A 57,671-nucleotide genomic window follows, 5' to 3' on the forward strand; every position below is an offset into this window, starting at 1 on the left:
GCCTGACACCGCGCGAATATGCTAACCGGTCAAACGAAGACCAAAACCTGAACAGAGCTAACTCATAAATGAGGACTCTCTGGGGAGCAGGTCAGAACCGACATCGAAGTTGGAGACGAGGTTGTCGTGAAAATGAACAATCGCCCGCTTAAATGGGCGCGAGTTGATGACATCAACTACCTAAACTGGGATTGCCAAAACACTATCGAATGCCTCGCGAGCGAAGCCAAGTTTACTGCAGAAGGAATAGCTCTTCCACCTGGAGAATCCCTGAGCATTAAGGGTTTAGCGCGGCCATACGAACTAGCCGTCCAGCTATTCAATATGGGATGGCTACCCCGCAGAGCCGCCAGTAAGATGTACCGAAAAGCCTATTCTGCTGTAAACCAAACACAAACTGCCCTCATCTTGATGCGAAAAAATGGCATTGATGTTCAGATAATTAATGGTTTGCCTTCTGAAGAGGTGAAGCCGAATTCCGTGTTATCGATCAGCCGAACGGACGGTCCGTTTATTGGACAACCATTTCATGGGAGCCGCCATAACATCTTAAAGCGCACTGCTTCATTTGCAGAAGCTTTCTTACGCGACGCCACGGGTCTAGAAGAGATGATAACTCCCTTGAAGACAACAAAAGTCCTGCCATCGCCGCCCCCTCGAACCCGCTCAGGAGCAGACGATCTCTATTCTGCCCTTGGTGGTTCAGGGGAGCCAATCTACTTGTCGGATGGTGTATGGCTAACATCGGGTGGAGGCGCACACGACTGGGGAAGGTAGCACTTGGCGCGCACATTCAACACATCAGAACATTAACACGACGGAGTCTATCCATGGCAATCATTACGAAATCAGACAAACTTGAAACGACCGGCGAGTTTAACCAGACAAAGATGGGGTCTGAGCAATATGTCTTGCTTCGCACTATCCACGAAACGAACAGCTACACGTTGATGACGGCCACGGCAAAGGAAGACGACGGCTCTTACATTGCATTTCCTGACCTAAACAAATTGGTTGCCGCCGCAGAAAATGTGCTGGGTCGAGGTGAGCGTTGCACCGACAATTGGGGTCGCCCGTATTTCATCTGCAAAGAAATTGATCACCCGAGAGAGATCCGGGATCTCGCTAATAGGATCGCTGAGTTACTCGATCTTCCTCCAGTCAATGCACCTTGGGCTGACGAAGAAATGCGAGATATATATGACGAATTTTCAGTTAGCGAAGACGGTGAGCCTGCTTATCTTTCGGATGGCGTTTACGTTAGCTCGCGTGGCCGACTGGAGGACTAGTACTGACCAATCTAGCAGAGATGTCCAGCCGACAGGTTTTTCCCCAATGCGCCTAGAGTAAGAGGGGTGCCGGGTTTTCCGTGACGGGTTTGGAGGTCGGGAGAGAGGCTCCCGGCTGGCCCGTTGCGGAGATATCCCGATGACCAAGCAACAGAAGATCACCCTCAGCGCCTCGCGCGACATTCCCTTCAACAAGTTGATGCTCAGCCAGTCGAACGTGCGCCACGTCAAGGCGGGCGTGTCGATCGAGGAACTGGCCGAGGACATCGCGCGGCGGACGCTGCTCAGCTCCATCACGGTGCGGCCCGTGCTGGACGACAGCGGCGCCGAGACCGGCATGTACACGATCCCCGCCGGCGGGCGGCGGTTCCGGGCGCTGGAACTGCTTGTGAAACAGAAGCGCATGAACAAGACCGCGCTGGTCCCCTGCATCGTGCGCACCGACGGGCTCGCCGAGGAGGACAGCCTGGCCGAGAACGTCCAGCGGGCCCCCCTGCACCCGCTTGATCAGTTCCGCGCTTTCCAGGCGATGCGCGAGAAAGGCCGGACCGAGGAGGAGATCGCCGCGGCCTTCTTCGTCTCGGCCAGCGTGGTCAAGCAGCGGCTGAAGCTCGCCGCCCTCGCGCCCTCGCTGCTCGACGCCCATGCCGAGGAGGAGATGACCCTCGACCAGCTCATGGCCTTCACGGTCAATCCCGATCACGCGCGGCAGGAACAGGTCTGGGAGGCGCTGCAGCGGCACTATTCGCGGCAACCCTACGAGATCCGCCGCATGCTGACCGAAGGCGCGGTGCGGGCCTCGGACAAGCGGGCGCAGTTCGTGGGGCTCGACGACTACGTCGAGGCCGGGGGCGAGATCCTGCGCGACCTGTTTCAGCAGGACGATGGTGGCTGGCTGCAGGATGCAGCCCTGATCGACGTCATGGTGCGCGAGAAGCTGGCCGAGCAAGCCGAAGTCATCCGCGCCGAGGGCTGGAAATGGGTCGAGGTCGACACCGAGTTCCGCTATGGCCATACCTTCGGGATGCGCCGGGTCCATGGCGAGGCTGTGCCGATGAGCGACGAGGAGACCGCCAGCTACCAGGCGCTGAAGGCGGAATACGACGCGCTCGAGGCCGAGCATGCGGAGGCCGACGAACTGCCCGACGATGTCGATACCCGGTTGGGCGAGATCGAGGAGGCGATGGAGGCACTCGAGGCCCGTCCGATCCGGTACGAGACCGAAGACCTCGCGCTGGCCGGGGCCTTCGTCAGCATCGACAGTTCCGGGCGGCTGCGGGTCGAGCGGGGCTATGTGCGAGCGGAGGATGAACCGGTCGAGGAAGTGGAAGATGTGGGCGAGGTCGCATCCGATCCGATGCCGGTCGCGGATATCGACGAGACCGCCACGTCCACCCCTGACGACGAGGAAGAGGACGACGGCCTCAAACCGCTCTCCGACCGCCTCGTCATGGAACTGACGGCCCATCGCACCCTGGCATCGCGCAATGCGCTGGCCCAGGACCCGCAGGTCGCCTTCCTCGCGGCGCTGCACGCGATGGTCCTGCGGCTTTTCTACCGCTACGCCGTCGACAGCTGTGTCGAGATCGAACCCCGCAACGCGGCTTTCGGATCGCAGGTGCCGGGCCTCGGTGACACGGGTTACGCACCTTGGACTTGCCCGGAAAATGTGGAGAGCACCAACTGAGGAACCAGGAGGTGTTCTATGGGAAACGCAAACAGACCGACGCCGAAATTTCGGCGTGAAGCGGTGCGGCTGGCGCTGACCAGCGGCCGGACGCGGCGGGAGATCGCGGAGGATCTCGGCATTGGCCTTTCGACGCTGACGCGGTGGCTGAGCCAAGAGCGCGATGCCAGCGAGCCGAGCGAAGCGCCGGTCGACATGCATGCCGAGTTGAAGCGGCTGCAACGGGAGAATGCGGTCCTGAAGCAGGAGCGTGATATCTTAAAAAAAGCCGCGGCCTTCTTCGCGAAAGAGACAAGTCGATGACCTTCGGCTTCATCGAGGCGGAGAAGGCCAGCTTCCCGATCAGTCGGATGTGCCGTGCCCTGGGCGTCAGCCAGAGCGGCTTCTTCGCGTGGCAGGACCGTCCGGCCTGTCGCCGCCAGCAGCAGGACATGGTCTATCTCGCACACATCCGGACCGCCTTCGCTCTGTCGAACGGCACCTATGGCAGCCCGCGCATGCACCGCGACCTCATCGACGAGGGCCATGAGATCGGGCGGCATCGCACGGCGCGGCTGATGCGCGAGAACCGGTTGATCGCGCGGCAGAAGCGGCGCTTCAAACGCACGACCGACAGTGAACATGCCTGGCCTGTCGCGGCCCAATCTCGTGGTGCAGGACTTCGCGGCGGACGGCCCGGACCAGAAGTGGGGGGCCGACATCTCCTACATCTGGACGGCGGAGGGCTGGCTCTACCTCGCCTTCGTGCTCGACCTCTTCTCGCGACGGGTCGTCGGCTGGGCCACGAGTGACCGCCTGAAGCGCGACCTCGCCGTCGAAGCGCTGCGCCGGGCTCTGGTGGCTCGCAACCCTGCGCCGGGGCTGGTCCATCATTCCGACCGCGGATCGCAATACTGCTCTATCGACTACCAGGCGCTGCTCCGCCAACGTGGCATCCTGATCTCGATGAGCGGGCGCGGGAACTGCTACGACAACGCGATGGTCGAAACCTTCTTCAAGACCATCAAGTCCGAACTGGTCTGGCCGGTCGCATGGCAATTCCGCCAGCAGGCCGAAAACGCCGTCGCCAGATACATCGACGGGTTCTATAACCCCGTCAGGCGTCATTCATCGCTCGGCTTCCAGAGCCCCATCGCGTTCGAGCGAAAGGCCCGGGAAGTGAGCTAAACGCTCTCCACCAAAGCCGGGCAAGTCCACAGGGCCTGTTTCAGGTCGGAGGATTGCAGCAGGACGGCGAGACCGGTGATCGTGCGTTCGCCGACCGGTGCCGAGGTCAGCGAGGTCAGCGCAGACCAGAGATGTTCCTTCACCTCCGGGGTGATCGCGATACCTTCGTAGGCGAGGATCGCGCCGATCCAACCCGCGGCCCAGCTCCGCTCGGCGGGATCGTCAATGCGGGCGAGCGGCTGGAGAGAGACCGTCGCCTCCGCGCCTTCGGTGAGCTCGCCGCCCAGATCATGCCAGTCGCCGCCCATGGCGAGGGTGGCGACGCGGAACGATCCCCCGAAATCGAAGGCGAAGACCTGGGCTTTCGCGTAGCGGCGGAACTGCAGCCCCATGAGCGCGAGCAGCACGGATTTGCCCGCCCCGGTGGGACCGACGACCAGCGTGTGGCCGACATCGCCCACGTGGAGCGAGAGGCGGAAGGGCGTTGCGCCCTCGGTCTTGCCGTAGAGCAGCGGCGGGCCGTCGAAATGCGCGTCCCGCTCCTCCCCCGCCCAGACGGCGGAGAGCGGGATCATATGGGCGAGGTTCAGGGTGGAGAGCGGCGGCTGGCGTACATTGGCGTAAGCCTGCCCCGGCAGCGAGCCGAGCCAGGCATCGATGGCATTGACCGTCTCGACCATGGCGGTGAAGTCCCGACCCTGCACCACCTTCTCGACGAGGCGCAGTTTCTCGTCGGCGCGGCGCGGATCGGCGTCCCAGACGATGAGGGTCGCCGTGACATAGGCCTCGCCCGCGACATCGGTGCCGAGCTCCTGCAAGGCCATGTCGGCATCGGCGGCCTTGTTGGCGGCGTCGGTATCGACCAGCGCCGATGGCTCGTTGGTCATCACTTCCTTCAGGATCGCGGCGATGGATTTGCGCTTGGCGAACCATTGGCGACGGATGCGCGCGACCATCCGCGCGGCCTCCATCTTGTCCATGAGGATCGCGCGGGTCGCCCAGCGATAGGGAAAGGCCAGCCGGTTGAGCTCGTCGAGGATCCCCGGCGTGGTGGCGGTCGGGAAGCCCGAGAGGGTCAACACGCGCAGATGGGTATTCCCCAGCCGCGGCTCGAGCCCGCCGGTGAGCGGCTGGTCGGCCAGAAGCGCGTCGAGATAGGCCGGGGTTTCCGGCACGCGGACGCGGTGGGCCTGCGTCGAGATCGTGGAATGCAGGTAGGTCAGCGTTTCGCTGTCATCCAGCCAGCGGCATTCGGGCATGATCCCGTCGAAGAGCGCCAGCACCCAGTCGGTGCGGTCAATGAAGCCGCGCAGCACCTCGCCTGCGTCGATGCCGGTCTTGTCGCGGCCTTCGTAGAGCCAGGTCTCGGCCCGCGCGGCCTCCTCGGCCGGTGGCAGGTAGAGGAAGGTCAGGACATACTCCGACTGGAAATGCGACCCCTGCTCGGCGAAGCCCGCGCGGCGCTCGGCATCGAGGAGCGCCGACGCCGGATCGGGAAAGCGGCTGTCGGGATAGTCGGCCGCCACCACGCGCTGCGCCTCGACGAAGATCGCCCAGCCCGAGCCGAGGCGGCGGAAGGCGTTGTTGATGCGGCCCGCCACGGCGACGAGTTCCGCCGCGACCGCGCTGTCGAGATCGGGGCCGCGGAACCGGGCCGAGCGCTGCAGGCTGCCATCCTTGTTCAGCACAACACCGGGCGCGACCAGCGCCGCCCAAGGCAGGTAATCCGCCAGCCGCGTCCCTTTCCGGCGATATTCCGCGAGGTTCATCATGGGCGCGCCCTCAGACCTCGAGATGACCGGGAAGCCGCAGATGCCGACGCCCGACCTCGACGAAGAGCGGATCGCGCCGCGCGGCCCAGACCGCCACGGCGTGACCCAGAAGGCCGATGACGATCCCGGCGACCCAGAGCTGCAGCCCGAGCCCGATGGCCCCGGCCAGCGTGCCGTTCAGGATCGCGAAGGCCCGCGGCGCGCCCGCCAGCAGTATCGGCTCGGTCAGAGCCCGGTGGACCGGGACAGTGAAGCCCGGCACGTCCATCAACTGCTCGAAAGACCCATCCATCAGATCAACGCTCCGCCGCCGAAGCTGAAGAAGCTCAGGAAGAAGGAACTCGCCGCGAAGGCGATGGAGATGCCGAAGACGATCTGGATCAGGCGGCGGAACCCCCCGGAAGTGTCGCCGAAGGCCAGCGTCAGGCCGGTGACGATGATGATGATCAACGCGATGATCTTGGCGACCGGCCCCTCGATCGATTCGAGGATCGACTGCAGCGGCGCCTCCCAGGGCATGGAGGAGCCTGCCGCCCGGGCGGGGCCGGCCAGCATCAGGGTGACGGTGGCGTAGATGACGGCATTCGCAGCCAGTGCGCGCAACCGGTGAAGGGATCGGGTCATGAAAGGTCTCCTGTGTCGGTTTCCGTCCCGGTCGGCAGCGCCGCCGGGGTGATGCGGTAATCGCCGTCCGGTCCGAGCCCCTCGACGCGGGCAAGCTCGGCGAGGTGTCGGCTGGCCCCGCGCCCGGAGAGGACGGCGATGAGATCGATGGTTTCGGCGATGAGGGGGCCCGGCACGGTGACCACCGCCTCCTAATGAGCTGCTCCATCCGGCGCAGGGCGCCGAGGGCCGAGCCGGCATGGATCGTGCCGATGCCGCCGGGATGCCCGGTGCCGTTGCCCGCGATGCGCTGCACGGCGGAGACCAGTTCGTGGTCGTAGATGCGACCGTAGTCGGGGCCGGTCACCGCGCGCAGTTCCGTGCGGCCATTCGCGACCTCCATGGTCTTGATCTGCTCGGCCCGGTGGTTGGTCAGCCCGTATTGCAGGTTGATCCCCGCCAACGGCGCGGGCAGTTGGCGCAGATAGGCGGCGGGCGCGCCCACGAGGCTCGAGAGCTGGCCAAAGCTCCAATGCGTCGGCGCGATCGGCTCATCCGTGCCCGGCAGGACGAGGCCCAGCTTCTCCGGGTTGTCGCGATGCGCCTCGACCCGGATTGCCGCGCTCTCCACCGTGCGCGTCCGGCTCCGCTCCGCCCGGCCCTTGACGGACGCAAAGAGGTCGTCGAGCGACAGATACCGCTCGTCATCCGGCCGCGAGAACCACTCGGAAGACACGCGGTCGACGTTCTCGCCGCGCTACACATCCACCCTGTAGCCGCTACTCATGTCACGCCCGGCATCGATGATTTCGATATTCATTGGGAAACCTCCGCGACGGGCGCCGGAAGCCTCTCCTCCAGCCCTCAACCCGTCACGGCCCTACCTGCCCCCCTCCGGCTCTCGGAAACCCGGTGAACGTCCGCAGGAAGTCCGCCGATTTGATCGCATTCTCTCCTATTTGTTCGCCCCCTTCTGCCGCCGATTGCCGCCCTTTTCACGATCAAGGTCCCTGATCACACCAAACACCGCCGCCCGCTCGCATTGATGGACAACGTGGCTGAGGTCAGGATGCGGAGCAGAGAGACCACCGAGACTGACCGATGAACACGCTTTTTCTCCTGATGGCTCAATATGATGGCCGCGCGGTCGTGCCAGTCGATACGGTCTGCAAAGACTACTTTTCCCATCTGACCTTGCCGAAGTTTCTCAGGAAGGTCAGTTCCGGTGAGATCAATCTGCCCTTGGTGCGGTCGGAGCGCAGCCAGAAGAGCGCGAAGGGCGTCCACCTCTCGGATCTCGCCACCTATCTCGACAAGCGTCGCGAGGTCTCGCTGTACGAACGGGACGCCTTCAAATAGCGGCCTGCGGCTCTTCAAGTAAGGGCCGTTCAGTGGCCCAAAAACACCCTCTAAACGTGATCTGCCGAGGGGTTTTTTCGCCGCCTCGATCCGTCCAATCCAGCTGGCCAAAGCTTCGTCGGTGAAAAACTGGGCAAAAACTTTCCAGCCCGACCCGAACCCTCTGAAATTAAATTCGAAAACCGGGCCATTCGACGATGGCCTATCAGATTTTCTGCTTACTTTTTTGTGCGCATGAGCGGGACGAACTTATAACATGATTTACAACACAGGTCACAACATGACCTTAGAGATTTGAAAAATCACATTCTTTTTGAACTGAAGGTCCAATCCATCATGGGAACGCAAGATAGTGTCGCTCCCGAAGTGGCTGCGTTGTTGGGCATTCTAAGCTCTCCTATGGTCCGCGATCCGGTTTTCGGGGCCATGTTGCACACATAATCCACATGAATTGCGGTGGTCTACCCCCAGATCAAAGACAGGCGAACGGCAGTGTTTGGGTGGGTGTGTGATCCGGTGCCCCTGCCCCATGACGAGGGACCAACGATAACGGTGCTTGGTGCGCTCAGCAGCGAAGGCCCCGTGAAAGCCCATTCTGGAAAATTCGGTTTTCTCGTTGCGCGCGCTGGCGGCGTGAGATCTGCCGCATGTGGCAACTCTTCTGGCCAATTTCAGCGGTGCCAATGCCGATGCGATCATCACGCTGGCAGATGAAATTGGGTTTGATCCGACGGTATTGGAAGAGCTGCGCCTTATCGTCGATACGCTTGTGGTTTTAGGCTTCCATAACCTCACGGTCGACTCGGCAACCGCGCTGATCCAGATACCGCCCGACGACAGCCCCTATCCAAAGCCAAATTGCGCGACATCGGATCGTTCTGTCTGACCGAACGTCGCGGGATGGGACTGATGGGCGAAGCCACGCCGAGCAAACCTCATTTGTCCCATGGCAATCAGGTTCGGATGGAATGCCGCAGCCGCGACGACCAGCCGCTGTTCGGCGCGATCGACCAGCGCGACATCGCTGCCCCCACGTCCTGAGCCGGTGCCACCAGTGGCACATGGCTTGCACGGGACACGCAAAGTGGCGACACTGAACGACCTTTGTAGCCAGGCAGGACAGCCCCACATGACAAACCCTCTCTATGATGCGCTCTTTGGCTCTCATGCCGGGCGGCAGACCCCGTTTCTGCACCTGCCGGACGGTAGCACGATCACGCATGACGCATTCCTGCGGATGGCCGCACGATTTGCCCATGCGATCAGTGACCTGGGGTTGGCCGCTGGCGACCGGCTGGCCGTGCAGATCGACAAATCGCCTCAGGCACTGGCCGTCTATGCGGCCTGCGCCCAGACAGGCGTCATATTCCTGCCGTTGAACACGGGCTACACGGCGGCAGAGCTGGATTATTTCATTGGCAATGCAGGTGCGAAACTGGTACTGGCCAGCCCGCAGCAGTCAACGGATCTGGCACCTGTCGCGCAATCGCATGGTGCCCTTTTGCACTCCCTGGACGCGCGGGGGGCTGGCAGTTTCGCAGACCTTGCAGCGGGCTGTCCCGATCAATTCGACACGGTGCCGCGCAGCGGCGATGATCTGGCGGCCTTCCTCTATACATCCGGCACGACGGGCCGGTCCAAGGGGGCGATGCTGACACAGGACAACCTGCTGTCCAACGCGCGGACGCTGACCGAATACTGGCGTTTTACGGCGCAGGATGTGCTGCTGCATGCGCTGCCGATCTTCCACACGCACGGTCTCTTCGTGGCGACCAACATCACGTTGCTGGCCGGTGGCGCGATGATTTTCCTGCCGAAATTCGAGACCGACCAGATCATGGCCCACCTGCCCCGCGCCACCGCGCTGATGGGGGTGCCGACGTTCTATACCCGCCTGCTGGACGAGGACCGATTTGATGCGAACCTGTGCGCCAACACGCGGCTGTTCGTGTCGGGCTCTGCGCCCCTGCTGGCAGAAACGCACGCACGCTTTGCAGGCAGGACCGGACACCGCATCCTTGAACGCTACGGGATGACGGAAACCAACATGAACACCTCAAACCCCTATGACGGCGACAGGCGGGCGGGCACCGTCGGTCTGCCGCTGCCGGGGGTCGCGCTCAAGATTACCGATCCGGCAACCGGGGCAGAGGTTGCACCCGGCACCATCGGCCAGATCGAGGTGCGCGGCCCCAACGTGTTCAAGGGCTATTGGCAGATGCCCGAGAAAACCGCCGAAGAGCTGCGCCCTGACGGATTTTTCATCACGGGGGACCTCGGCCTGATCGATGCCGACGGCTATGTCAGTATTGTCGGGCGCAACAAGGACCTGATCATCTCTGGCGGGTTCAACATCTATCCCAAGGAAATCGAAGCGGTGCTCGATGCACAGCCCGGCGTTATGGAAAGTGCTGTCATCGGCGCACCGCACCCCGATTTCGGAGAAGGCGTTGTCGCCGTGCTGGTCGCCGCACCGGGGGCCACGATCGACCCCGATGCGATCATGGCGCAGCTTGGCCCCGAACTGGCGCGGTTCAAACAGCCAAAACGAATCGTCACTCTGGACGCGCTGCCCCGCAACACCATGGGTAAGGTGCAGAAAAACATCCTGCGCGATGCCTATGCGGACAGTTTCAGCGCGTGATCATTCTTGCCTGCGGGCGGCCATATCCGCGACCGAGGCCGCGGTGTTGACTGCCGTCAGACTGGCCATGCGGGCCGGATCGGCCCGGGCCAGATGGCGCGGTGCCTCGCCCGCGAACAACAGGTCCAGCTCATCCAGTATCAGCCGCCCGATCAACTGCCGCCCGCCCGGCACAGCCGCCGCGCGATGTGGTGACAGAATCACCCCGGGCAGGCTGCGGATCGGATGATCGGCGGCCAGCGGTTCGGTTGGAAACACGTCGATGGCCGCCTGAATGCGCCCTGCTACCAATGCCACCATCAGCGCGTCGAAATCCACCAGATGCGCCCGGCTCAGGACGACCAATCGTGCGCCCTTCGGCATCAACGCCAGCTGATCCGCGCCGATCAAGTTGTAGTTTTCCGATGTCGGCACTGCGACGACGAACACCACGTCAGACGCGCCCATCACTGTATCAAGATCGCACAGCTGTGCCCCATGATCTTGCGCGACGGCCTCTGGCAGCCAGGGATCATGTGCCCGGATGGTCACCCCAAAGGGGGCCAGCAACGGGCAAAGCGCCCGTGCGATTTGTCCAAAACCGACAAACCCGATATGCGCCCCGAACAGCGTTCTGTCGCGGCCATTCATGTCGTCCAGCCAATTTTCAGTCCCGACACGGAACCGTTCGTGTTCCGCCACCAGCCCCCGTGCCGAGCTTAGGGCCATCGCCAGACCCATTTCCGCAACCGATTGCCTGAACCCCGGTGCGCAACTGAGCACTGGGATACCGGCCGCATTACAGGCCGCATAGTCGATGGTGGCGGGAAATTCGCCCGACACCTCGATCACTGCCCGCAGGTGGGGCGCGCGGTCCAGCGTCGACTGATCGATGCGCGGATCGGTCGTGATGATGACTGCAGCATCGGACAGGGCAGCGTCATACATATCCGGCGGAATCGGCCCATCCTCGCCCCAGACCACGTCATAGGCCTGTAGCCGCGACAGGCTGTCTGCGTCGAACAGTTCGGTCATGCCGCGCCAGTGCGGCGCAAGAATGATCTTGGGTTTCATCGCGGCTCCTCCTCCGGTTTGGGGCAGCATGTCCGGTTTCGCGCAGCCTGCAAAGTCCGCATTGCGCCTGTCCGGCGCAATGCTAGGGTCAGCACATTCCCATTAGACAGGAGCCCGCCATGTTGGACCCGATCCGGGACTGGGACGATGCCTTTGCCAACAGCGCCCATATTCCGGGGTCCGAAACCTTGCCGGCCCAATGGGCGATGGCGGCCGCAACCTTTCGCGACAGCGGTGTCCGGATCGAACGCGACCTGCCCTACGCTGCAGCACCACGCGCGCGATATGATCTGGTCTGGCCCAAGGGCACGCCGCGCGGGCTGGCGGTCTTTGTCCACGGCGGATACTGGCTGCAAACGGAAAAATCCGATTGGACCCATCTAGCCGCGGGTGCGGTCGCGGCCGGTTGGGCGGTTTGTTTGCCGGGCTACACGCTGGCCCCCCAGGCCCGGATCAATGAAATCACATCACAGGTCGGGGCGGCGATCAGCGCCGCGGCGCTGCGCGTTGACGGCCCCATCCGGCTGGCGGGTCATTCCGCCGGTGGGCATCTGGCCACCCGGATGATCTGCGCCGACAGCCCGCTCTCTAGCCGCGTGCTGGACCGGGTGGCGCATGTCACTGCGATCAGCGGGCTGTTCGACCTGCGCCCGCTGCTGCGCACGGCAATGAATGACCGTCTGTGCCTGGACCAGGCAGAGGCCGTGGCCGAAAGCCCCGCTTTGCTAGCCCCCGCCCTTGCCATTCCCCTGACCTGCTGGGTCGGCGGCGGTGAGAGGCCCGAATTCCTGCGTCAATCGCGCCTGATGGCTGCGATCTGGGATGGGCTGGACGTGCCGACCACGTTGCATATCGACGACGATCACAACCATTTTTCCGTCATCGCAGGACTGGACGATCCTGACAGCGCGCTGGTGCGCTGCTGGTTGACGACGGATCACTGACCGTTCCGAAACCTGCGGTTCAGCTTGCGCATGCCGCCGATCCAGCGGTCGGTGTCATCCGCCTTGTTCCGGATGTAATCGCGGACCTGAAGGTGTGGCAGGATCAGGAACACCTCGTCCCGCACCCCCTGCACGCAGGCCTCTGCAACGGCCTGCGGCGGGATGACACCGTCGATCCCGGCGACCCCCGCACCACCTGCGATCATGGCGGTATCGACCCCTTGCGGGCACAGCACAGATATCCTGATCCCATCTTCGCCGTGGGTCAGCGCCAGCCATTCGGCCAGACCGACAGCCGCATGTTTCGTCACACCGTAAGGAGCCGCACCGATCTGGTTCAAGAGGCCGGCGGCAGAGGCGGTGTTCACCAGATACCCCCCGCCCCGCGCGATCATGCGCGGCACCAGATGACGCGCGGCATAGACATGTGCCATGACGTTGACTTGCCAGATGCGCTGCCAGTCGGAATCGGGCACCTCGACCCCGCCGGACACAAAAATGCCGGCGTTTGAGCAGAACAGGTCGATTGGTCCGGTGTCACGTTCGATCTTGTCGATCAGGCCGGCGACCTGCGCCTCTTGGGCCACGTCCACCGTGGCGGCCTGACCTTTCACCAGCGCTGCCGTTGCGGCAGCACCCGGGCCGTCACGATCCACACAAACCAGCCGCGCACCGGCTTGGGCAAATGCCATGCACAGCGCCCGCCCGATCCCTGCAGCGGCCCCCGTGACCACCACCAGTTTGTCCCGTGGATCCATGATGCCCCCCTTTTCTGCAAACCGTGTCACGATGACCGGGGCCACGTCACGTGACAAGCGGGGCTGTGGCATTGCGCGGGCGCGGGCTTTGCGCTTTGCTGATCCGACGCAACAGCCTGACAGGACAGCACATGCCGAAAGAGACGCAGACCTTGGACCTTGCTGCGGTCGAACGCTATCTGACAGCGCATCTGCCCGGGTTTTCCGGTCCGATCACGGCAGAGAAATTTCAGGTGGGCCAATCCAACCCTACGTTTTTGCTGACAACGGCTGCGGGCAAATATGTGCTGCGGCGCAAACCGCCCGGGGTGCTGCTGAAATCGGCGCATGCAGTCGACCGTGAATTTCGGGTGCAGCGGGCACTGGCGGGCACGGATGTGCCGGTCGCCCCCGTGCATCTGCTGTGTCAGGACCCGTCGGTGATCGGGTCGGATTTCTACGTCATGAACCACGTGGCAGGGCGCAATTTCAACGAACCCACACTGGACGGGCTGACAGTATCGGAACGGCGCGCCCTGATGGACGACTGGAACCGCGTTCTGGCGGCGCTGCACAACGTGGATATCGACGCGGTCGGGCTGGGCGACTTTGGTCCACCGGGCAATTACTTTGAACGGCAGATCGCGCGCTGGACCAAGCAATATGCAGCCTCCGAAACGTCACACCTGCCTGACATGGATGCGCTGACCGCCGCGATGGCGCGCCACCTGCCCCCCGACGACGGCCAGCGCACGCTGGTGCATGGCGACTACCGGATCGACAACATGATGTTCGCACAGGCCGGGACGGACTGCGTCGCCGTGCTGGACTGGGAGTTGTCGACCACAGGCCACCCTTATGCCGACCTTGCGGCGGTGCTGATGCAGTGGCAGATGCCGACGGGGCCAGATACCCGTGGTCTGGAGGGTGTTGACCGCGCAGCCCTTGGCCTGCCGACGGATGCAGATTTTGTCGCTGCCTATTGCGCGCGGCGCGGGATCGACGGGATCGCGCACCTTGGGTTCTATGTGGCATTCTGCTTTTTCCGGATGGCCGCGATCCTGCAGGGCGTCTATCGCAGGTCGCTGGACGGCAATGCATCAAACCCAGAGGCCGGTCGCCGCGCCGGTCAGATGGTGCCGATGTTCGCAGCCAAGGGGATGGCGGCGCTGGACGGCTAGGCCTGCGGGATTGTCACGCGTGCCTGCAAACCGCCTTCTTTGCGGTTGGCCAGCGTGATCGTGCCGCCATGCGACAGGACGATATTGCGGGCGATCGACAGGCCCAGACCGGCACCGCCGGTGTCAGAGCTGCGGCTGTCGTCACCGCGTACAAAGGGATCGAACATCGCATCCAGCCTTGCGGGATCAATCCCCGGCCCCGTGTCGCTGACCGTCACCACCGCCGCGTCATCTGCGGTGCTGACGGCAACCTGCGCCTGACCAGCATAGCGGACCGCATTGTCGATAAGATTGCCCAATGCGCGGCCCAGCGCCACAGGCCGTGCCCGCACCCAGACAGGACCCGCATCGGCCAACACCGCGCCCCGTTCGGCGCACAACCGTGTCACCAGGGCAGTCAGATCGACGCGTGTGACCTCTTCGGCCTCGGCTGCGCCACGGGCAAAGGCCACAAGACCATCGGCCATGACCGTCATCTCGTCCAGCGTGCGGATCATTGCGGCCGCCTCTGGGCTGTCCAGCATTTCGGCCCTGATCCGCAGCGACGTGATCGGTGTGCGCAGGTCATGGCCCACAGCCCCCAGCGTGCGCATCCGTTCCGCGTCGAACTGCGCGATGCTTGCCTGCATGGCGTTAAATGCAGCACCCAGCTCGCGCAGCTCGCGCGCGCCTCCCTCGACCACGCGGACGCTGCGGTCACCGCGCCCGGCCGCGCGGGTAGCGTCCGTCAGGCGGGTCAGCGGCCCGGTCAACCGCCGCAGAAACAGCCAACTGACCCCAAGGGTGGACGCCAGCGACAGGCTCAACAACAAAAAGAACAGCCGATCGTCAAAGTCCGGATCATCCTGTGGCAATGGCCGTGTCGCGACATTCAACCATTGGCCCACCGGACCGCGCAACTGGATCGAGATCGCCAGCGCCTCGATCTGCGCCCTGCCCCGGTCCTCGCCACGTGCGGATATCAGTGACGCCCTCACCTCTCTGCCCGGCAGCATGTCACCAAGCGATTGCACAAGACGCTGCACACGCGGCAGACCGCCTGCGGCGGGTCCGACCAGTGCATCTGCAGTGACCGACACGCGGGAAAACCGGGTCGATGCCTCGGCAGCGATCCGCATCCGTTCGGCGGCGGCAACGGCCTCGATCGCGGGCACCAGCGACACCACGCGTTCGATTTCGCGTTGGGCCAATGCGGCGCGGTCGCCCTGCACCCGGTCCACCGACAACAGGATCAGCGCCGCGACATTGGCCGCGATCAGGGCTGCGGCCAGCAACAGCATGAACCGCCCTGCAAGACCGCTGGGAAACAACCGCCTCATGCCAAGGTCACTTCCGCCGCAAGACGGTATCCGCCGCCCCATTCGGTCACGATCAACACGGGGCGTGCCGGATCATCCTCGATCTTGCGGCGCAGGCGGCTGACGGCATTGTCGATGGCGCGGTCATAGGCCTTGCTGTCGCGCCCCGCGGTCAGATCCAACAGACGCGCCCGGCTGAGCACGGTCGCCGGATGATCGAGGAAAATCCCCATCAGGCGGCTCTCGCCCGTGGTCAGATCGACGCTGTGGCCGTCGTCATGGACCAACGACTGGGCGGCAGGATCATGCACCCAGGCCCCGAACCGCCTGCGGTCACTGGTGACCACAGCTGCGGGTTCCGGCACGCGTCGCAGCACGGCGCGGATCCGCGCCAGCAGTTCGCGCGGATTGAACGGCTTGGTCACATAATCGTCGGCCCCCATTTCCAGACCGACAATCTGGTCGGTGCCATCGGCCATGGCGGTCAACAGGATGATCGGCGGTCCCCTATGTTCGACCAGCCAACGGCACAGGCTCAGCCCGTCTTCGCCCGGCATCATGATGTCGAGGATCACCAACGCGATCCGCGCCTCGTCCAGCGTGCGGCGGGCCTCGCCTGCGTTCGCGGCAAGCTGCGTGCGGTATCCCTGTTTGCGCAGGTATTGGCCCAGCGGTTCGCGGATGTCGCGCGCATCATCCACGATCAGGATCTGGGGGGCCTCTGCGTCGGTCATCGGTGAAATCCACTTGTTGCGTCCCTGTCATAGCGGGGTCAGCCCCCGCCGATCCAGTGCGCAGCGCCCGCATGACGCAGAACTTTGTCGCAAGATGTATCAGGACCCGCCCCTGTGACACATGGCGACAAAACCCCGCTGTCCCTGACACACATCGCAGGCGATGAACGGCTAGATCACGGTCATCGGGGCGCATGCCGCGCCGCTGACAACCGGATCTTGAAAGGATCATACGATGAAAAACGCAAACATTCTGCCGATGACATTCCTCGCCGTGGCACTGGCTGCAAGCGGCGCGATGGTTGCAACCGCCCAAGAGGCTGCCACCCCCGAGGCAGCCGTGACCCAGTCTGCGCCGACCGACGGCACCGCGACCAAGGCACGCCAACCCCGCGCCGAGCGCGGCGAAGGCCGCAGGGGCCACAACGGGCGTGACGGCGGCCGCAAGATCATCATGCAGGCCGACACCGATGGCGACGGTGCGCTGACCGTGGCGGAAATCGACGCCTTTCGCACGGCCAAGGTGACCGAGGCTGATACGTCGGGCGACGGAGCACTGACCCTGGAAGAGTTCAACACGCTCTACGCCGAATTCATCCGCGAACGGATGGTCGATGCATTCCAGAACCTGGATGCGGACGGCGATGGCATGATTTCGGCGCAGGAAATGGATAGACGTTTCGATGCGCTGACCCAGCGGTTGGACCGCGACGGGGATGGCAACCTGGACCTAGGACGCCGCAACCGCGGCTGAACCTGAACAGGGCGGCACCTGATGGTGCCGCCCTTTTTCATGACCACGACAGGACAAGCGCCATGCTGCATCGCCTCAACCCCTATCCGCTCTGCGCCCTGCTGGCCCTGCGACCTGTGCTGTGGATCATCGTCAGTCTGACCTCGGACAATCCGCGCATGATCCATATCCTTGTGCATCCCACGGGCGAATGGGCCGCGCGTCTGCTGATCATCACCCTGATGATGACGCCGCTGGCGATGTTGCTGAAAGGGCGGCCCATCGCGCGCTGGTTGCGCAAGAGCCGCCGCCATTTCGGTGTGGCGTCATTCGTTTACGCAGCAATTCATACGGCATTCTACCTCATCGACACATCCAGCGTCGCAACAGTCATCGCTGCATTGCCGCGCCTGTATATCTGGACCGGCTGGATCGCCTTTATCATCTTCATCCCACTTGCGCTGACCTCGACCGACGCGATGGTGCGACGTCTGGGCCGCCGCTGGAAGACGCTACAACGCTGGGTCTATCCTGCTGCCGTACTGACGTTGGTGCATTGGGCCAGCATCCACGACTGGGACAGCCCCGGTGCCGCGATCGTGCATTTTGCTCCGCTGGCCGCGCTGGAACTATGGCGCCTGTGGTACTGGCAGAGGTACCCGCACAGGCAGGCCACCCCGGCCTGATCCGCAGATTGGTCGCAGGCGGTGCATCACGCGCCGCCTTTGCGCGACGCGCGCCGGATTTGTCGCCTAATTTGCGTCCTGTGGCAGAGCGCCCATTGACGCCACGCCCCACCCGCCCAAGAAGTGCGCCAACCGTAGATACGACCGAAAAGAGACCCCGATGGATACCTTTGCACTGCGCGTCACCTGCCTATCCCGCCGTGGCATCGTCGCCGCGATCGCCGTGTTTCTGGCAGATCACGGCTGCAACATCACTGATTCCGCGCAATTCGACGACGCGGACACCGGCATGTTTTTCATGCGGGTCAGTTTCCAGTCCGAACAGGGCAAGACCCTGGATGCGCTGACGCAGGCCTTTGCACCGCTGGCGGCCGATTTCGACATGACGTTCGATTTCTTTGACGAGGCGATCAAGCCAAAGGTCGTGATCATGGTCAGCCGGTTCGGCCATTGCCTGAACGATCTGCTGTATCGCTGGCGCATCGGTGCGCTGCCCATCGAAATCGCAGCCGTGGTGTCGAATCACATGGATTATCAAAAGGTTGTCGTGAATCACGATATCCCGTTCCACTGCATCAAGGTCACAAAGGAAAACAAGCCCGAGGCCGAAGCGCGCATCATGCAGGTGGTCGACGACTCCGGCGCGGACCTGATCGTGCTGGCCCGGTACATGCAGATCCTGTCGGACCAGATGTGCAAACAGATGTCGGGCCGGATCATCAACATCCACCACTCGTTCCTGCCCAGCTTCAAGGGTGCCAACCCCTACAAGCAGGCTTTCGAGCGTGGCGTGAAACTGATCGGGGCGACGTCACACTATGTCACCGCCGATCTGGACGAGGGTCCGATCATTGAACAGGACACGATCCGCGTGACCCATGCGCAATCCGCCAACGATTACGTCAGTCTGGGCCGGGATGTGGAAGCACAGGTGCTGGCCCGCGCGATCCACGCCCATGTGCACGGCCGCGTGTTCATCAACGGCAACAAGACGGTGGTCTTTCCCGCCTCGCCGGGGTCCTACACCAGCGAACGGATGGGCTAGGCCTGCCGCAAATGACCGCGATAGCGCACCATCGCCTGCCGGGTGATCGGTGCGCGCAGGGCCACGTCGAAATGAAACAGCCCGTCCACGACGTATTCACGCGCGACCGAAATCGGTAGCAACCACCGTGGCAGCGGGATTGACCCCAGCCGCCCCGCCTGCACGGGGTAGTGCAGTGCGCCATTCGCAACCGTCAGCCCGATGGCAAATGTGAACGGACCAAAGCGTTCGTGCATCACGCCGTCCCGCACCGACAGATGCGACTGAAAACGGTGACGCCCGAATTGCCGGACCCAGGTTTCGCCCTTTGGCGTCACAGTTTTTGTCACCGTCACGGCGATATCGTCCTGCGCCGGCGGAAACCGAAACAACGCGCACAAGAGGCGCGGCCAGATCCCCGGCCCCCGGTCAATCGCACTGCGGCCCTGCCACCGAGACATGTCTGTCGTCAGATGGGTGCGCTGAATTTCGGACGGGAGTTTTGCGAAATCATCGCCAAGCACCCGTTTGAAGATCGGCATTGTCATGTAATCAGCCTGTTCTGGAACGCCGGATCAGGCAGCGCGCACAGATCATCGCGCCCAAAGATCGCGTAGCGATTGCGCGCAAACTGCAGATACAGCCAATCACGCAGCGGACGCGGCAGGACCAGCAACGCCCCAGCCAACCGTCCCCATCCGCCGTAGCTGCGGGCGGCGTGTATCACGCCCTCCATAATGCGATGTGCTACACCTGCATCAACGTACAGCCAGCTGACCGGATCGTCGGGATCCATGCCGTAGTGCCGCAGCAGGGCCGCCCCCAGCGGTGTCTGGATCGGGCAAATGCGCACGCGCCCCGTGCGGTCCATCCTGTGGATCATCCGCGCGCCCCAGCTACAGACGGCACATGTGGCGTCCATCACGGCGACCGGGTCCGCATCATCGAACACCGGCACCTGCGGATAATGGCGATAGGAATAGAGGTCTGTCATGCACCCGACTGTCCCGATTTGGACACGTCAGCACAAGGCTGGCGTGACGCGCGGCCTGTGCCACGTCGTCACGCCACTGGGTCAGGCCGCGGCCTGCCCCGGTTTTTTACCCAGAATGATCATGCCTAGGATGTCGTCGTCGGTCACATCCTCGACCTTTTCGGTGCCGACCAACTGGCCGTTCTTCATCACGGACACGCGGTCGCACAATTCCATGACATCGGCGATGTCGTGGCTGATCAGGAAAATACCCAGACCCTGCCGTTTCAACTCCTGCACCAGCTCTGCCACCATCTGGGTCTCTTGCGGCCCCAGTGCTGCAGTCGGCTCGTCCATGATCAGGATTTTTGCATCGAAATAAACCGCCCGCGCAATGGCGACGGACTGACGCTGACCGCCCGACAATGCGCTGACCGGTTCCGCGAATTTTTTGAAATTCGGGTTCAGGCGGTGCATGATCTTGCGGGCCTCGGCCTCCATCTGGGCATCGTCCAGCATCCCGGCCCGGGTGATCAGCTCGCGTCCCAGAAACAGGTTGCTGGCCGCATCCAGGTTATCGGCCAGTGCCAACGTCTGGTAGATCGTTTCGATGTTATAGGAACGGGCATCACGGGGGTTGTTGATTTCCGCCTTTTCGCCGTTGACGTAGATTTCGCCGCTGTCGGCTGCATATGCGCCGGACAGGATCTTGATCAACGTCGATTTGCCAGCGCCGTTGTGCCCCAGCAGGCCCACGACCTCGCCGGGGTAGAGATCGACAGTGACGTCATCGACAGCCTGAATCCCGCCGAATGCGATCGAGATATTGCGCATCTCGACCAAGGGAGTTCCGCTGCGATCAATGTTATTTTGCTCAGCCATGTCAGACCCTTACTTTGACTTGCGACGGTAGAGAATGTCGAGGAACACGGCCAGCACCAGCACGGAACCCACGACGACCTGCTGCATGCCGGCGTCAAAGCCGATCAGCACCATGCCCGATTGCAGCGACTGCATCACCAGCGCCCCCAGGATCGCGCCAAAGATCGTGCCGACGCCCCCTGCAAGCGATGTGCCACCGATCACGGCAGCGGCGATAACGTAGAGCTCGTCCAGGGTGCCCAGCGCGTTGGTGGCGGAATTCAGACGCGCCGACGCCACGACAGAGGCCAGACCGGCCAGACCGCCCATGATCGCGAAAATCTTGACCGTCATCCATTTGGTGTCGATGCCGGCAAGGGCTGCCGCCTCGGGGTTGCCACCGATGGCAAAGACGTAGCGCCCGAAACGCGTGCGGGTCAGCAGGAAATTCATGCCCACCGCCACGACCGCAAGGATCAGCACGGGGATCGCGAAACCGTAGCTGATCTGCAGGCCGGTTTCCGGCACGACCACATCATTGGCCGCCGCCCATTGGTTCACGATGCCACGTGGCCAGTAGTACGAATTGACCAGGATCACCGCACCGATCGTCGCGCCGCAGCCCAGCAACGCCAAAAAGCTGTCAGCCCAGACCGGACGCTGCTTGAACTGGAACTTGGTCCGCTGACGTCGGCCGTTCAGCACGCCAAAAATGATGCCGCCACAGACGATCAGACCCACGATCCAGCTGCCCGTGGCACCGACCGCGCCATAAGGCCCGCCGCCCAGCAGGGCAAAGGTGCTGTCCACTGGGGAAATCGTCTCGCCGCGTGCGATCAGGAATGCCGCACCACGCCAGACCAGCAGACCACCCAGCGTCACGATGAACGCAGGAATGGCACCATAGGCGATCAGCGACCCCTGGAATGCGCCGATGATCGCACCACTCAGAATCCCCGCCAGCACTGCGATGATCCAGATCAGCGGATGGCCCAGCCCCAGGATCGGCGGCAGGATATAGACCTGCAACATGCCCATCACGATGGCGCAGAACCCCAGGATGGACCCGACCGACAGGTCGATGTGGCGGGTGATGATGACCAGCACCATGCCCGTCGCCATGATCCCGATGCTCGACGTCTGCACGCTGAGGTTCCACAGGTTGCGCGGCGTCAGAAACGCGCCAAAGTTGTTCACGATGGCCCCGTACATGTGGAAACCGACCCAGATCAGAGCCAGCGCGGCCACCATGCCGATCAGCCGCGTGTCCAGCTCGGTCGCGGTCAGAAACCGGGACCAGGCGCCCGATCGGTCAGTGCCGGGCGGTGGGTTCGAAGGCGACGCGGGCGTCGAGGCAGTGCTGTCAGTCATGTTCTGTCCTGCGCGTGTAATCTGAGCTGTAAATTAATGACCTGCAACCGGCGCAAAGGCGCAGCGGTATATGCAGGCATACATGATCGCGGCAGCACCGCGCCCATGCGGGTATCCGGCGCGGGGAATGCCCGCGCCGGAGTGTCGTCTGCCTTACTGGCAGGCTGCGACGGTTTCCATCGCGCCTTCACATGCCTGCTCTTTCGAGATGTGGCCTGCGTCGATCGCGAGGTTCAGGTTGTCGGCCGTGATCGGTGTCGGTGCGAGGAAGATGGCGTTCATCTCCACACCGTTTTCGCCACCGGCCCACTTTTGTGCCTCGGGCACGGCGTCCAGTGCGGTGCCACTGGCCAGTGCGACAGCGATATCAGCGGCGCGACCACCCAGATCCCGGCTGTTTTTCCAGACGGACACAGTCTGCGTGCCACGTGCGACGCGGTTCAGCGCAGCAAGATCGCCGTCCTGGCCACCGACCGGCACGTCCAGACCCTGCGCTGCAAGTGCTGCAATCGCACCACCGGCCATACCGTCGTTCTGTGACAGCACGGCGTCGATGTTGTTGTCGTTGGATGTCAGGATCTGCTCCATGTTGCGCTGTGCATTCTCGGGCTTCCAGCCGTCGGTGAATGCCTCGCCCGCGATGGTGACGGCACCGCTGTCGATCATCGGCTGCAACACTTCCATCATGCCTTCCAGCAGGAACAGCGCGTTGGGATCACCGGGATCGCCCTTGATAATCGCATAGTTGCCTTCGGGAGCCGCGGCGGACACGGTTTCGGCGATGATCGTGCCGACACCCTTGTTGTCAAAGGTCAGGTAGAACGCACGCTCGTCCTCGATCAGACGGTCGTAACCGACAACGGGGATGCCTTCGGCAGCGGCCTGGTCGATTGCCGGCCCGATTGCGTCCTTGTCCATCGCAAGGATGATCAGCGCGTCAGCACCCTGTGCGATCAGGGCTTCGATATCGGTCAGCTGCTTGGCCGCAGAGGCCTGTGCGTCGGCGGAAATATAGCTTGCGCCAGCCGCTTCCAGTGCGGCCTGAATGGCTGCTTCGTCGGTTTTCCAGCGCTCTTCCTGAAAGTTGGACCAGCTCACGCCAACAGTGACGCTGTGGCTTTCGGCCAGCGCGGCAGAACTGAAACCGACCGTCGCGATGACGGCGGCGATAATTGACTTGTTCATTGTGTCCTCCCAGACGGTTGTGCCGCGCAACGCGCGGATTCGGGATCTCCCCCGGTGCACAAGAGCATGCCAGCTTTATTTCAGTTGTCAAAATAAATTACGCTGACGCGTGAAATATTCTTGCCATAACCGTCGCCAATCTGCGTAATGCGTTGCATGCACGGCAGTGGAGGGCCGTGCGATACGAATAATGGCTGCTTGCGGCGATTATTTACTTCGGGAGGTAAAGAAATGGATGCGGTAGCGCCCGACATCAGCGCGGTGCCGGGGTGTGGACCACTCGTCGGAACGCAGGACGGTCAAACCCTGTCCCTGCGCCAGCAGGTCTTTGCCCATGTGCGCGCCGTCGGGCAGACGTCTCGGGCAGACATCGCGCGCGGTCTCGACGTTTCTGCCGGGTCGGTGACAGCGATCACTGCCGACCTGATCCAGCTGGGTCTGCTGACAGAATGCACGGCTCCCGCCCGTGAACAGGGTCGCGGACGCCCACCTGTCGCCCTGTCCGTTGTCCCCGGCTTTGCCTGTGTCGTCGGTGTCAAGATCGCCGATGCCAGCCTGTCCGCGGTCCTGACCGATTTTGCCGGGATCACACGTGCCGACATCAGCAGACCCAGCGCCCGCAGCCGCAAGACACCCGATGACCTGATCGCGGAACTGGCCGATCTGATTTCGGACCTGATCGCGCGTTCGGGTTTGACCATGGCGGACATTTCCGGGATCGGGCTGGGCCTGTCCGGGATCGTCGATCATGAAACCGGTATCGTGCCTTGGTCGCCCTTGCTATGGGGCGTCGACATACCGCTGGCACAGCTGGCGCGCGCCCGTTTCGGCGTGCCCGTCACGCTGGATAACGATGCGAATGTGCTGACGCTGGCAGAACTGTGGTTCGGTCAGGGACGCAATCGCCCCGATTTTGCGGTCGTCACCATCGAACATGGTGTCGGCATGGGACTGGTGCTGAACAACCGCCTGTTCCGCGGCAGCCGCGGCATGGGTCTGGAGCTGGGCCACACCAAGGTTGCGCTGGACGGTGCGCTGTGCCGCTGTGGTCAGCGTGGCTGCCTCGAGGCCTATCTGGCGGATTATGCACTGGCCCGCGAGGCCGCGACCGCATTGAACGACACGGACCCCACGACAGACCCCGGACATCTGATCGAACGGCTCTATGCGCAGGCGCAGGCGGGTAATCTGGCGGCGCGCACGATCTTTGACCGTGCGGGGCGCTATCTGGCGGTTGGGCTGGCCAATGTGGTCCAGCTGTTCGATCCCGCGCTCGTGATCCTCGCGGGGGAACGGATACGCTATAATTACCTTTTTTCACAGGATGTTGTGACCGACATGGAAACCCTGACCCTGACCGAAGGCCGGTCGCATTGCCAGATTGTGACCCATGTCTGGGATGATCTGGTCTGGGCGCGCGGTGCTGCGGCGCTGGCGCTGTCGGCGCTGACCGACAGGCTGTTGTCGGCATGATCCGGGCGTTGATCCTGATGGTCTGGGCGGCGCCTGCCGCAGCGCAGGTCAGTTTCACAGACGTCTCGGACAGGCTGGGCGATCATGTCTATGACGGCGGCTGGGAACATTTCGTCGGCGGTGGCGTGGCGGTCATGGATTGCGACGGCGACGCGCGGCCCGATATCTTTGCCGCAGGCGGCAACAATCCCGCGGCCCTGTGGCGCAATACAGGTGATATGCAGTTTGCGCCGATGCCCCTGCCCAAGCTGAGCGGCGTCACGGGGGCCTATCCGCTGGATATCGACGCCGATGGCCACATGGATCTCTATGTGATGCGCGTGGGTCCCGACGTGGCCCTGCGCGGTGGTCCCGATTGCGCCTTCACCGATGCCACGGACCTGTGGGGCCTGCCGCAGACCGATCAATGGACAACCGCCTTTACTGCCTGGTGGGAGGACGACAACCGCCCGGTCATGGCAGTGGGCCACTATGTTGATCGCGCAGATCCCGACGGCCCGTTCGAGGCCTGCGACACCAACACGATCCTGCGCCCGACACCCGAAGGCTACCGGGCGGATACCCTTGATCCCGGGTTTTGCGCCCTGTCGATGCTGGCCGCCACCGACGCGCGTGGCCGCATGGCGCTGCGAATCTCCAACGACCGGCATTATTACGTCCGGACCGGTTACGAACAGATGTGGGACATCGCGGACCGCCGGTTCCTGGGCCAGGCCGACGGCTGGGAGGATGTTTCGCTCTGGGGCATGGGAATCGCCAGTGCCGATCTGACAGGCGACGGCCGCGACGAGGTGATGCTGACCTCCATGGGGGACCAATTGATGCAACTGGCGCAGCCAGATGGCACCTACACGCGCGCGCCGTTCGGGCTGGGCACCTATGCGCAGCGCCCGTTCATCGGTGACGACGGCCGCCCCTCGACGGGCTGGCACGCGGAATTCGGCGACGTGAACAATGATGCGCGCCCCGATCTGTTCATTGCCAAGGGCAATGTCGACCAGATGCCGACCAATGCAATGGCCGACCCCAACAACATGCTGATCCAGAAACCGGACGGCAGCTTTGCCGAGACAGCCGAAGCGGCAGGTGTCGCCGATACCGCGCGGGCACGTGGCGCAGCGCTGGCGGATTTCGACGGTGACGGTCTGCTGGACCTGGTGGTCGTCAACAGACGGGCCAATATCCTGCTGTTCCAGAACGCGACGCAGCAGGCGGGCCACTGGATCGGATTGTCACTCAGCCAGCCCGGCGGCAACCGCAATGCAATCGGCGCGCGGGTCAGCGTGACGACATACCAGGGCACCCAGATCAAGGAACTGCGGATTGGCGGCGGGCACGCCGGCGGACAGGCCCTGCCGCTGCACGTAGGGCTTGGCCCTGCCAGGCAGGCCGACGTCACGATCACCTGGACCGATGGCACCACGTCACGCGCAACTTATGCCGCTGACCGCATCCACAGCATCCAGCGCCCCTGACCCGCCCCGCAGGTCAGCGACTCGGTGCCAAGCCCTGTATCATCTTGCCAAAAATACTCCCGCCGGAGGCACCCACGGTCGCCACCGGCGCACCGCTTGGTCAGTTCGGAACAGGCAGACCCGACGGGACGCTGTCCGGTACGCCCAACCGCCCGTCTATCGCCACAGGATCGGTCAGCGTGTCCAGAAACGCGACCAGTGCCGCGATGTCAGTATCGGATAGTGCGACCGGCGCGACCGTGACGGCCGCCACGATGGCGCTCAATTGTTCGGTATCCTGCAGCGCGCGCGCATCCGCTACCGGCAGGTCAGGCAGGGCCGCCTGCCCCAAATCATAGCGTGCCAGCGCCGCCACCGGATCTGCGTGATCGGCAATGAAACCCGCCAGGGTCGCATGGCTGCCCGCGTGACCATAAGGTGCGGTCAGTGCAATGTTGCGCAGGCTGGGTGTCCGGAACGCATAGAGGTCATCGGGGTTGCCCGTCACCTCGGCACGGCCCCGGTCGTCATAGCGCGTCTCGAACCGTGCCCCCTTGCCCGGTCCGATCTGCGGAACCCCCATGGCGTGGAAATCATGGTCCGTCAGAAACGGGCCGCTGTGGCAATCCGCGCAGCCCGCCGCCCCGTAGAACAGATCCATTCCCTGCTGTGCCGCGCCCGTCAGTCTGGCCTCGCCACGCAACACCGCGTCGAATGGCGCTGTGTCGGACCGCCATTCCAGCGCCATGAAGGCCGCGACGGCATCAGAGATATCGGTGAAACCGATGTCATCGGACGTTTCGATATCGTCAAAGGCCGCGATAAACATTTCCGTATAGGCGGGCACCGCCGCCACCTTGCGCGAGATCAGATCCCAGGCCCCGTCCGGACCGGTCAGCCGCCCCTGCCGTACCGCCAAGGCGATCGGGTTTTCCTGATAGTGTCCCGCCATTTCGTCCGGGCTGAGCACCGGGAACATCGTTTGTGCCGACAGCAAGGAGGCGAAACCGCTGGCCATGTCCTCGGCCAGTGGCGTGCGCAGCCCGCCGGGGCGGCTGTCGTCCACGGCGATGCGCCCGTCATGGAACAGGGTCGTGAATTCATGGGCACCCAGATTGAACAGCGCGGGCGCGTTGCGCGGGATGCGTTGTTCGGGCAGATTGTCAGGGTCCGCGCGCCTGTCCGGACCAAGGCCCATTGCCCCGTCGCCCAGCCCCAATGACAGCCCGTCGCCGGTGCCGAATTTGGGATGATGGCAGGTGGCGCAGGCGACCTGATCGCTGCCCGACAGGATCGGATCGTAAAACAGCAATTGACCCAGTTCAGCCTGCGCAGGATCCACCGGCGCGTAATCGGCATTCGTGATCGCAGGCGGCAACACCGTATCGGCAGCCCAGACCGCACCGGCAAGCATCGTCACCGCACCTGCGCCCAACATCCGTTTCTTCACTGATTGTCCTCCACCCTCGGGCGTAGAATGCATCAGCGCAGAACGTCGGGCAACGCGATATTGCGCGTCAGGCGCTGAGACTTTTATGATGCGCCTCAAGCACTGAGGCGACGCGCCGGATCAGATGCCTCGACCGGGACCAGCGCGCGGACCAGATCGCGCATGTGCAGCAGGCCGACCTGTTGGCCGTCCTGCATCACACGGTAATGCAGATTGGTGTCGCCCTCTGACATCGCAATCACGCGTTCAAGGTTGGAATTGGCGTCCACCTCGCCTGCGATGTTCGGCACTTCGGTCGTGGTCGGCTTCATCACCGACCGGACCCGCAGCACGCGCGCGCGATTGATGTCGGCGATAAAGTCCATGATGTAGGGATCATTGGGGTGCAGCAGGATATCCTGCGGCTCGCCTTGCTGGATGACTGCGCCGTCCTTGAGGATCACGAGGTGATCGGCCAGTTTCAGCGCCTCGTCCAGATCATGCGTGATAAAGACGATGGTCTTGTGCAACTCGCGCTGCAATTCCAGCAGCAGGTCCTGCATATCCGTGCGGATCAGCGGGTCGAGGGCGGAAAATGCCTCGTCCATCAGCATGATCTCACTGTCGGAGGCCAGCGCGCGGGCGATGCCGACACGCTGCTGCATGCCGCCCGACAATTGGTTCGGATAATGCCCGCCGTAACCGTCAAGGCCCACGCGTTCCAGCCACTTGTTGCCCTCAATATCGGCGGCAGCGGCATTTTCACCGCGCACGCGGCGCGCCATGCCGGCATTTTCCAACACCGTGCGATGCGGAAACAGCGCGAATTTCTGAAATACCATCGACATGGTGTTCTGGCGCAGGCTGTGCAGCTTGGTCTCGTTGTAGGACAGCACGTCCTCGCCGTTGACGATGATTTCGCCGGCGGTGGGTTCGATCAGGCGATTGAGGTGCCGGATAAGCGTTGATTTGCCGGATCCCGACAATCCCATGATGACCGTCACCTCGCCTGCACGAATATCGACGTTGATATCCTGCAGGCCCAGCACGTGATGATGCTGTTCCAGCAGTTCGGGTTTGCCCAGCCCCGCGCGGACGTGTTCCAGCGCGGCCTTGGGATTGTCGCCGAAAATCTTGTAGAGGTTGCGGATCGAAACCTTGATGTCTTTTTGCTCTGTCATGGTTTCACTGCTCGCTCGTATTGATGCGGCCCAGTGCCGCCTTGGTTGCGCGGTCCAGCAGGATCGCCAGCAGCACGATGCAGAAACCCGCGACAAGCCCGACGCCCAGTTCCAGATTGTTGATGCCGCGCAGCACCAGACGGCCCAGCCCCGGTGCGGACACCAGCGACGCGATCACGACCATGGCGAGGCTCATCATGATGGTCTGGTTGATGCCGGCCATGATGTTGGGCAAGGCTAGCGGAATCTGCACGCCCGTCAGCTTTTGTCGGCTGGACATGCCGAATGCGTCGGCGGCCTCGATCACGTCCTTGTCCACCAGCCTGATCCCGAGGTCGGTCAGTCGAATGACCGGCACGATGGCGTAGAGGATGATCGCGATACCGTAGAGCTTGCTCTCGGTCACGGAGAACAGGAAAATCAGCGGGATCAGATAGACAAAGGTCGGCAGCGTTTGCAGCATGTCGAGAATTGGTATCGTGAGGCGCTGCATTGTGTTGCTCTTGGACATGGCGATGCCGATTGGCACGCCAAGGACGACCGAGAAGATCGTACAGACAAACACGATCGACAGCGTCGCAATCGCCGCGTCGTAATGATCGATCATCGCCATGAACAGGAACGAGAACGTCACCAGCACCAGCACCCCGACGGACCGTGCGGTGAACCAGGTCAGCAGCATCAGCAGCGGGATCATGATGAACCACGGCGTTGCCTGAAACCAGACCAGCGCCTGATCCAGAAGCCAACCCAGCGGTGCCGTGATGGGGTCCAGCACGAACCGCAGCTCGTCCTTGATCCCGATAAAGCTTTGTTCGACCGCTTCGGTCATGTCGCGGGTGCGCGGAATGGTGTTGCAGGACCCGTGCAGCACGTCGAGCGACGGAAACGGCGTATCCATCAGCGGCGTGGCGGCGGCGCTGTTGTCGGCCCCCGTGGCCTGCGCCATCAGTTCGGCCATCGTCATCGGCCCGCCGGTGGCTTCGCCACACCAGTCCTGCAGGCCAAGCGCCTCAAAGAATTTGTCGTAAAAGGCCATGAAACACCCGTCCCGTTCGCGCAAATGCAAAGGCCAGCGTAACGCGGCCTTTGCCATTCATGATGAAAAGGCCCCTGCCGTCAGGCAAGGGCCGATTTTCGGATTACTGGATCAGGCCGGCCAGATTGGTGGCTGCCTCTTCGTTCAGCCACTGCGACCAGACGTCAGAGTTGTTGGTGATGAAGTATACAGCGGCCTCTTCGGCAGAGGCGTTGTTTTCCTCTTTCCATGCCAGCACTTCACCCATCTGGTTGTTCGTGAACGACACCTTGGACATCATCTCGGCGATCTCGGGGTTTTCGTCCTGGAACGTGGTTGTAACGACCGTTTTGACCGGACCCACGGGGTAAGAGCTCAGGCCGACCTCTTCACACTCCGGGTCGGAGTTACAAGTGTGGATCTCTTCGTTGTATTCGCCCAGATCGACCATGGTCATGTCATACTTGCCCAGCACGGACGTCGGTGCCCAGTAGTAGCCCAGCCAAGGTTCCTGATTTTCAAAAGCAGCCGCGATGGATGCTGCCATCGTCTCACCGGACCCGTGCTGAAAGATTTCGTAGCCGTCATCGGCCAGACCGGCGGCCTGCGTCAGCGCGGTGTTCGTGTTCTTGCAGCCCCAACCATCGGGGCAGTTGTGGAAACGGTTGTCCAGCAGTTCGGGGTTCGCCTTCACGCCTTCCAGCGTGGCCAGTTCCGGGTGTTCCTCGACCAGATAGGTCGGCACCCACCAGCCCTCGACACCGCCGTCGGACAGCACATCGCCCAGCGTGACGATGCGACCGGCCTCGGACAGCTCGCCATAGGCGGGGGTGCCGTTGATCCACAACTCGGTCACGATGTCGGGCTTGCCGGTTTCGGACACCGACGCCAGCGATGTGACGGTCGCGGACGGCACGGTCGTCACGGTGCAGCCATAGCCCTGTTCCATCAGGAATTTCGACACATAGGTCACGACAGCAGAGCTGTCCCAGTTCATCTCGGTGATCGACACCTCGCCACAGTCGGCAAGCGCCATGGTCGGTGCTGCAAATGCGACGGCAGAAGCCAGTAGTGCTTTTTTCATGAATACATCCCTGTTTTGCGCCGGTCGCGATCAGAACAATCGGCGTCGTTTTTATGATAGGTGTAAAAGACAATAGCCTGTCCTCTATTGCAACCCTGACACACGACTGATTCAAACAAATGAAATGAACGGCGGGCTGTTTGGACAAAGCGCCGTAACGTCACCCGACAGAACAGGACTGCATGTGACCCATCCCAATATCCTTATCATCATGGTTGATCAGCTGAATGGGACGTTGTTTCCCGATGGCCCTGCCCATTGGCTGCACGCGCCGAACCTGAAACGTTTGGCCGCGCAGTCGGTACGGTTCGCCAATTGCTACACGGCCTCGCCCCTATGTGCGCCGGGCCGTGGTGGGTTCATGTCGGGCCAGTTGCCATCGGTGACAGGCATCTACGACAATGCCGCCGAATTTCCGTCGGACTTGCCCACCTACGCCCATCACCTGCGGCGCGCTGGCTATCAGACGTGTCTGTCGGGCAAGATGCACTTCGTCGGTCCTGACCAGTTGCACGGGTTCGAGGAACGGACGACGACCGACATCTACCCCGCCGATTTCGGCTGGACGCCGGACTATCGCAAACCGGGCGAACGCATCGACTGGTGGTATCACAACATGGGGTCCGTCACCGGGGCCGGCGTGGCCGAAACCACCAACCAGATGGAATACGATGACGAGGTCGCCTATCACGCGGTGCGCAAGATCCGCGAATACGGGCGCGGACTGGACCCACGGCCCTGGTGCCTGACGGCCAGTTTCACCCACCCGCATGACCCCTATGTGGCGCGGCAGAAATATTGGGATTTGTATAACGATTGCGCGCACCTGGACCCGCAGGTTGCAGCACTTGACTATGCCGATCACGACCCCCACAGCCAGCGCATTTTCGATGCGAACAACTGGCGCGATTTCGACATCACGGACCGCGACATCCGCCGGTCACGTCAGGCCTATTTTGCCAATATCTCTTATCTCGATGACAAGATTGGAGAGATGCTGGACGCCCTCGCGGCGACCCGCCAAGAGGCGGTGATCCTGTTCGTCTCTGACCACGGCGACATGCTGGGCGAACGCGGTCTGTGGTTCAAGATGAGCTTTCGCGAGGGGTCAGCCCGCGTGCCGATGATGATCAATGCGCCGGGGCTGACAGCCGGTCTGGTCACTGACGCCGTGTCCAATATCGACGTCTGCCCGACCTTGTGTGATCTGGCGGGGATTTCCATGGCCGAGGTCATGCCCTGGACCCAAGGCGAAAGCCTGATCCCGGTGGCAAATGGCACCCCGCGCAGCACGCCAGTCGCGATGGAATACGCAGCAGAGGCCAGCTATGCCCCGATGGTCGCATTGGTGCAGGACGGCTGGAAATATACGCGTTGCGCGCTGGACCCTGACCAGCTGTTTGATCTGAACACGGACCCACATGAAATGGTAAACCGCGCGGATGATCCCGCAGCGCAGGCCGTCATGGACCATATGCGCGCCATGGCCGATGCGCGCTGGAACCTGGACCAGTTCGACGCAGACGTGCGCAAATCCCAGGCCCGCCGATGGGTCGTCTACGAGGCCCTGCGCCAGGGCGGCTACTATCCGTGGGATTTCCAGCCACTGCAAAAGGCGTCCGAAAGGTTCATGCGCAATCACATGGACCTGAACGAGGTCGAGGAAAACGCACGATATCCGCGCGGCGAATAGCACCGGGCGCGCGGCCCAGTGCTGCTCGCGTCCTAGCAAAACGCCTGCAAGCCGGTCATTGCACGCCCAAGGATCAGCGCGTGAACGTCATGCGTGCCCTCGTAGGTGTTGACGGTTTCCAGATTGATCATGTGGCGCATGATGTGGAATTCGTCGGAAATTCCGTTGCCGCCGTGCATGTCGCGGCTGTGACGGGCGATATCCAGCGCCTTGCCGCAGTTGTTGCGTTTGATCAGGCTGATCATTTCGGGTGCGGCCTGACCTGTGTCCATCAACCGACCGACCTGCAACGCGGCCTGCAGGCCCAGCGAGATCTCGGTTTGCATATCCGCCAGCTTTTTCTGGAACAGCTGCGTCTGCGCCAATGGTTTGCCGAATTGCTTACGATCCAGACCGTATTGCCGGGCGGCGTGGAAACAGAACTCTGCGGCTCCCATCGTGCCCCAGGCGATGCCATATCGCGCACGGTTCAGACAGCCGAACGGCCCCTTGAGGCCCTGAACACCCGGCAGCAGCGCATCCTCGCCGACGGCCACGTCCTTCATCACGATCTCGCCGGTGGTCGAGGCACGCAGCGACAGCTTGCCGCCGATCTTTGGCGCGGACAGGCCGTCCATCCCCTTTTCCAGCACAAAGCCACGGATCTTGCCGTCATGCGCCTCGGATTTGGCCCAGACGACAAAGACATCCGCAAATGGTGCGTTGGAAATCCACATCTTGGACCCGTTCAGCACATATCCATCGGCGGTTTTCCTGGCGGTGGTTTTCATGCCGCCCGGATCGGACCCCGCATCAGGTTCCGTCAGGCCAAAACAGCCGATCAGTTCACCGCTGACCAGACCGGGCAGGTATTTCTTGCGCTGCTCTTCGGACCCGTAGGCGTGAATCGGATACATCACCAGCGAGGATTGCACCGACATCATCGACCGATAGCCGCTGTCCACGCGTTCTACCTCGCGTGCGATCAACCCGTAGGTGACATAGGACGCACCTAGCCCGCCGTATTCTTCGGGGATCGTGCAGCCCAGCAGACCCGCCTGCCCCATCAGCGGGAACAGTTCAGGTGCCGCCGCCTCGTCCCGGTAGGCCTGCGTGACGCGCGGTTGCAATTCAGACTGGGCAAAGTCGCGGGCGGCATCGCGCAGCATGCGCTCGTCCTCTGTCAGCTGGGTTTCCAGCAGCAGCGCGTCGCTCCAGTCAAAGCTGCCCAGGTCGGGGCCCATGCCAATCATGTCTTTTGCCATGTCTTTATCCCTCTTTCATCAGCAGGTCCGCAAAGGCGTCCAGCAGTTTGTGTTTCAGTATCTTGCCCGTCGGGGCCGCCGGTAGTGCATCTACCGCAAAAATCCGTGTTGGCCGCTTATAGCCGCTTAATCGCCCGGCTACAAAGTGCCCGAGGGCTACCGTATCAAATGTCGCAGGATTCCGACATTGCACAAAGGCCAGGATATCCTCGTCCCCCACTGTGTTGGCCGCACCGATCACGGCACTCTGGATCACCTCCGCGTGGTCATTCAGTGCGGCCTCCACCTCTGGCGGGTAGACGTTGAAACCGCCGCGAATGATTAATTCCTTGGCGCGGCCGACGATATGCAGGTTTCCGGCCGCGTCCAATTGGCCCAGATCGCCGGTGCGCAGCCAGCCATCCTGCACGGTTAGCGCGGTCAGATCGGGGGCGCGGTAATAGCCCTTCATCACGTGGGGGCCACGGGTCAACACCTCGCCCACATTAACACCGGCTGGCGCATCTATTCTGACATCAACCCCCGGCAAGGGGCGGCCTGCGCTGGTATCGGGGTCACCGATGGCGTTGCGACTGCCGCTGACGCCAGCGGTGCTTTCCGTCATGCCATAGCCGTTTTGCAGCGGCAGGCCATAAAAGGCTTCGGCCTTGGCCTTCCACGCGGGATCGAGCGGGGCAGCTCCGGACGAGACATAGCGCAAAGCGGTGTTCTCTAGTCGCGTCAGACCTTGATCAGCGGCGTATTGCATCAGCAGCGCGTGCATTTGCGGCACGCCCGGAAACACTGTGACCCTACCCGTCAAGGCAGCATGCAGCCGGGCCGGGGCGAACCGGGTTTCCAGTTGCAACGTCGCACCGGACAGCGCGCAGGCGATCAGCACGGACGCCAGACCAAAGACATGGGTCAGCGGCAGCACGCCGTAGATGCGATCCAGCGCCGTCATGCTGCGTAGCTGCACCGACAGCCCACCCGCAAAGATCAGGTTGGCATGCGTCAGCATCACCCCCTTGGGCGCGCCCGTCGTGCCAGTGGTGTAGAGGATGACGGCAACATCAGCGGTCTCAGCCTCGGCTGGGCCAGCATTGCACTGCATTATGTGGAACGGGCCAAAACCGATGTCCTGCGACACGGCGGATGTCGCGTGGGCCAGCGCCTCGGCTGAACAGCCAGAGGTATAGATCACCACCCGTGGCTGCGCGTGATCCGTGACACGGGCTATTTCCGGTGCGGTCATGCGTGCATTGACCGGCACCGCGATTGCGCCGACCCGGCTGGCGGCATAGATGAAAACCGCTGTCGCGAGGCAATTTTCCGCCACGATCAGCACTCGGTCGCCAGTCCCAACGCCCGATTGCGCCAGCAACTCGCCCGCTGCCGCGATATTGCGGTCGTATTGCGCGAAACTGACGGCACCGTCGGGATCGATGATGGCCGTGGCGCACGGACTTGCCGCCGCCTGCCGTGCGATCAGCGCGTCGATGCGATCTGCATGTTGCATGTGAACACCGCCTCCCCACGGTGGTCGGTTGCGTCAGGCCACGGCCAGCGCCACGAACCGTTCGGTATGATAAAGCGTGTCGCCAAAGCGGTGATCGACCATGACCAACCGCCGCGCGAGATGCGCCAGCGCATATTCCTGTGTCATGCCGATGCCGCCGTGCAGCTGGATCGATTCCTCGGCCACCAGACGCGCCGCCTGCCCCACCAGCGTTTTGGTCGCCGACACATGAGTATCGCGCACCAGCGCATCGGCATCGACGTGACCGGCAAGGTTGATGACGGCGGAGCGGGCCTGTTCAATCTCGATCAGCATGTCTGCCATGCGGTGTTGCAGTGCCTGAAATTTGCCAATCGGCTGGCCGAATTGTTTGCGGGTTTTCAGATAGTCCGTGGTCAGTGTCCGGATCGCGTCCATCAGGCCGACGGCCTCGGCGCTGATCGCCAGCGTGGCGCGGGCGTGAGCCTGCGCAAGCGCCTGAAACCCCTCTCCCGCAGCGCCGAGTGGCGTACCCGGCGTGTTGTCCAGCGTGATTTCCGCTGCGTGCCCACCACCGGTCAACGGATAGCTGCGCCCGGTCAATCCGGGCGCATCCGCGTCCACGATGAACAGGCTGATCCCAGCCTCATCCGCCACATCGCCGCTGCTGCGCGCGCTGACGATCAGACTGTCCGCTGCCCCGCCGTTCACGACCACCGCCTTGCGACCCGACAGTTTGCCGTCCGTCACGGTGGTGGCAACCCGAGACAGGTCGTAGCGGCTGCCGGGCTCAGAATGAGCCAGCGCCATCTGGCGATCGCCTGCGATGACCTCCTCCAGCAGTGCCTGCTGATCCGCATTACCCAGCGCCGCGATCAACCCGCCGCCCAGCAGCCCGGTGTCGATCAGCGGTTCGGTCGCCCCGACGCGGCCCAACTCTTCGGCCACCAGCGCAATATCGAAACCCGCCCCGCCGAAACCGCCCTGGTCTTCCGTAAACAGCGCCCCGATCACGCCAATCTCGGCCAGCCCAGCCCAGACAGCATCGGACCAGCCGGTTTCACTGTCCGCAATCTGCGACAGCAGCGCGGGGGTGTATTGGTCACGCAGGTAACGGCGCAGACCGTCCTGCAACATCTGGCGTTCTTCGGTCAGGTCAAAGTTCATGGCTGTCTCACAATTCCAGAATGGCTTTGGCGATGATCGACCGCTGCACCTCGTTCGAGCCACCGTAGATCGACAGTTTGCGGTTGTTCAGATATTGCCGTGTGCGTGCCTGCGCATAGGCGGGACCGACGGGGTCGTTGTCGCCCTCAAGTGCTTCTGACACGTAGGGCATGGCATAGGGACCGACGGCCTGCATGGTCAGCGCGTTGATTTCCTGACGCACCTGCGTGCCCTTGATTTTCAACATCGAGCTTTCTGCACCCGGGGCCTGGCCTGCGGCGGCGGCACTGACAACGCGCAGATTGGTCGTCGCCATGGCCATCAGGTCGATCTGCACCTGTGCAATCCGCGCAGCAAACAGCGGGTTCTTGATCAAGGGCTGACCGCCGGATTGTTCAGCCCGTGCGATCCGTTTCAGCTGTTCCAGCCCGGCGCTGGCAAATCCGACACCCGCGATGTTGGTACGTTCATGCGTCAGCAGATATTTGGCATAGGTCCAGCCCTTGTTTTCCGCACCGACCAGATTGGCGGCAGGCACGCGAACGTTGTCGAAAAACACCTCGTTCACCTCGGCTCCGCCGTCGATCAGCACGATGGGCCGCACGGTGATGCCGGGGCTGTTCATGTCGATCAGCAAAAAGGAAATGCCTTCTTGCCGCTTGCCTTCGTTGCTGGTGCGCACGAGGCAGAAAATCATGTTTGCGTGCTGGCCCAGCGTGGTCCAAGTTTTCTGACCATTGACGATGTAATCATCGCCGTCACGCACCGCAGTGGTCCGCACCGCAGCCAGATCAGACCCGGCCCCCGGTTCGGAATAACCCTGACACCACCAGTCGTCGCCGTTCAGAATACGCGGCAGCCAGTATGATTTCTGATCCTCTGACCCGAATGCCATCAACACCGGCCCCAACATCGCAAGCCCGAACGGCACGATGCGCGGCGCGTGCGCCTTGGTCATTTCATCCTCGAAGATGTGGCGCTGCACCGCGTCCCAGCCGGTGCCGCCGTGTTCAACCGGCCAGTTGCCCGCCAGCCAGCCCCGCGCGTTCAGGATCGCGTGCCATTCCTCGTGGTCGGCTTTGGTCAAGGACTGGCCCTTGCGGACCTTGTCAGACAAACGGGTTGGCAGATGCTCGGCCAGAAAATCGCGAACCTCAGTCCGGAATGCCGTCTGGGCGTCGGTATAATGCAGATCCATGACGGTCCCCCTTAGTAGATTTCAAACAGGCCAGCGGCCCCTTGGCCACCGCCGATACACATGGTGACAACGCCAAGTTTGGCACCCCGGCGGCGGCCCTCGATCAACAGATGACCGGTCATGCGCGCGCCTGTCATGCCGAACGGATGACCCAGCGCGATTGACCCACCGTTCACGTTCAGACGGTCGTTGTCGATGCCCAGCACATCGCGGCAATAGATCAGCTGACTGGCAAAGGCCTCGTTCAGCTCCCACAGATCAATGTCGGCAACGGTCAGGCCCGCGCGTTCCAGCAGGCGCGGCACCGCATAGATCGGACCAATGCCCATCTCGTCGGGTTCGCAGCCCGCTACGGCAAAACCGCGAAACGCACCCAGCGGCGCAAGCCCCGCACGGCTGGCCGCACCCGCATCCATCATCACCAACGCCGCCGCCCCGTCAGACAGCTGCGAGGCGTTCCCGGCGGTAATGAACTGATCGTCGCCCCGCACGGGCGACAGGCCTTGCAGTCCTTCCAGCGTTGTGGTCGGGCGGTTGCATTCGTCCTTGGCGATCGTCACCTCACGTGCGGATGTTTCACCGGTCGCCTTGTCCGTCACCTGCATCGTCACGGTGATCGGCACGATTTCATCGTCGAACAGTCCTGCATCCTGCGCGGCCGCCGTGCGCTGCTGACTTTGCAGGCCCAGCGCATCCTGATCGGCGCGGCTGATGCCATAGCGGGACGCCACGATATCGGCGGTTTCGACCATCGGCATATAGAGGTCGGGTTTGTTGTCCAAGATCCAGGCGTCGCGCGAATGGCGCGCGGGCGGCTGCACCATCGAAATGCTTTCGACCCCGCCGACCAGCACGGCCTGCGCGCCTTCCCGGGCGATCATGTGACCGCCCATCGCGATGGCCTGCAAGCCGCTGGCACAGAACCGATTGACCGTGGTGCCTGCAATACTGACGGGCAGTCCCGCGCGGATCACGGCCTGACGGGCGATATTGCCGCCCGTGACATATTCCGGATAGCCGGTCCCCCAGATGCTGTCCTCGATCAGCGCAGGATCAATCCCCGCCCTGTCGACGGCGTGGCGCGCGACATGACCGGTCAGCGTCGCCCCGTGGGTCATGTTGAACGCACCGCGCCCGGCCTTGCCGATGGCGGTGCGGGCGACGGAAACGATGACGGGCAATGACATGGGCAATCCTCAGGTATTCAGGCTGGCAAAGGTCTGGCCGTCCTGAACAAGACGTTCCAGCAATGGGGCGGGTTTCCAGAAATGATCGTCCAGAACCGCAAAATCGCGGATATCCGACAAGATGACGTCCAGCCCAACGGTATCGGCATGGTGCAAGGGCCCACCACGGAAACGGGGAAAACCATAACCGGACAAAAACACCACATCCACGTCAGAGGGGCGTTGGGCGATGCCTTCGTCCACCACGCGGGCAGCCTCGTTCACCATGGCCGCCATGGTGCGGCGCACGATCTGTTCGGCGGTAAACTCGCGCGGTTTCAGGCGCAGGCTATCACGCACATCACGGATGATCGGTGGCACATCATCATTGGGCCGGCCCTTGGGCGTCGCATCGTCGTAAATGTAATATCCACGTCCGGTTTTCTGCCCCAGCCAGCCTGCGTGATACAGCGCATCCGCAAATAGCGGCGCGCGGTCACGGGGATGGGCCTGCGCCGCCTTGCGCTGGCGGGTCATGTAGCCAATGTCGAGGCCCGCCAGATCACCGACCTGATACGGTCCCATCGCGAAACCGAATTCCACCAGCGCGCGGTCGATCGCATATGGGCTGGCCCCGTCAAGGACCATGTGATCCACCGCCGTGCGGTAGTGCGACAAGATCCGGTTGCCGATGAACCCGTCGCAAACACCTGCGCGCACGCCGACCTTGCCCAACGTTTTTGCCAGTTGGAACGCCGTAGCCGTCACATCGACCGCCGTTTCATCTGCCATGACGATTTCCAGCAGCTTCATCACATGCGCAGGTGAAAAGAAATGCAGCCCGATCACATCCGCCGGGCGATTTGTGGCCTGGGCGATCAGGTTCACGTCCAGATAGGACGTGTTGGTGGCAAGGACCGCGCCCGGTTTGCAGACACGGTCGAGGTTGCGGAAAACCTCGGCCTTGACGGCCATGTCCTCGAACACGGCCTCGACCACCAGATCGGCCTCTGACAACGCGGCGTAATCCGTTGCTGTGGCCAGCGCGTCCGACAGAATCACATCACGCCTTGCCTCGGTCAGCTTGCCACGTTTCACGGCGCTGGACAGGTTGCGGGTGATGGTGTCGCGGGCGCGTGCAGCACTGGCCGCGTCACGTTCCACAAGGGTGACGTGCAGCCCTGACAACACCATCGCCGTGGCGATCCCTGCCCCCATCGTGCCGCCGCCGACAACACCGGCACGGGTCACGGGACGTGGGGCGATACCCTTGATCTGCGGGACCTTTGCCACTGAACGTTCCGCGAAAAATGCGTGCATCAGACCCGCGCGCTGCGGTGTTTTCAGCAATGACAGGAATGCCTTGCGTTCTGCCGCCAAGGCCTGCGCAAATGGCATCCTTCCGCCAGCCACAACGGCATCCAGCACCGCCAGAGGTGCCACCTGACCGCGCGCCGACTGGGTCAGACGCTTGCGCCAGCCATCCACCAGATCGGCGTCGAACTGCGGAAACGGCATGTCACTGACACGGCGCGGACCGGCTCCGTCCTGCAAAAGCTTTGCCGCATAAGCCATTGCATCCGCGCGCAAATCGTCACCCGCCAAAGCATCCACAAACCCCATGTCCAGCGCCTGCGCGCCCGTCACGGGCCGACCAACCGTCATCAAGGTCAGCGCGTTTTCTGCGCCCACCAGCCGCGGCATGCGCTGCGTGCCACCGGCACCCGGCATGACACCCAGCGTGACCTCTGGCAGGCCCAGTTTCGCGCGCGCCGTGGCGATCCGGTAGTGCGCGCCCAGCGCGACCTCCAGCCCGCCGCCCAAGGCGGTGCCATGAATCGCGGCCACCACGGGTTTGGGGCTGTCCGCGATCCGGTTGATGACATCAGGCAGATAGGGTTCCACAGGCGGTTTGCCGAATTCGGTGATATCCGCGCCACCGATGAACAAACGGCCTGCACCGATAATGACGGCGGCATCTGCGCCGTCATCGGCGTCAAATCGCGTGATGGCGTCCCATAGACCCTGGCGCACCGCCTGCCCCAGCGCATTCACCGGCGGATTGTCGACAGTGAGAACCGCCACGCGGTCCTGCAGATCATAACTGACGTAGGTCACGCGTGCCTCCTCCCGGTCCTCACACCCGGCATACCGCACTGGTCAAATATTTCAATATGCAAAATGTTATTCCGCTATGCGGAATAAATTACAGATCTCTTGATCCGATCGCCCCACCTTGCCCCATCATGCGTTCCAGATCGCGCACGGTGCCAGCCAGCTTGGGCCCCACCTCGTCGCGCATCCGTGCCACGCTCAGCGCGGCGGGCATGGCACCACAGGTGAAGACAACCGGTTCCCCCAGTTCACGCGCATGAAACGGCACGGCCACGGCGTGGATGTTGGCCGCGAAATAGCTGTCGGGATCGGTGATCACGTAGCCCTGGGTCATCAATTGGTTCTGGGCATCGGCCCGGTCGGTCTGCGCCTGCTGGACCGTCAGCCCCTTGTCGCCCACGGCCTCTTGCAAGGTCGCGACAAAGGCATCATCGCCAAGTGCACCGAACATCGCGTGCCCCGACGACGACCCGTGGAACGGCAGACGGTGCCCCACCTCAAGCCAGAGCGAGGCGACATTGCGCGGACGCCATGTTTTGACGATCAGCATGCGCCCCGCATCCCGCACCAGCAGCAGCGACAAGGTGCCTGTGTCATCCGCCAGCCGCTGCATCAGTGGCCCCGACAGGTCCACAAAGGACAGCGACGCGCTGGCCATGTTGCCCAGCGCCAGCAAGGCGGGACCGGGACGGTAGCGGTCATGGCGCCGCGCGTGGGTCAGGTAACCCAGCGACTGCAACGTGAATGTCAGGCGCGACACCGTCGATTTCGGCAGCCCGGTCCGGTCTGCGATTTCAGCGTTGCCCAACCCGTCGTCCGATGGCCGGAAGGCCCGTAAAACACTCAGCCCCCGCGCGAGGGTCGTGGCAAAGCGCCGGTCCTTTTCCAGATCACCGTCCATCCGGGTCACTCCTGTTCGTTATGTCCCGACAAGCTATAGCGAATTCGGAATCAAAAGCGAAATGATCGGAAAGGACATGATGAGGATCAGCACCAGCACATCGATCGCCAGGAACCGCGTGATCCCCGAAAAGATGCGGTCGATTGGCACGGCCTTGCCGACCACGTTGCTGATGACGAACACGTTCAGGCCCACAGGCGGTGTGATCAGGCCGATTTCCAGCAGCTTGATCACGACGACGCCGAACCAGATCAGGTTGAAACCATAGCTTTCGACCAGCGGCACCATCAGGGGCAGAGTCAGCACCATGATCCCGATGGGATCAAGGAACATCCCCAACACAAGGTAGATCAGCGCGATTGCGGCCAGCAGCACGACGGGCGACAGTTGTGCATCGCTGACACCATTGACGATCACCGGAGCCACGCCGGTCAGCGCGATGAAGGCCACGAAAATCTTGGCCGAGGCGGCGATCAGGAAAATGGCAGAGGTCTGGATGCAGGTTTCCCGCAGGCTTTCCCACAGGTCGGTCAGCGTCAGCTTGCGCTGTGCGAAACCGATCAGGATGGCAGCCGCCACGCAAATCGCCGCAGCCTCGGTCGCGGTGAAAAACCAGCCGTAGATCCCACCGACGATCAGGCCGAACAGCGCCAGTGCGGGCCATGCGCCGACGGCCGCTAGCCACTTGTCGCGCCCGGTGATCACGCCTGTGAACGCCGGTGCCGCACCCGGCTTGCGTTTTACCCAGATAAAGATCGTCAGCAGAAAGCCCAGCAACGACAGAATGCCCGGCAGGATACCGGCCAAAAACAGTGAAGAGATCGAGGTTTCGGTAAAAATCCCGTAGATGATGAACAGCACCGACGGCGGGATCAGCGACCCCAGCGTACCGCCAGCGGCCACCGATGCGGTGGCAAGGCTCTTGTCATAGCCCATGCGCAGCATCTCGGGCGAACAGATGCGGCCCATCGTGGATGCACAGGCGATCGATGACCCCGTGATCGCGGAAAACCCGCCGCAGCCCACGACTGACGCCATTGCGACCCCCCCCGGCACGCGTGCCAGCCAGACCCGTGCTGCGTCGTAGATGCGCGTCGTGATATCGGCGCGATAGGCGATATGACCCAACGCGATGAACAGCGGGATCATCGACAGATCATAGGAATGGATGAGGTCGAACGAATTTGAAAACACCAGCGAGGTGGTTGGCCTGACCGCACGATCCGGCGTGAACGCCCCCGTCCGCGTGGCAAAGATGACGAACGTGCCGATCGTTCCGATGGCCGCCAGTGCGAATGCGATCGGCACCCGGATGGCCAGCAGGCCAATCACTGCGGCAAAGGCACAGATACCGATGATGGATCCATCGATCATGACTTGTCCCCGTCTTCGGTAAAGCTGGCGGTGGTGGTTTGGGACATCTGCGGAACACCACCGCTGCGCAGGGTGCGGATATCCCCGATGACCAGCAACAACAGGCGCAGCCAGCAAAAAGACATGCCGATCAGGAACAGCACCCGCCCTGGCCATTTCGGCAGGTTCAGCTGTCCGAAATAATACGATCCACCCGTGATCGCATGCGCGGCCTCGTTCCAGCCCGCATAGAGCAGCGGAGACAGGGCCAGCAGCCCCATCACGCCACCAACGACAACCAGCCAGCCCTGGGTGCGCAGTGGCATCCGGTTGGACAGAAACTCTACGACGATATGCGCCCGGGCCGTCGTAGCAGCGGCCAGCGGCAGCACGATGGCCATGACCATCAATTCGCGCACCATGACGATGGTGTCGGGAATACCCCCATTGACCGTCACGCGCAGCGCCACGCTGATCGTGATCAGCGCACCCAGCGCCACCACGGCGCAGCACGCCAGATCAAGCAGCAGCCGTTCGATGCGATGCAGCATCTGTTGTCCTCAAACTGTCAGAAAAGAAGCGGCCCGCGATGCCTGTCTGCACCGCAGGCCGGCTGGTTTCAGCGATCCCAGGGGTAGCCTTGGGCGTCGCGCTCTGCCGTGAATTCGGCCAGCAGCGTGCGATAGCGATCCAGCATGCCCGCGCCGTCCAGACCTGCGGCATTGGCCTGTTCGATCCATGTATCGATATAGGGCGCGCCACGCGCCACCAGCTTGTCGCGTTCCGCCGCATCCAGGGTGATCACCTCGACACCGGCCTCTTGCATGGTCTGCACTGCGGCGTCGTTGTCAGCATTGATCAGCCGACCCAGCGTATCGGCCATGCCGACACCCGCATCATTTAACGCTTGCTGGTGTTCCGTGCTCAGCGCGTCATAGGCGAACTTGTTCATAAAGATGCCCAGCGCACCGACCTGACCCCAGTCCATCAGCGTGTAGCTGGTCATGACCTCCTGCTGCTTCAGCGCGGCCACGGCGTAGGAATACCCCTGAGAGCAATCCAGCAACCCGGTGTCCAGCCCCTGATAGGCGTCATAGATCGACATGGCGACCATGTTGGCCCCCAGATCGTTGAAAACCTTGCCGTAGGCACCGACCCCACGCACCTTCAGACCTTCGATGTCTTCAGCTGTCCGTATGGCCGTGTCCTTGCAACCGATATTGACGGCGGATGTCGTGAATGTGCCCAGATAGACCAGATCCTGATCGGCCAGATTGGCGGCAATAGAAGGATCGGTGCGCATCAGCGCATCCGTCGCACGCATCCCGACCCAGGCATCGGCGTTCTGCAACGGCAGATCTGCAATGCCATAGGCCACCATTTCCTGCGGGAAATAGACGCCGATGATCGTGCCAAGGTCAGCCACACCGTCACTGACCCCCTGCAATGCCGCATCGGCCTTGAACAAGGCACCGCCCCATTGAATGTCAATTTGCAGATCGCCGTTCGTGCGGGCCGTCACGTCATCCGCGAACGCCTGCGTCGCGACGGCGCGCGCACCCCGGTTCGGACCCGCCTCACCCAAGATCAGCGTGGTCTGCGCGGCTACCGATGTTGCCATCAAACCCAGCGATACCGCCGCCGCTGCCAAAGTCCTCGTCATCGTCGCTCCTCCCAGAACTTCCAATAAGTAGAATGATATTCCACTATACGGAATTAAGATTCGGAGCAAGCCAGCATTCACACGCGTCAGTGCCGCCCTGCGACATGCGCGAAATGCCACCAACCACGACAGGCGGCGGCCGGATGCTCACGGTAAAACGGGGCGTCAGACCGACGTGGTGTCCAGTGTGTCCGGCAGACAGACCTGAACCTGCGTGCCCCAGTCCGTGCATCGCGCCGCGAGGCCGGGCGGAACAGGTGCATCCGTCACGAATACATCGATCCCCGACAACGATCCGATCTGTGCGGGGGCCTTGCGTTTGAACTTGGTATGGTCAGCCAGCAGGATCTTGCGTCGGGACTGGCCCAGAATCGTCTGACTGACGCCGACCTCACGCAGGTCGAAATCCAGAATATCACCATCATGATCGACTGCCGAACACCCGATGACGCCAAAGTCGAATTTGAATTTCCGGATCGCGGCAGTGGTGATGTCACCTGTCAGCCCGCCATCCGACTGGCGCAACGCACCGCCGGTCACCACGACTTCGCAGTCGGGATTGCGTGCGAGGATGTTGGCCACGTTCATGTTGTTGGTGACGACCAGCAGGTTGCGATGATGCAACAACTCGTTTGCGACCGCCTCGGTGCTGGTGCCAATGTTGAGAAAGATCGCGCAATCCTCGGGGATCATGGCCGCACAGGCACGCGCCATCGCGGTCTTGCCTTCGGCATTCAGGCGGCGACGTTCCTCATAGGCGATGTTGATCGTGCCCGATGGCAGCACCGCGCCGCCGTGGACCCGTTCCAGTTTGCCCGCGTCGGCCAGATCGCTGAGGTCCCGCCGGATCGTCTGCAATGTGACACCCAGATGATCCGCCAGGTGTTCAACCGTCACCTTGCCGTCGCGTCGCGCAATTTCGAGGATTTCAGGGTGTCTGATGCTTTGCGACATGAACATGATCCAATGGCTTTTCTTGCAATATGACAGTGAAAACGAACATCGCCCATCCCATACCACACAGCTGATCGCAGAAAATTCGGTGAATCGCGCGAAATCCACCCCAAAACTCGCATTTTCCGCGCGTATTCCCACAAAAACGAAAATAACCGAAAAAATACCTTTTCTTTTCTGAACGCCGTTGCAATGGTGTCGTCACGAATTTGGGGGGATTCACTTTGACGGACGATCGCGAAATCCGCGACCTGCTGGTCGTCGGCGGTGGCATCAATGGCTGCGGGATTGCGCGTGATGCGGCGGGTCGCGGCATGACGGTCACCCTGGCCGAGATGTCGGACCTTGCCTCCGCAACCTCCTCTGCGTCGACCAAGCTGTTTCATGGTGGACTGCGGTATCTGGAATTCTTTGAATTTCGTCTGGTCCGCGAAGCCCTGCTGGAACGCGAAACACTGCTGCGTGCGATGCCGCACATCAGCTGGCCGATGCGGTTCGTGCTGCCCTACCACGCCGACATGCGGTTCGACAGCGACACGCCGACGTCGAAAATCCTGTCGCGCGTCATGCCATGGATGCGCGGACGCCGCCCTGCCTGGCTGATCCGGCTGGGCCTGTTCCTCTATGACAACCTGGGCGGACGCCAGATCCTGCCGGGGACGAAAACGCTGGACCTGACCCGCGGACCAGAAGGTGCGCCGCTGAACCCGCGTTTTGCCAAGGCCTACGAATACAGCGATTGCTGGGTCGAGGATTCACGTCTGGTGGTGCTGAACGCACGCGACGCCGAACAGCGTGGTGCGCAGGTGATGACCCGGACCAAGGTGGTGTCGGCCAAGGTGCAAGACGGAATCTGGTCGGTGACGGTGCAGGACACCGAAACAGGCCATCAGCGCGTGATCCGCGCACGGATGGTCGTCAATGCAGGCGGTCCCTGGGTGGGTCAGATCCTGCGTCAGCAGATCGGGTCCAACAGCCAGGACGACGTGCGGCTGGTGCGCGGCAGCCATATCGTGACCAGACGCCTGTTCGATCATGACAAATGCTATTTCTTTCAGGGGACCGACGGACGCATCATGTTCGCAATCCCCTACGAGACGGATTTCACCCTGATCGGCACAACCGATCAGGAACACGATGACCTGTCTGCGCGTCCGGTCTGCACGCCCGCCGAAAAGCAATACATGGTCGATTTCGTGAACGCCTACCTGCGTGACCCGATTTCGACAAATGACATTGTCTGGTCCTATTCCGGCGTGCGCCCGCTGTTCGACGAAGGTGCCAGTTCCGCCACTGCCGCGACGCGCGACTATACGCTGAAACTGGACGACACCGCAGGTGCGCCCGCGCTGAACATCTTTGGCGGCAAGATCACGACCTACCGCCGCTTGGCCGAAAGCGCGCTGGAAAAGATCGGCCAGCGGCTGGACGTGGCACAGGGTCCGTGGACCGCAGGCGTACCGTTGCCCGGTGGCGATTTTCCGGTCGGTGACGTGGAGCTCCAGATCGGGAACCTGCGCGATGCCTACTCATTTCTTGACGACCGTTGGGCCACACGCCTGATCCGCGCCTATGGCACCGATGCGAAGCTGATTTTGGGCGATGCCGCCAGCGTGGCCGACCTTGGGCCTGCGTTCGGTGCAACGCTGACAGCCGCAGAAGTCGATTGGCTGATGGCCCACGAATACGCCCGCACTGCCGAAGACATCCTGTTTCGCCGCAGCAAACTGGGTCTGCGCGACACCGACACCGCCGCGCTTGACGCCTATATGACCGACCGCCGCCAACAGCTAAAGGACATCGCATGACACTGGAACTTGACAGCGTCAGCCATGTGGTTGGCGCTCAGACCTATATCCACCCCACTGATCTGACCTTGGAAAAGGGTACGATGAACGTGCTGCTTGGGCCGACGTCGGCGGGGAAAACCACGCTGATGCGCCTGATGGCCGGGCTGGACGTGCCAACCCAGGGCCGGATCCGCTGGAACGGCACCGATGTCACCGGCGTGCGCGTGCAGGATCGCCAGATCGCCATGGTTTACCAACAGTTCATCAACTACCCCGCGATGAGCGTTTACGACAACATCGCCTCGCCTATGAAACTGATGGGGTTGGCGAAATCCGAAATCGACCGCCGCGTGCGCGACACGGCAGAGCTGATGCAGCTGACGCCGATGCTGGACCGCAAGCCGCTGGAACTGTCGGGCGGACAGCAGCAACGCTGCGCGCTGGCGCGGGCCTTGGTCAAAAACGCGGGTCTGGTGCTGCTGGACGAACCGCTGGCCAACCTGGACTACAAACTGCGCGAGGAATTGCGCGCGGAAATCCCGCGTATCTTTGCGGAATCCGGGTCGATCTTTGTCTATGCGACAACCGAACCCGAAGAGGCGCTGTTGTTGGGTGGCAACTGCGCGACCCTGTGGGAAGGCCGCGTGACGCAGTTCGGCCCCACGGCGCAGGTTTACCGCAACCCGCAGGATGCGACGACGGCGCGGGTGTTTTCCGATCCGCCGATGAATTTCCTGACGGTCGAAAAACGCGGTGACAGGCTGCATTTCGGTCAGAATGAAACCATGCCCGCAGGCCGCATCGCTGCCGCCGACGGCACCTATCAGCTGGGGTTCCGCCCCAATCACCTGACGCTGGAGCCGGGACCGGACAGCATCCGTTTCGACACCACGCTGTCGGTCATGGAAATCACCGGGTCCGAAACCTTTGTGCATCTGTCCCATCATGGCGCGGCCTGGGTCGGCCTGATCCACGGAATCCGCGACCTGACACCAGGACAGACCCTGCCCGTCTACCTTGATCCATCGCGCGTCTATCTGTTCGCGCAGGATGGTGCACTGGTCGCTACGGCCCCCTATGCGGAGGCTACGTAACATGGCCAAGATCACGCTTGATAACCTCGCCCATTCCTATCTGCCAAACCCGCAGACCGAGGCGGATTTCGCGCTCAAGGCGCTGAACCACGACTGGGTCGACGGCGAGGCCTACGCCCTGCTGGGATCGTCCGGTTGTGGCAAATCCACGCTGCTGAACATCATTTCAGGCCTGCTGATTCCCAGTCAGGGGCGCGTGCTGTTTGACGGGCGCGACGTGACGACCGCCCCGACAGCGGATCGCAATATCGCGCAGGTCTTTCAGTTTCCGGTGGTCTACGACACGATGTCGGTGCGCCAGAACCTGGCCTTTCCGCTGAAAAATCGCGGGATGGATGCGGCCGAAATCGCCCGCCGCGTCCAGAAGGTCGCCGCCATGATCGACATGGAAGCGCAGCTGGATCACAAGGCGCGCGGTCTGACGGCGGATGCCAAACAAAAGATCTCTCTCGGGCGTGGGATGGTCCGCGAGGATGTGAACGCGCTGCTGTTCGACGAACCCCTGACCGTAATCGATCCCCATATGAAATGGGAGTTGCGCACGCAGCTGAAAAAGCTGCATCAGGATTTCGGTCATACGATGATCTACGTGACCCACGACCAGACAGAGGCGCTGACATTCGCAGACAAGGTCGTGGTGATGTACGACGGTCGCGTGGTTCAGATCGGCACCCCGCAGGAATTGTTCGAACGCCCGGCGCATACCTTTGTCGGCTATTTCATCGGCTCGCCCGGGATGAACCTTTTCGATGCGCAGATCGACGGCGCACAGGCGCGCATTTGTGACGTGACAGTACCACTGGGTGCCAGCTATGCCGCGACGGGCCGGACCCAGATCGGCGTGCGCCCGGAATTCATCCGGTTGTCGTCAGGTGATGCGGGCATCCCGGCATCCGTGCGCCGGGTCGAGGACGTGGGCCGGCACAAGATTATCCGGCTGGACGTCGGCGGCCAGATCATCAACGCCGTCGCCCCCGAAGGGTCCGAGGTTTCCGCAAACACCAACCGCATCACATTCGCGCCCGAGGGCATCAACGTCTACGCCGACGACTGGCGCGTCACACCGCAGGGGGCTGCCGCATGAACAAGACCGTCAATCAAAAGGCGTGGTTCCTGATCCTGCCGGTGCTGATCCTGGTGGCGTTTTCCGCCGTGATCCCGCTGATGACGGTGGTGAACTACTCGGTGCAGGACACATTCGGGAACAACCAGTTTTTCTGGGCGGGCCTCGACTGGTTCGACGACATGCTGCACTCGGACCGGATGTGGAATGCGCTGGGCCGTCAGCTGTTATTCTCTGGCATCATTCTGGCAATCGAAGTGCCGCTAGGCATCCTTGTCGCGCTCAACATGCCGAAAAAGGGGTTCTGGGCGTCGTTTTGTCTGGTGGTGATGTCGTTGCCGCTGTTGATCCCGTGGAACGTCGTCGGCACGATCTGGCAGATCTTTGGCCGGGTCGATATCGGCCTGCTGGGCTATACGCTCGACGCGCTGGGGATCGACTACAACTATACTCAGGACACGCTGGATGCCTGGATCACCGTGATCGTCATGGACGTCTGGCACTGGACATCGCTGGTGGCGCTACTGGCCTATGCAGGTCTGCGGTCCATCCCCGACGCCTATTATCAGGCGGCCAAGATCGATCAGGCGAGCCGCTGGGCCGTGTTCCGCTATATCGAACTGCCCAAGATGGCGGGTGTGCTGATGATCGCGATCCTGCTGCGGTTCATGGACAGCTTCATGATCTACACAGAACCTTTCGTCGTCACCGGCGGCGGACCGGGCAATGCCACGACATTCCTGTCGATCGACCTGGTGAAAATGGCCCTGGGGCAATTCGACCTGGGCCCGGCGGCGGCGTTCAGCCTGATGTATTTCCTCGTGATCCTCGCGATTTCATGGGTGTTCTACACCGTCATGACGACCCTAGATAACCGGGATGGCAAATGATGACCGACACAACCATGCCAAGCGTCGCCCAGACCGATGACGCGATGACCATCGAAAAACCCCGCACCGCGCAGCGCCGGTTCCGACCGTCGGGCAGTGCGGTGGTGATGGGTCTGTATCTGCTGTTCCTGATGCTGCCGATCTATTGGCTGCTGAACATGAGCCTCAAGACAAACTCTGAAATCCTTGGATCGTTCAGCCTGTGGCCGCGTGACCTGACATTCGCCAATTATGCGCTGATCCTGACGGATTCCAGCTGGTACATGGGCTACGTCAATTCGCTGATCTACGTCGTGCTGAATACGGCAATCAGCCTCGCCGTCGCCCTGCCCGCGGCCTATGCCTTCAGCCGCTACAGTTTCATGGGGGACAAGCACCTGTTCTTTTGGCTGCTGACCAACCGCATGGCCCCGCCAGCCGTTTTCGCGCTGCCGTTCTTTCAACTGTATTCGTCCATCGGGTTGTTCGACACGCATATCGCCGTGGCGCTGGCGCATTGCCTGTTCAACGTGCCGCTGGCTGTCTGGATCCTTGAGGGTTTCATGCGCGGCGTGCCCAAGGAAATCGACGAGACCGCCTATATCGACGGCTATTCGTTCCCGGCTTTTTTCATCAAGATCTTCACCCCGCTGATCGCCAGCGGCATCGGGGTGGCTGCGTTTTTCTGCTTTATGTTCTCTTGGGTGGAACTGCTGCTGAGCCGGACACTGACATCCGTGGATGCAAAACCCATCGCCGCCACCATGACCCGTACCGTGGGTGCCGCCGGTGTCGACTGGGGCGTGCTGGCCGCCGCCGGTGTCCTGACTATCGTGCCCGGTGCCTTGGTCATATATTTCGTGCGCAACTACATCGCCAAAGGCTTTGCCCTGGGGCGGGTGTGATGCGCGACTTGAGAGGAACCTATCATGCTTGACTGGATGGCATGGACCTGGCCCACGGCCACGTTCTTTATCGTGATCGCAACGCTGCTGGTGACCTTTACCGTACTTGCGATCAAATTTCCCGAAACACCCCGCAAGGGTGTCTTGCGGATCGAGACCACGCGCGGTGACCGGCTGTTCATCACGCTTCTGGGGTCTGCATTTCTCAATCTGGCGTGGTTGGGTCTGGGGCTTGGGCCCCAGCCATACGCGCTGATCGTCTGTCTGGTCTTTACCGCTGCGGTATTCCGCTGGGTCTAGACCACGTCAAACCCCATCCCAGCCGATCGGGATGGAAAACCAACGTTCGAACTTATGGGAGGAAACCTAAAATGAACGTTCTATTGAAATCCTCGACCGCACTGGGACTGGCACTTGCCATGACACAGCCGGCCTGGGCCGACATGGCGGCAGCCATCGAATTCCTGGATGCGGAAATCGGTGACGTCTCGACCCTGACCCGTGCCGAACAAGAGGCGGAAATGCAGTGGTACGTTGACGCCGCCGCACCGTTCCAGGGCATGTCGATCAACGTCGTATCCGAAACGATCACGACCCATGAATACGAATCCCAGGTGTTGGCACCCGCGTTTTCCGCCATCACCGGCATCAACGTGACCCACGACCTGATCGGTGAAGGCGACGTTGTCGAAAAACTGCAAACGCAGATGCAATCGGGCGAAAACATCTATGACGCCTTTGTCAACGATTCCGACCTGATCGGCACCCACTGGCGGTACCAGCAGGTGCGCAACCTGACCGACTGGATGGCTGGCGAAGGCGCTGACGTCACATCGCCCACGTTGAACCTGGACGATTTCATCGGACTGCAGTTCACCACCGCCCCCGATGGCAAACTGTACCAGCTGCCCGACCAGCAGTTCGCGAACCTCTACTGGTTCCGCTACGATTGGTTCAACGATCCGGAAATCCAGGCCGACTTCCGCGAGACCTACGGCTATGATCTGGGCGTTCCCGTGAACTGGGCTGCCTACGAGGATATCGCGGAATTCTTTACCGGCCGCGAGATCGACGGTGTCGAGGTCTATGGCAACATGGACTACGGCAAGAAGGACCCCAGCCTTGGCTGGCGCTACACCGACGCGTGGATGTCCATGGCCGGGATGGGCGATGTGGGTGAACCCAACGGCCTGCCGGTCGACGAATGGGGTATCCGCGTCAACGAAGACTCGCAGCCCGTGGGTGCCTGTGTCGAACGTGGTGGCGCAACGAACTCTCCTGCTGCGGTCTACGCCGTGGACAAGGCGATCAACTGGCTCCAGAACTATTCGCCACCCTCCGCTGCCGGCATGACCTTCTCCGAGGCCGGTCCGGTCCCGGGTCAGGGCAACATCGCGCAGCAGATGTTCATGTACACGACCTTTGTCGCCCCGCTGGTGGCATCGGACGCGGTCATGAACGAGGACGGCACGCCGAAATGGCGCCTCGCCCCCAGCCCGCACGGGGCCTACTGGGAAGAGGGCATGAAGGTCGGTTATCAGGACGTGGGTAGCTGGACGCTGATGCAATCCACACCGGTGGACCGCGCCAAGGCGGCATGGCTCTATGCGCAGTTCGTGACCTCGATGACCGTGGACGTCAAAAAGGCCGACGTTGGCCTGACGTTCATCCGCGAGTCCACGATCAACTCTGACCACTTCACGCAGCGTGCCGACAAGCTGGGCGGTCTGGTGGAATTCTACCGCTCGCCCGCACGGACACAATGGTCGCCCACCGGCACCAACGTGCCCGACTACCCCAAGCTGGCACAGCTGTGGTGGCAGAACATCGGTGACGCCATGTCCGGTGCCAAAACCTCGCAAGAGGCGCTGGACCAACTTTGTGCCGACATGGAAAGCGTGATGGAACGGATCGAACGGTCCGGCATCCAGGGCGATCTGGGTCCGGTCATGAACGAGCCGCAGGACGCATCCTACTGGCTGGAACAGGCCGGCGCACCCAAGCCGAAACTGGAGGTCGAGGACGAAGAACCGCAGACCGTCAGCTATGACGAACTGATCGCCTCCTGGCAGTAAATTCCGGGACGACAGACAGGGGCCGGGCCGCAGCGATGCGGCCCGGCCTTTTTCATGCGCTCAGGTCAGCAGGCGGGCAACGGCATCGGTCAGGGCATCGGCCGTGACCGGTTTGGCCAGCAGCGTCAGACGGTCCCTGTCGACCGGGGGAACGGCAGGGTCCGTCGGCAGACGCGATGACATCAGCACGGCACGCGCGCCCGGCCCCGCGGCCAGCGCCGACCGGATCAGGTCCAGACCGGACTGTCCGTGGTCAAGGTTCAGATCCGACACCACGAGCACCAGATCGGGTCTGTCCGCGATGATATCGGCTGCATGCGCAAACCGGGTCGCCACCAGGGCCTCGAACCCCAGCCCATGCAGGACCTGTTGCAATCCGCGTGCCGTCTCGGGGGTGTCGTCCACCACCAGCGCGGCCCCCGTATGGACCGCCGTGGCCGGCTGCAGCATGCCATCGGCCAGCGGAAAGCGGATAGTGATTTCGGTCCCCTCGCCAAGCGCAGAGGTGATGTCCAGTGTTCCGCCGGATTGCGAGACAAACCCGTCGACCATCGGCAGACCCAGGCCGGTGCCGTCACCGTCACGCCGGGCTGAAAAGAACGGCTCGACCGCGCGCCTGCGTGTGTCCTCTGACATGCCATGACCGTCATCGCGCACGGAGAGGACCGCCTGACCATTCTGTGCGCGCAAGGTGATCCAGATATGTCCGGACCCCGGAATGGCCTGTGCCGCGTTCATGCAGACGTTCAAGACGGCGCTTTCCAGTTGGCCGGGATCAAGCATGACGTGCAGCGGATCATCCCCCAGTGATAAATGCAGGTCCACGCTGTCGGGCAGCGCGATATCCAGCAGATCGACCATGCCCTCGATCAGCGACCCGATCTCGACCACCTCGGGGGCGAGATGCTGTTTGCGTGCGAATGCCACCAGTCGTTCGGTCAGTGACACGCCCAGATCCACCGCTGTCCTGATCCGCCCCAGATGTGTCGGGGCCTTGGCTGGCGTCGTTGTTTCCAGCAGATGCAGGTTGCCCGAAATCGTCGACAGGATGTTGCCGAAATCATGCGCGACCTCACCCGTGACCTTGCCCAGCGTTTCCACCCGCCGGATTTCGGCCAGCCGTTCGTCGATGCGTTTGCGTTCCGTCGTCTCGGACAGCAGCCAGACCGCGCGGCCATCGGGCAACTGGGACTTGCGCACCTCCAGCACGTCGCCTGCGGGATTGGTGTATTCCTCGAACCCGCCCCGGTCGTTGTCGCCGCAGGCTTGGGCAAAGGCCGATGCCGCCAGCCGGTCGGGCATGGTCCGCGCGGCCTTGCGCACATCGTCCGGCAGATGCAGTAGCGCGCAGACCTGATCATTCTCGGCCTCGATCACACCGTCGGGGGCAACGATCACGACACCGTCCTGAATGTTGCGAAACACACTGGCAAACAGGGTATTCTGCCGGGTTATCTGGGCCGTGCGCCGTTCCAGATTGCGTGCATTGGCCCGAAACACACCAAAGGCCTGAAACAGCCTGCCGATTTCGTCCCGCGGCCCGCCCGGATCAGGCAGGGTCGCCGCGTGATCTCCCTGCGCCAGCCTGTGCATGCCGTCCGCGATCAACCGCAGGTTTCGCGTGACATAGCGCGACACGAATAGCGCCGAGACCACCGCGACACCGGCACTGAGCAGGGCAAGGATCGCCACGGCCATCTGTGCAACATCGAGGTTCCGCGCGGTCTGGGCACGTGCCTGTCGCAGTCGGTCCTGTGCTGCCTCGACCCGGCCTGCCGCATAGGCATTCACGGTGTCGGACAATTCCCTGATCCGGAACAGGGCATTTTCCGCATCCAGACCCGCCGTCAGATAGCCGTATTGCAACTTAAACAGGTCCCCAGACGGGCTGTTCAAGGCTGCATCGACCTCGGCCAACCCGCGGGCCACGATCGCGCCGCGGGGGATGTCCGCCCGGCTCTGCCGGTAACGGCGACTGAATTCACCGACCTCGATGATGTTCTGCGACCGGGCGACCTCACGCGCGGTGCCGGTCAACTGACCAAGAGCGGCCCATTCCAACCGTGCCATGGGTGCGAGGTCCGGCGCATTGGCCTGCCGTGTGAAACGGTCCTGCAATTGCGTCAGCCGTATGTCCACCTGCGCGATATCGGCACGCAACGCGTTTTGCGGTGCCGTCAGTCCCTGCAAGCGGTCGATGGCCACCCGCATCCGGGCCAGCGGCAGGGCGAGGTCAGTCGTGTCGGACGACAGCGCTTCGAGCCGGTCGATCGTCGACAGGATCGCCTGCGCGTCCGCGGTGCGCTGAAACGGCATCTGCACCGTCAGCAGAAATGGTGCGGCGGTCGCAAGGTCTGCGGCATTGCGGGAAATGTCCAGCGCCTGCGATACCTCGGCCAGCGTGTCGCGGTGGATGGTTTCCAGCCAGTTTTCCGCGTTGCGCAGCATCAGCAGGCTGATCCCCGAAATGACCAGCGTCACAGCACACAGCGTCAGGATCGCGGCCGACAGCCGGAACCGGACACTCAGATTGCGCAACCGCGTCCGCACCGCCCTAATCCGCGTTCAATTCAAAGAAATAGCCCTGCGAACGCCGGGTCTGCAGGTGCCGCGGCTTGGACGGGGTATCCTCGATTTTGCGGCGCAGGCGCAGGATCAGGACGTCGATGGTCCGGTCAACATAGCGTTCCATGTCCGACCCCAGTTCCGACAGCAATTCAGGCCGCGAGATGACCCGCGACGGATTCCGCGCGAGGTATTCCAGCAGTCGGTATTCGCCATTGGTCAGCGGTATTTCATGCCCGTCACTGTTCAGCAGCACCCGCGCCTGCGTATCGATCCGTTTGTTTCCAAAGGTGATCGTATGTTCCGGCTGCGTGGTCGCGTGATGGGTTCCATGCCCATAGCGCCGCAGCACCGACCTGATCCGCGCCACCAGTTCACGCGGGTTGAACGGTTTCATCAGGTAATCGTCGGCGCCGTTTTCCAACCCCATGATCTTGTCGCTTTCGTCCCCGATCCCGGTCAGCATGACGATGGGGATGTCATAGCGGGCCCCGATCTGAACGGCCAGGTTCAGGCCGGATTCGCCGCGCAGGCGTAAATCGATGATCGCGAGGTTGACCGGCGGCGGATCGCCCAGGGCAAAGAAGGCGGCACTGCCGTCGCAAGGCACCGGCTCGAACCCGCTTTCACCCAAGAGCGCGCACAGGGTCACGCGCACCTCGTGGTCGTCATCCACGATGGCGATCACAGGGGGTTTGGGGTCCGGTTGTCGCATCGCCGTCATTGCGTCGATCCTCCTGATGTCGCCGCACGGGGGCAACCTGTCCCGATTAGGCCCCGAGGTATAGACGACAAAGCGACGGCGCGCGCCCGCTGTAATATTGTTAACGCAAAACGCCGTTCTTGTAACGCTGTGTTAACATGCCGCGCATGGTCTTTCCGGCTTTGGCACGCGTAGCCTGACCGGGTCGCTGTGGCATCAGGTTGGAGGACCCGCCACGGATCGCGATTGTTCAAGGGAGAGAGACATGACCTATAAAATGACACAGACCGCCGTGGCGGCTGGCCTTGCCCTGCTGGGGTCAGCCTCGGCTGTCGCAGCCCAGGACTGCCCCGAGCGTGGCGCGCTGGACGTGCTGTATTGCGACGCCAACGGCGATCTGGTTGCCGATACGCCGACCGATCCCGCGCTGCTGAACGACCCCAACACGCTGGTGTTCGCCTATACCCCGGTCGAGGACCCCGCCGTCTATGCCGATATCTGGGCACCGTTCATTGCGCATCTCGAGGCAGAGACCGGCAAGGACGTGCAATTCTTTGCCGTGCAGTCCAATTCCGCCGAGGTCGAGGCGATGCGGTCGGGCCGTCTGCATATCGCAGGTTTTTCGACCGGACCCACGCCCTTTGCCGTGAACCTCGCAGGGGCCGTGCCGTTTGCGATCATGGGGGCCGAGGACGGTCAGTTCGGATACCGGCTTCAGGTGTTCACGCAGGCCGAT

At 62.4% G+C, this 57,671-nt stretch carries 51 protein-coding genes and 4 pseudogenes (1 of these 55 running past the window's edge); 24 read left to right on the forward strand and 31 right to left on the reverse strand.

All coding sequences use genetic code 11. The features are described 5' to 3' along the window. Positions 1–126 precede the first annotated feature (126 nt). The 4 genes and pseudogenes from BMX27_RS16740 to BMX27_RS11745 form a co-directional block, all read left to right on the forward strand. Complete coding sequence (locus BMX27_RS16740) at positions 127–777, forward strand: hypothetical protein (protein WP_143056817.1); 651 nt, start codon at positions 127–129, stop codon at positions 775–777. A gap of 53 nt (positions 778–830) precedes the next feature. Continuing rightward, the gene (locus BMX27_RS11735; RefSeq protein WP_090160031.1) at positions 831–1,289 is read left to right on the forward strand and encodes a hypothetical protein; all 459 of its coding nucleotides are present in this window, start codon (positions 831–833) and stop codon (positions 1,287–1,289) included. Positions 1,290–1,428: 139 nt separating this feature from the next. Further along, positions 1,429–2,601: pseudogene (locus BMX27_RS11740) on the forward strand (ParB/RepB/Spo0J family partition protein); the annotation flags it as partial. Between the two features lie 393 nt (positions 2,602–2,994). Continuing rightward, a pseudogene (locus tag BMX27_RS11745) lies at positions 2,995–4,122 on the forward strand (IS3 family transposase); the annotation flags it as partial. 50 nt (positions 4,123–4,172) lie between these two features. On the opposite strand, the pseudogene trbE reads toward BMX27_RS11745, so the two are convergent. From trbE to BMX27_RS17125, 5 genes and pseudogenes are all read right to left on the reverse strand, one after another. Then, a pseudogene (gene trbE, locus BMX27_RS11750) lies at positions 4,173–5,915 on the reverse strand (conjugal transfer protein TrbE); the annotation flags it as partial. Between the two features lie 10 nt (positions 5,916–5,925). After that, positions 5,926–6,207 (reverse strand): VirB3 family type IV secretion system protein, encoded by a 282-nt coding sequence (locus BMX27_RS11755; RefSeq protein ID WP_090160033.1) that lies wholly within the window; start codon positions 6,205–6,207, stop codon positions 5,926–5,928. Continuing rightward, entirely contained in the window at positions 6,207–6,539 is a 333-nt protein-coding gene (locus BMX27_RS11760) for a TrbC/VirB2 family type IV secretion system protein (RefSeq protein ID WP_090160034.1), read from the reverse strand. The genes BMX27_RS11755 and BMX27_RS11760 overlap by 1 nt, the downstream gene beginning before the upstream one ends. Continuing rightward, entirely contained in the window at positions 6,536–6,724 is a 189-nt protein-coding gene (locus tag BMX27_RS16875; RefSeq protein ID WP_371260146.1) for a hypothetical protein, read from the reverse strand. Before BMX27_RS16875 ends, BMX27_RS11760 begins: the two co-directional genes overlap by 4 nt. Positions 6,725–6,804: 80 nt before the next feature. Further along, positions 6,805–7,338: pseudogene (locus BMX27_RS17125) on the reverse strand (DUF932 domain-containing protein); the annotation flags it as partial. Positions 7,339–7,619: 281 nt separating this feature from the next. On the opposite strand from BMX27_RS17125, the gene BMX27_RS11770 reads away from it, so the two are divergent. The 4 genes from BMX27_RS11770 to BMX27_RS11780 all read left to right on the forward strand — a co-directional run bounded on the left by BMX27_RS11770 (position 7,620) and on the right by BMX27_RS11780 (position 10,521). Then, entirely contained in the window at positions 7,620–7,877 is a 258-nt protein-coding gene (locus BMX27_RS11770) for a pyocin activator PrtN family protein (protein WP_090160035.1), read from the forward strand. Between the two features lie 649 nt (positions 7,878–8,526). Further along, the gene (locus BMX27_RS11775; protein ID WP_090160036.1) at positions 8,527–8,763 is read left to right on the forward strand and encodes a hypothetical protein; all 237 of its coding nucleotides are present in this window, start codon (positions 8,527–8,529) and stop codon (positions 8,761–8,763) included. 23 nt (positions 8,764–8,786) lie between these two features. After that, on the forward strand, positions 8,787–8,918 hold the full coding sequence (locus BMX27_RS17030; protein ID WP_256212488.1) for a hypothetical protein: 132 nt from the start codon (positions 8,787–8,789) through the stop codon (positions 8,916–8,918). Positions 8,919–9,006: 88 nt separating this feature from the next. After that, positions 9,007–10,521, forward strand: a complete 1,515-nt coding sequence (locus BMX27_RS11780) for a malonate--CoA ligase (RefSeq protein WP_090160037.1) — start codon at positions 9,007–9,009, stop codon at positions 10,519–10,521. On the opposite strand, the gene BMX27_RS11785 is transcribed toward BMX27_RS11780, so the two are convergent. Further along, complete coding sequence (locus tag BMX27_RS11785; protein ID WP_177172712.1) at positions 10,522–11,574, reverse strand: hydroxyacid dehydrogenase; 1,053 nt, start codon at positions 11,572–11,574, stop codon at positions 10,522–10,524. A gap of 119 nt (positions 11,575–11,693) precedes the next feature. Between BMX27_RS11785 and BMX27_RS11790 the strand changes: the two genes are divergently transcribed. After that, positions 11,694–12,518, forward strand: a complete 825-nt coding sequence (locus tag BMX27_RS11790; protein WP_090160039.1) for an alpha/beta hydrolase — start codon at positions 11,694–11,696, stop codon at positions 12,516–12,518. On the opposite strand, the gene BMX27_RS11795 is transcribed toward BMX27_RS11790, so the two are convergent. After that, the gene (locus BMX27_RS11795; RefSeq protein ID WP_090160418.1) at positions 12,512–13,276 is read right to left on the reverse strand and encodes an SDR family oxidoreductase; all 765 of its coding nucleotides are present in this window, start codon (positions 13,274–13,276) and stop codon (positions 12,512–12,514) included. The genes BMX27_RS11790 and BMX27_RS11795 overlap by 7 nt on opposite strands. 131 nt (positions 13,277–13,407) lie before the next feature. Here BMX27_RS11795 and BMX27_RS11800 point away from each other — a divergent pair, with 131 nt between their 5' ends. Next, positions 13,408–14,436 carry a phosphotransferase family protein gene (locus BMX27_RS11800; RefSeq protein WP_090160040.1) on the forward strand — a complete coding sequence of 343 codons (1,029 nt, stop codon included), beginning with the start codon at positions 13,408–13,410 and terminating at the stop codon, positions 14,434–14,436. On the opposite strand, the gene BMX27_RS11805 is transcribed toward BMX27_RS11800, so the two are convergent. Continuing rightward, the gene (locus BMX27_RS11805) at positions 14,433–15,755 is read right to left on the reverse strand and encodes an ATP-binding protein (RefSeq protein ID WP_177172713.1); all 1,323 of its coding nucleotides are present in this window, start codon (positions 15,753–15,755) and stop codon (positions 14,433–14,435) included. The two genes, BMX27_RS11800 and BMX27_RS11805, sit on opposite strands and share 4 nt — an antisense overlap. Beyond that, a complete protein-coding gene (locus tag BMX27_RS11810; protein WP_090160042.1) occupies positions 15,752–16,468 on the reverse strand; it encodes a response regulator in 717 nt (238 codons plus the stop codon). The genes BMX27_RS11805 and BMX27_RS11810 overlap by 4 nt, the downstream gene beginning before the upstream one ends. Positions 16,469–16,703: 235 nt before the next feature. Between BMX27_RS11810 and BMX27_RS11815 the strand changes: the two genes are divergently transcribed. The 3 genes from BMX27_RS11815 (at position 16,704) to purU (ending at position 18,932) form a co-directional block, all read left to right on the forward strand. Next, complete coding sequence (locus BMX27_RS11815; protein ID WP_090160043.1) at positions 16,704–17,222, forward strand: EF-hand domain-containing protein; 519 nt, start codon at positions 16,704–16,706, stop codon at positions 17,220–17,222. 62 nt (positions 17,223–17,284) lie between these two features. Further along, positions 17,285–17,887: a protein-methionine-sulfoxide reductase heme-binding subunit MsrQ gene (locus tag BMX27_RS11820; protein ID WP_090160044.1), complete on the forward strand. Its 603-nt coding sequence runs from the start codon at positions 17,285–17,287 to the stop codon at positions 17,885–17,887. Positions 17,888–18,047: 160 nt separating this feature from the next. After that, on the forward strand, positions 18,048–18,932 hold the full coding sequence (gene purU, locus BMX27_RS11825) for a formyltetrahydrofolate deformylase (RefSeq protein ID WP_090160045.1): 885 nt from the start codon (positions 18,048–18,050) through the stop codon (positions 18,930–18,932). On the opposite strand, the gene BMX27_RS11830 is transcribed toward purU, so the two are convergent. From BMX27_RS11830 to BMX27_RS11850, 5 genes are all read right to left on the reverse strand, one after another. Then, positions 18,929–19,459: a DUF4166 domain-containing protein gene (locus BMX27_RS11830; RefSeq protein WP_090160046.1), complete on the reverse strand. Its 531-nt coding sequence runs from the start codon at positions 19,457–19,459 to the stop codon at positions 18,929–18,931. The genes purU and BMX27_RS11830 overlap by 4 nt on opposite strands. After that, positions 19,456–19,905, reverse strand: a complete 450-nt coding sequence (locus BMX27_RS11835) for a thiol-disulfide oxidoreductase DCC family protein (protein ID WP_090160047.1) — start codon at positions 19,903–19,905, stop codon at positions 19,456–19,458. Before BMX27_RS11835 ends, BMX27_RS11830 begins: the two co-directional genes overlap by 4 nt. Before the next feature lie 81 nt (positions 19,906–19,986). Further along, positions 19,987–20,766 carry an ATP-binding cassette domain-containing protein gene (locus tag BMX27_RS11840; protein ID WP_090160048.1) on the reverse strand — a complete coding sequence of 260 codons (780 nt, stop codon included), beginning with the start codon at positions 20,764–20,766 and terminating at the stop codon, positions 19,987–19,989. A gap of 9 nt (positions 20,767–20,775) precedes the next feature. Beyond that, entirely contained in the window at positions 20,776–22,116 is a 1,341-nt protein-coding gene (locus BMX27_RS11845; RefSeq protein WP_090160049.1) for a sugar ABC transporter permease, read from the reverse strand. 153 nt (positions 22,117–22,269) lie between these two features. Beyond that, complete coding sequence (locus tag BMX27_RS11850) at positions 22,270–23,301, reverse strand: substrate-binding domain-containing protein (RefSeq protein WP_090160050.1); 1,032 nt, start codon at positions 23,299–23,301, stop codon at positions 22,270–22,272. Between the two features lie 231 nt (positions 23,302–23,532). Here BMX27_RS11850 and BMX27_RS11855 point away from each other — a divergent pair, with 231 nt between their 5' ends. Together BMX27_RS11855 and BMX27_RS11860 are read left to right on the forward strand one after the other, a co-directional pair. Then, positions 23,533–24,774 carry an ROK family protein gene (locus tag BMX27_RS11855; protein ID WP_090160051.1) on the forward strand — a complete coding sequence of 414 codons (1,242 nt, stop codon included), beginning with the start codon at positions 23,533–23,535 and terminating at the stop codon, positions 24,772–24,774. After that, complete coding sequence (locus BMX27_RS11860) at positions 24,771–26,249, forward strand: CRTAC1 family protein (RefSeq protein ID WP_090160052.1); 1,479 nt, start codon at positions 24,771–24,773, stop codon at positions 26,247–26,249. The genes BMX27_RS11855 and BMX27_RS11860 overlap by 4 nt, the downstream gene beginning before the upstream one ends. Positions 26,250–26,349: 100 nt before the next feature. On the opposite strand, the gene BMX27_RS11865 is transcribed toward BMX27_RS11860, so the two are convergent. The 4 genes from BMX27_RS11865 to BMX27_RS11880 all read right to left on the reverse strand — a co-directional run bounded on the left by BMX27_RS11865 (position 26,350) and on the right by BMX27_RS11880 (position 30,940). Beyond that, positions 26,350–27,666: a cytochrome-c peroxidase gene (locus BMX27_RS11865; protein WP_090160420.1), complete on the reverse strand. Its 1,317-nt coding sequence runs from the start codon at positions 27,664–27,666 to the stop codon at positions 26,350–26,352. Between the two features lie 107 nt (positions 27,667–27,773). After that, complete coding sequence (locus BMX27_RS11870) at positions 27,774–28,838, reverse strand: quaternary amine ABC transporter ATP-binding protein (protein ID WP_090160053.1); 1,065 nt, start codon at positions 28,836–28,838, stop codon at positions 27,774–27,776. 4 nt (positions 28,839–28,842) lie between these two features. Continuing rightward, positions 28,843–29,877 (reverse strand): ABC transporter permease, encoded by a 1,035-nt coding sequence (locus BMX27_RS11875; RefSeq protein WP_090160054.1) that lies wholly within the window; start codon positions 29,875–29,877, stop codon positions 28,843–28,845. Between the two features lie 103 nt (positions 29,878–29,980). Next, complete coding sequence (locus tag BMX27_RS11880; protein ID WP_090160055.1) at positions 29,981–30,940, reverse strand: ABC transporter substrate-binding protein; 960 nt, start codon at positions 30,938–30,940, stop codon at positions 29,981–29,983. Positions 30,941–31,124: 184 nt separating this feature from the next. On the opposite strand from BMX27_RS11880, the gene betC reads away from it, so the two are divergent. Then, positions 31,125–32,633 (forward strand): choline-sulfatase, encoded by a 1,509-nt coding sequence (gene betC / locus BMX27_RS11885; protein WP_090160421.1) that lies wholly within the window; start codon positions 31,125–31,127, stop codon positions 32,631–32,633. A 32-nt stretch (positions 32,634–32,665) separates the two neighbouring features. Here betC and BMX27_RS11890 read toward each other — a convergent pair whose 3' ends face one another. The 11 genes from BMX27_RS11890 to BMX27_RS11940 form a co-directional block, all read right to left on the reverse strand. Beyond that, entirely contained in the window at positions 32,666–33,877 is a 1,212-nt protein-coding gene (locus BMX27_RS11890; RefSeq protein WP_090160056.1) for an acyl-CoA dehydrogenase, read from the reverse strand. 4 nt (positions 33,878–33,881) lie between these two features. After that, positions 33,882–35,375 carry a class I adenylate-forming enzyme family protein gene (locus BMX27_RS11895; protein WP_090160057.1) on the reverse strand — a complete coding sequence of 498 codons (1,494 nt, stop codon included), beginning with the start codon at positions 35,373–35,375 and terminating at the stop codon, positions 33,882–33,884. Positions 35,376–35,408: 33 nt separating this feature from the next. Beyond that, the gene (locus BMX27_RS11900) at positions 35,409–36,521 is read right to left on the reverse strand and encodes an acyl-CoA dehydrogenase family protein (protein WP_090160058.1); all 1,113 of its coding nucleotides are present in this window, start codon (positions 36,519–36,521) and stop codon (positions 35,409–35,411) included. 7 nt (positions 36,522–36,528) lie between these two features. After that, on the reverse strand, positions 36,529–37,719 hold the full coding sequence (locus BMX27_RS11905; protein WP_090160059.1) for an acyl-CoA dehydrogenase family protein: 1,191 nt from the start codon (positions 37,717–37,719) through the stop codon (positions 36,529–36,531). Positions 37,720–37,730: 11 nt separating this feature from the next. Beyond that, positions 37,731–38,906 carry an acetyl-CoA C-acyltransferase gene (locus BMX27_RS11910; protein WP_090160060.1) on the reverse strand — a complete coding sequence of 392 codons (1,176 nt, stop codon included), beginning with the start codon at positions 38,904–38,906 and terminating at the stop codon, positions 37,731–37,733. 9 nt (positions 38,907–38,915) lie between these two features. Further along, complete coding sequence (locus tag BMX27_RS11915) at positions 38,916–41,003, reverse strand: 3-hydroxyacyl-CoA dehydrogenase NAD-binding domain-containing protein (RefSeq protein ID WP_090160061.1); 2,088 nt, start codon at positions 41,001–41,003, stop codon at positions 38,916–38,918. Positions 41,004–41,091: 88 nt separating this feature from the next. After that, a complete protein-coding gene (locus BMX27_RS11920) occupies positions 41,092–41,901 on the reverse strand; it encodes an IclR family transcriptional regulator (protein ID WP_090160062.1) in 810 nt (269 codons plus the stop codon). A gap of 33 nt (positions 41,902–41,934) precedes the next feature. Further along, on the reverse strand, positions 41,935–43,272 hold the full coding sequence (locus BMX27_RS11925) for a TRAP transporter large permease (RefSeq protein ID WP_090160422.1): 1,338 nt from the start codon (positions 43,270–43,272) through the stop codon (positions 41,935–41,937). Continuing rightward, positions 43,272–43,805 (reverse strand): TRAP transporter small permease, encoded by a 534-nt coding sequence (locus BMX27_RS11930; RefSeq protein ID WP_090160063.1) that lies wholly within the window; start codon positions 43,803–43,805, stop codon positions 43,272–43,274. The genes BMX27_RS11925 and BMX27_RS11930 overlap by 1 nt, the downstream gene beginning before the upstream one ends. A gap of 68 nt (positions 43,806–43,873) precedes the next feature. After that, positions 43,874–44,917, reverse strand: a complete 1,044-nt coding sequence (locus BMX27_RS11935) for a C4-dicarboxylate TRAP transporter substrate-binding protein (protein WP_090160064.1) — start codon at positions 44,915–44,917, stop codon at positions 43,874–43,876. A 165-nt stretch (positions 44,918–45,082) separates the two neighbouring features. Beyond that, positions 45,083–45,871, reverse strand: a complete 789-nt coding sequence (locus tag BMX27_RS11940) for a DeoR/GlpR family DNA-binding transcription regulator (RefSeq protein ID WP_090160423.1) — start codon at positions 45,869–45,871, stop codon at positions 45,083–45,085. 224 nt (positions 45,872–46,095) lie between these two features. Here BMX27_RS11940 and glpD point away from each other — a divergent pair, with 224 nt between their 5' ends. The 7 genes from glpD (at position 46,096) to BMX27_RS11975 (ending at position 53,667) form a co-directional block, all read left to right on the forward strand. Beyond that, positions 46,096–47,679, forward strand: a complete 1,584-nt coding sequence (glpD, locus tag BMX27_RS11945) for a glycerol-3-phosphate dehydrogenase (protein WP_090160065.1) — start codon at positions 46,096–46,098, stop codon at positions 47,677–47,679. Then, a complete protein-coding gene (locus BMX27_RS11950; RefSeq protein ID WP_090160066.1) occupies positions 47,676–48,755 on the forward strand; it encodes an ABC transporter ATP-binding protein in 1,080 nt (359 codons plus the stop codon). The genes glpD and BMX27_RS11950 overlap by 4 nt, the downstream gene beginning before the upstream one ends. A 1-nt stretch (position 48,756) precedes the next feature. After that, positions 48,757–49,839 (forward strand): ABC transporter ATP-binding protein, encoded by a 1,083-nt coding sequence (locus BMX27_RS11955; RefSeq protein WP_090160067.1) that lies wholly within the window; start codon positions 48,757–48,759, stop codon positions 49,837–49,839. Beyond that, a complete protein-coding gene (locus tag BMX27_RS11960) occupies positions 49,836–50,708 on the forward strand; it encodes a carbohydrate ABC transporter permease (protein WP_090160068.1) in 873 nt (290 codons plus the stop codon). Before BMX27_RS11955 ends, BMX27_RS11960 begins: the two co-directional genes overlap by 4 nt. 44 nt (positions 50,709–50,752) lie before the next feature. Further along, positions 50,753–51,592, forward strand: a complete 840-nt coding sequence (locus BMX27_RS11965) for a carbohydrate ABC transporter permease (protein ID WP_056034256.1) — start codon at positions 50,753–50,755, stop codon at positions 51,590–51,592. 24 nt (positions 51,593–51,616) lie between these two features. Continuing rightward, complete coding sequence (locus BMX27_RS11970; RefSeq protein WP_090160069.1) at positions 51,617–51,892, forward strand: DUF2160 domain-containing protein; 276 nt, start codon at positions 51,617–51,619, stop codon at positions 51,890–51,892. 71 nt (positions 51,893–51,963) lie between these two features. Further along, the gene (locus BMX27_RS11975; RefSeq protein ID WP_177172714.1) at positions 51,964–53,667 is read left to right on the forward strand and encodes an ABC transporter substrate-binding protein; all 1,704 of its coding nucleotides are present in this window, start codon (positions 51,964–51,966) and stop codon (positions 53,665–53,667) included. 60 nt (positions 53,668–53,727) lie between these two features. Here BMX27_RS11975 and BMX27_RS11980 read toward each other — a convergent pair whose 3' ends face one another. After that, positions 53,728–56,217 carry an ATP-binding protein gene (locus tag BMX27_RS11980; protein ID WP_090160071.1) on the reverse strand — a complete coding sequence of 830 codons (2,490 nt, stop codon included), beginning with the start codon at positions 56,215–56,217 and terminating at the stop codon, positions 53,728–53,730. A gap of 4 nt (positions 56,218–56,221) precedes the next feature. After that, on the reverse strand, positions 56,222–56,956 hold the full coding sequence (locus BMX27_RS11985; RefSeq protein WP_371260131.1) for a winged helix-turn-helix domain-containing protein: 735 nt from the start codon (positions 56,954–56,956) through the stop codon (positions 56,222–56,224). Between the two features lie 244 nt (positions 56,957–57,200). Between BMX27_RS11985 and phnD the strand changes: the two genes are divergently transcribed. Beyond that, a protein-coding gene (gene phnD, locus BMX27_RS11990; protein WP_090160072.1) for a phosphate/phosphite/phosphonate ABC transporter substrate-binding protein crosses the window boundary here: on the forward strand, positions 57,201–57,671 show its beginning. Its footprint extends 513 nt past the window's final position; only the first 471 of its 984 coding nucleotides appear in the window; the start codon lies at positions 57,201–57,203; its stop codon lies off the right edge, out of view.

It is taken from the genome of Loktanella sp. DSM 29012 (assembly GCF_900110705.1).
GTDB classification, from domain to species: Bacteria; Pseudomonadota; Alphaproteobacteria; order Rhodobacterales; family Rhodobacteraceae; genus Loktanella; species Loktanella gaetbuli.

Coding starts and splice junctions, on each gene's coding strand:
- BMX27_RS11935 (WP_090160064.1), bottom strand. CDS start 44,917: ATGACGAGGACTTTGGCAGCGGCGGCGGTATCGCTGGGTTTGATGGCA.
- BMX27_RS11985 (WP_371260131.1), bottom strand. CDS start 56,956: ATGACGGCGATGCGACAACCGGACCCCAAACCCCCTGTGATCGCCATC.
- BMX27_RS11950 (WP_090160066.1), top strand. CDS start 47,676: ATGACACTGGAACTTGACAGCGTCAGCCATGTGGTTGGCGCTCAGACC.
- BMX27_RS11820 (WP_090160044.1), top strand. CDS start 17,285: ATGCTGCATCGCCTCAACCCCTATCCGCTCTGCGCCCTGCTGGCCCTG.
- BMX27_RS11890 (WP_090160056.1), bottom strand. CDS start 33,877: ATGGCAAAAGACATGATTGGCATGGGCCCCGACCTGGGCAGCTTTGAC.
- BMX27_RS11780 (WP_090160037.1), top strand. CDS start 9,007: ATGACAAACCCTCTCTATGATGCGCTCTTTGGCTCTCATGCCGGGCGG.
- BMX27_RS11905 (WP_090160059.1), bottom strand. CDS start 37,719: ATGGATCTGCATTATACCGACGCCCAGACGGCATTCCGGACTGAGGTT.
- BMX27_RS11770 (WP_090160035.1), top strand. CDS start 7,620: ATGAACACGCTTTTTCTCCTGATGGCTCAATATGATGGCCGCGCGGTC.
- BMX27_RS11870 (WP_090160053.1), bottom strand. CDS start 28,838: ATGACAGAGCAAAAAGACATCAAGGTTTCGATCCGCAACCTCTACAAG.
- BMX27_RS11900 (WP_090160058.1), bottom strand. CDS start 36,521: ATGAACTTTGACCTGACCGAAGAACGCCAGATGTTGCAGGACGGTCTG.
- BMX27_RS11840 (WP_090160048.1), bottom strand. CDS start 20,766: ATGGCTGAGCAAAATAACATTGATCGCAGCGGAACTCCCTTGGTCGAG.
- BMX27_RS11760 (WP_090160034.1), bottom strand. CDS start 6,539: ATGACCCGATCCCTTCACCGGTTGCGCGCACTGGCTGCGAATGCCGTC.
- BMX27_RS11785 (WP_177172712.1), bottom strand. CDS start 11,574: ATGAAACCCAAGATCATTCTTGCGCCGCACTGGCGCGGCATGACCGAA.
- BMX27_RS11790 (WP_090160039.1), top strand. CDS start 11,694: ATGTTGGACCCGATCCGGGACTGGGACGATGCCTTTGCCAACAGCGCC.
- BMX27_RS11865 (WP_090160420.1), bottom strand. CDS start 27,666: ATGTTGGGCGCAGGTGCGGTGACGATGCTTGCCGGTGCGGTCTGGGCT.
- BMX27_RS11805 (WP_177172713.1), bottom strand. CDS start 15,755: ATGAGGCGGTTGTTTCCCAGCGGTCTTGCAGGGCGGTTCATGCTGTTG.
- BMX27_RS11940 (WP_090160423.1), bottom strand. CDS start 45,871: ATGTCGCAAAGCATCAGACACCCTGAAATCCTCGAAATTGCGCGACGC.
- BMX27_RS11910 (WP_090160060.1), bottom strand. CDS start 38,906: ATGTCATTGCCCGTCATCGTTTCCGTCGCCCGCACCGCCATCGGCAAG.
- BMX27_RS11795 (WP_090160418.1), bottom strand. CDS start 13,276: ATGGATCCACGGGACAAACTGGTGGTGGTCACGGGGGCCGCTGCAGGG.
- BMX27_RS11960 (WP_090160068.1), top strand. CDS start 49,836: ATGAACAAGACCGTCAATCAAAAGGCGTGGTTCCTGATCCTGCCGGTG.
- BMX27_RS11735 (WP_090160031.1), top strand. CDS start 831: ATGGCAATCATTACGAAATCAGACAAACTTGAAACGACCGGCGAGTTT.
- BMX27_RS11800 (WP_090160040.1), top strand. CDS start 13,408: ATGCCGAAAGAGACGCAGACCTTGGACCTTGCTGCGGTCGAACGCTAT.
- BMX27_RS11755 (WP_090160033.1), bottom strand. CDS start 6,207: ATGGATGGGTCTTTCGAGCAGTTGATGGACGTGCCGGGCTTCACTGTC.
- BMX27_RS11850 (WP_090160050.1), bottom strand. CDS start 23,301: ATGAACAAGTCAATTATCGCCGCCGTCATCGCGACGGTCGGTTTCAGT.
- BMX27_RS11845 (WP_090160049.1), bottom strand. CDS start 22,116: ATGACTGACAGCACTGCCTCGACGCCCGCGTCGCCTTCGAACCCACCG.
- BMX27_RS11810 (WP_090160042.1), bottom strand. CDS start 16,468: ATGACCGACGCAGAGGCCCCCCAGATCCTGATCGTGGATGATGCGCGC.
- BMX27_RS11835 (WP_090160047.1), bottom strand. CDS start 19,905: ATGACAGACCTCTATTCCTATCGCCATTATCCGCAGGTGCCGGTGTTC.
- BMX27_RS11965 (WP_056034256.1), top strand. CDS start 50,753: ATGACCATCGAAAAACCCCGCACCGCGCAGCGCCGGTTCCGACCGTCG.
- BMX27_RS11920 (WP_090160062.1), bottom strand. CDS start 41,901: ATGGACGGTGATCTGGAAAAGGACCGGCGCTTTGCCACGACCCTCGCG.
- purU (WP_090160045.1), top strand. CDS start 18,048: ATGGATACCTTTGCACTGCGCGTCACCTGCCTATCCCGCCGTGGCATC.
- BMX27_RS11815 (WP_090160043.1), top strand. CDS start 16,704: ATGAAAAACGCAAACATTCTGCCGATGACATTCCTCGCCGTGGCACTG.
- BMX27_RS11970 (WP_090160069.1), top strand. CDS start 51,617: ATGCTTGACTGGATGGCATGGACCTGGCCCACGGCCACGTTCTTTATC.
- BMX27_RS11895 (WP_090160057.1), bottom strand. CDS start 35,375: ATGCAACATGCAGATCGCATCGACGCGCTGATCGCACGGCAGGCGGCG.
- BMX27_RS11930 (WP_090160063.1), bottom strand. CDS start 43,805: ATGCTGCATCGCATCGAACGGCTGCTGCTTGATCTGGCGTGCTGCGCC.
- BMX27_RS11955 (WP_090160067.1), top strand. CDS start 48,757: ATGGCCAAGATCACGCTTGATAACCTCGCCCATTCCTATCTGCCAAAC.
- BMX27_RS11860 (WP_090160052.1), top strand. CDS start 24,771: ATGATCCGGGCGTTGATCCTGATGGTCTGGGCGGCGCCTGCCGCAGCG.
- BMX27_RS11855 (WP_090160051.1), top strand. CDS start 23,533: ATGGATGCGGTAGCGCCCGACATCAGCGCGGTGCCGGGGTGTGGACCA.
- BMX27_RS11975 (WP_177172714.1), top strand. CDS start 51,964: ATGAACGTTCTATTGAAATCCTCGACCGCACTGGGACTGGCACTTGCC.
- BMX27_RS11880 (WP_090160055.1), bottom strand. CDS start 30,940: ATGAAAAAAGCACTACTGGCTTCTGCCGTCGCATTTGCAGCACCGACC.
- BMX27_RS11830 (WP_090160046.1), bottom strand. CDS start 19,459: ATGACAATGCCGATCTTCAAACGGGTGCTTGGCGATGATTTCGCAAAA.
- BMX27_RS17030 (WP_256212488.1), top strand. CDS start 8,787: ATGGGCGAAGCCACGCCGAGCAAACCTCATTTGTCCCATGGCAATCAG.
- BMX27_RS11875 (WP_090160054.1), bottom strand. CDS start 29,877: ATGGCCTTTTACGACAAATTCTTTGAGGCGCTTGGCCTGCAGGACTGG.